The 57,671-nt window shown below is 37.4% G+C and carries 58 protein-coding genes and 3 pseudogenes (2 of these 61 only partly in view); 55 read left to right on the top strand and 6 right to left on the bottom strand.

The features are described from left to right. From IGJ63_RS09750 to nifJ, 16 genes are all read left to right on the top strand, one after another. Positions 1-338, top strand: the 3' portion of a protein-coding gene (locus IGJ63_RS09750) for a RidA family protein (RefSeq protein ID WP_002362244.1). 43 nt of this gene lie to the left of the window's left edge; 338 of the gene's 381 nt are visible here — the last part of the coding sequence; its start codon lies off the left edge, out of view; it ends in the stop codon at positions 336-338. 93 nt (positions 339-431) lie between these two features. Further along, complete coding sequence (locus IGJ63_RS09745; RefSeq protein ID WP_002356594.1) at positions 432-1,751, top strand: nucleobase:cation symporter-2 family protein; 1,320 nt, start codon at positions 432-434, stop codon at positions 1,749-1,751. Between the two features lie 93 nt (positions 1,752-1,844). After that, positions 1,845-2,204, top strand: coding sequence for a winged helix-turn-helix domain-containing protein (locus IGJ63_RS09740; RefSeq protein WP_002356595.1), 360 nt, complete (start codon positions 1,845-1,847; stop codon positions 2,202-2,204). Then, entirely contained in the window at positions 2,201-3,208 is a 1,008-nt protein-coding gene (locus tag IGJ63_RS09735; RefSeq protein WP_002398004.1) for an XdhC family protein, read from the top strand. Before IGJ63_RS09740 ends, IGJ63_RS09735 begins: the two co-directional genes overlap by 4 nt. Before the next feature lie 120 nt (positions 3,209-3,328). Continuing rightward, entirely contained in the window at positions 3,329-5,902 is a 2,574-nt protein-coding gene (gene xdh, locus IGJ63_RS09730) for a selenium-dependent xanthine dehydrogenase (protein ID WP_002356597.1), read from the top strand. Between the two features lie 13 nt (positions 5,903-5,915). Further along, a complete protein-coding gene (gene mocA, locus IGJ63_RS09725) occupies positions 5,916-6,497 on the top strand; it encodes a molybdenum cofactor cytidylyltransferase (RefSeq protein WP_002356598.1) in 582 nt (193 codons plus the stop codon). A gap of 13 nt (positions 6,498-6,510) precedes the next feature. Further along, complete coding sequence (sclA, locus tag IGJ63_RS09720; RefSeq protein ID WP_325817087.1) at positions 6,511-7,659, top strand: selenocysteine lyase SclA; 1,149 nt, start codon at positions 6,511-6,513, stop codon at positions 7,657-7,659. 15 nt (positions 7,660-7,674) lie between these two features. Next, entirely contained in the window at positions 7,675-8,697 is a 1,023-nt protein-coding gene (gene selD, locus IGJ63_RS09715) for a selenide, water dikinase SelD (RefSeq protein WP_002362241.1), read from the top strand. A gap of 15 nt (positions 8,698-8,712) precedes the next feature. Next, entirely contained in the window at positions 8,713-9,300 is a 588-nt protein-coding gene (gene yedF, locus IGJ63_RS09710) for a sulfurtransferase-like selenium metabolism protein YedF (protein ID WP_002367122.1), read from the top strand. Positions 9,301-9,320: 20 nt separating this feature from the next. Then, on the top strand, positions 9,321-9,578 hold the full coding sequence (locus IGJ63_RS09705; protein WP_010823885.1) for a DUF3343 domain-containing protein: 258 nt from the start codon (positions 9,321-9,323) through the stop codon (positions 9,576-9,578). Beyond that, positions 9,566-10,321 (top strand): selenium cofactor biosynthesis protein YqeC, encoded by a 756-nt coding sequence (yqeC, locus tag IGJ63_RS09700; protein WP_002384172.1) that lies wholly within the window; start codon positions 9,566-9,568, stop codon positions 10,319-10,321. Before IGJ63_RS09705 ends, yqeC begins: the two co-directional genes overlap by 13 nt. After that, on the top strand, positions 10,285-11,115 hold the full coding sequence (gene yqeB, locus IGJ63_RS09695; RefSeq protein ID WP_164978396.1) for a selenium-dependent molybdenum cofactor biosynthesis protein YqeB: 831 nt from the start codon (positions 10,285-10,287) through the stop codon (positions 11,113-11,115). Before yqeC ends, yqeB begins: the two co-directional genes overlap by 37 nt. A 236-nt stretch (positions 11,116-11,351) precedes the next feature. Beyond that, on the top strand, positions 11,352-11,816 hold the full coding sequence (locus IGJ63_RS09690; RefSeq protein ID WP_002382673.1) for a flavodoxin: 465 nt from the start codon (positions 11,352-11,354) through the stop codon (positions 11,814-11,816). Positions 11,817-11,853: 37 nt separating this feature from the next. Further along, a complete protein-coding gene (locus IGJ63_RS09685; RefSeq protein WP_002365019.1) occupies positions 11,854-12,711 on the top strand; it encodes a sulfide/dihydroorotate dehydrogenase-like FAD/NAD-binding protein in 858 nt (285 codons plus the stop codon). Beyond that, entirely contained in the window at positions 12,704-14,122 is a 1,419-nt protein-coding gene (gene gltA, locus IGJ63_RS09680; protein ID WP_002365018.1) for an NADPH-dependent glutamate synthase, read from the top strand. The genes IGJ63_RS09685 and gltA overlap by 8 nt, the downstream gene beginning before the upstream one ends. Positions 14,123-14,142: 20 nt before the next feature. Next, positions 14,143-17,676: a pyruvate:ferredoxin (flavodoxin) oxidoreductase gene (gene nifJ / locus IGJ63_RS09675; protein WP_023894473.1), complete on the top strand. Its 3,534-nt coding sequence runs from the start codon at positions 14,143-14,145 to the stop codon at positions 17,674-17,676. Between the two features lie 36 nt (positions 17,677-17,712). Here nifJ and IGJ63_RS09670 read toward each other — a convergent pair whose 3' ends face one another. Further along, positions 17,713-19,128 (bottom strand): TrkH family potassium uptake protein, encoded by a 1,416-nt coding sequence (locus IGJ63_RS09670; protein ID WP_010823069.1) that lies wholly within the window; start codon positions 19,126-19,128, stop codon positions 17,713-17,715. Positions 19,129-19,497: 369 nt separating this feature from the next. On the opposite strand from IGJ63_RS09670, the gene IGJ63_RS09665 reads away from it, so the two are divergent. The 8 genes from IGJ63_RS09665 (at position 19,498) to IGJ63_RS09630 (ending at position 27,255) form a co-directional block, all read left to right on the top strand. Then, positions 19,498-21,015: a flavocytochrome c gene (locus IGJ63_RS09665; protein ID WP_002356617.1), complete on the top strand. Its 1,518-nt coding sequence runs from the start codon at positions 19,498-19,500 to the stop codon at positions 21,013-21,015. A 225-nt stretch (positions 21,016-21,240) separates the two neighbouring features. Continuing rightward, positions 21,241-21,825, top strand: coding sequence for a thymidine kinase (locus tag IGJ63_RS09660; protein ID WP_002356618.1), 585 nt, complete (start codon positions 21,241-21,243; stop codon positions 21,823-21,825). 11 nt (positions 21,826-21,836) lie between these two features. Beyond that, positions 21,837-22,910 (top strand): peptide chain release factor 1, encoded by a 1,074-nt coding sequence (gene prfA, locus IGJ63_RS09655; RefSeq protein ID WP_002356619.1) that lies wholly within the window; start codon positions 21,837-21,839, stop codon positions 22,908-22,910. Beyond that, positions 22,903-23,736 (top strand): peptide chain release factor N(5)-glutamine methyltransferase, encoded by an 834-nt coding sequence (gene prmC / locus IGJ63_RS09650; RefSeq protein WP_174125967.1) that lies wholly within the window; start codon positions 22,903-22,905, stop codon positions 23,734-23,736. The genes prfA and prmC overlap by 8 nt, the downstream gene beginning before the upstream one ends. Positions 23,737-23,779: 43 nt before the next feature. Next, positions 23,780-24,802 (top strand): L-threonylcarbamoyladenylate synthase, encoded by a 1,023-nt coding sequence (locus IGJ63_RS09645; protein WP_174125968.1) that lies wholly within the window; start codon positions 23,780-23,782, stop codon positions 24,800-24,802. A gap of 75 nt (positions 24,803-24,877) precedes the next feature. Next, positions 24,878-26,116, top strand: coding sequence for a serine hydroxymethyltransferase (gene glyA / locus IGJ63_RS09640; protein ID WP_002356623.1), 1,239 nt, complete (start codon positions 24,878-24,880; stop codon positions 26,114-26,116). A 131-nt stretch (positions 26,117-26,247) separates the two neighbouring features. Beyond that, positions 26,248-26,877 carry a uracil phosphoribosyltransferase gene (gene upp / locus IGJ63_RS09635; RefSeq protein ID WP_002356624.1) on the top strand — a complete coding sequence of 210 codons (630 nt, stop codon included), beginning with the start codon at positions 26,248-26,250 and terminating at the stop codon, positions 26,875-26,877. Positions 26,878-26,982: 105 nt separating this feature from the next. Further along, positions 26,983-27,255 (top strand): membrane protein, encoded by a 273-nt coding sequence (locus tag IGJ63_RS09630; RefSeq protein ID WP_002356625.1) that lies wholly within the window; start codon positions 26,983-26,985, stop codon positions 27,253-27,255. A 73-nt stretch (positions 27,256-27,328) separates the two neighbouring features. On the opposite strand, the gene IGJ63_RS09625 is transcribed toward IGJ63_RS09630, so the two are convergent. After that, on the bottom strand, positions 27,329-27,565 hold the full coding sequence (locus IGJ63_RS09625; protein WP_002381528.1) for a hypothetical protein: 237 nt from the start codon (positions 27,563-27,565) through the stop codon (positions 27,329-27,331). Between the two features lie 331 nt (positions 27,566-27,896). Here IGJ63_RS09625 and IGJ63_RS09620 point away from each other — a divergent pair. Then, positions 27,897-28,961: pseudogene (locus IGJ63_RS09620) on the top strand (primase C-terminal domain-containing protein); the annotation flags it as partial. A gap of 40 nt (positions 28,962-29,001) precedes the next feature. Here IGJ63_RS09620 and IGJ63_RS09615 read toward each other — a convergent pair. The 3 genes from IGJ63_RS09615 to istA form a co-directional block, all read right to left on the bottom strand. Next, a protein-coding gene (locus IGJ63_RS09615) for an IS3 family transposase (protein WP_438746394.1) occupies positions 29,002-30,104 on the bottom strand; the annotation gives its coding sequence in 2 pieces (ribosomal slippage) (positions 29,002-29,900 and positions 29,900-30,104; 1,104 coding nt in all). Between the two features lie 83 nt (positions 30,105-30,187). Next, complete coding sequence (istB, locus tag IGJ63_RS09610; protein WP_002351240.1) at positions 30,188-30,943, bottom strand: IS21-like element helper ATPase IstB; 756 nt, start codon at positions 30,941-30,943, stop codon at positions 30,188-30,190. Between the two features lie 12 nt (positions 30,944-30,955). Then, positions 30,956-32,170, bottom strand: a complete 1,215-nt coding sequence (istA, locus tag IGJ63_RS09605; protein ID WP_438745843.1) for an IS21 family transposase — start codon at positions 32,168-32,170, stop codon at positions 30,956-30,958. A gap of 282 nt (positions 32,171-32,452) precedes the next feature. Here istA and IGJ63_RS09600 point away from each other — a divergent pair. The 20 genes and pseudogenes from IGJ63_RS09600 to IGJ63_RS09505 form a co-directional block, all read left to right on the top strand. Further along, positions 32,453-32,653: pseudogene (locus tag IGJ63_RS09600) on the top strand (topoisomerase C-terminal repeat-containing protein); the annotation flags it as partial. Positions 32,654-32,656: 3 nt separating this feature from the next. Beyond that, positions 32,657-33,025, top strand: coding sequence for a hypothetical protein (locus IGJ63_RS09595; RefSeq protein WP_438746392.1), 369 nt, complete (start codon positions 32,657-32,659; stop codon positions 33,023-33,025). Further along, complete coding sequence (locus tag IGJ63_RS09590; protein WP_438746390.1) at positions 33,026-33,301, top strand: hypothetical protein; 276 nt, start codon at positions 33,026-33,028, stop codon at positions 33,299-33,301. A gap of 332 nt (positions 33,302-33,633) precedes the next feature. After that, positions 33,634-35,658, top strand: coding sequence for a MobQ family relaxase (mobQ, locus tag IGJ63_RS09585; RefSeq protein WP_438746388.1), 2,025 nt, complete (start codon positions 33,634-33,636; stop codon positions 35,656-35,658). A 25-nt stretch (positions 35,659-35,683) separates the two neighbouring features. Next, positions 35,684-36,034, top strand: coding sequence for a CagC family type IV secretion system protein (locus IGJ63_RS09580; RefSeq protein WP_263307080.1), 351 nt, complete (start codon positions 35,684-35,686; stop codon positions 36,032-36,034). Between the two features lie 15 nt (positions 36,035-36,049). Continuing rightward, positions 36,050-36,445 (top strand): glycosyltransferase, encoded by a 396-nt coding sequence (locus IGJ63_RS09575; protein ID WP_086324558.1) that lies wholly within the window; start codon positions 36,050-36,052, stop codon positions 36,443-36,445. Between the two features lie 4 nt (positions 36,446-36,449). Continuing rightward, complete coding sequence (locus IGJ63_RS09570; RefSeq protein ID WP_438746384.1) at positions 36,450-37,082, top strand: hypothetical protein; 633 nt, start codon at positions 36,450-36,452, stop codon at positions 37,080-37,082. Between the two features lie 36 nt (positions 37,083-37,118). Further along, positions 37,119-39,086 carry a VirB4 family type IV secretion system protein gene (locus tag IGJ63_RS09565; protein ID WP_438746382.1) on the top strand — a complete coding sequence of 656 codons (1,968 nt, stop codon included), beginning with the start codon at positions 37,119-37,121 and terminating at the stop codon, positions 39,084-39,086. 12 nt (positions 39,087-39,098) lie between these two features. Beyond that, a complete protein-coding gene (locus IGJ63_RS09560; RefSeq protein ID WP_438746380.1) occupies positions 39,099-40,427 on the top strand; it encodes a conjugal transfer protein TraF in 1,329 nt (442 codons plus the stop codon). 25 nt (positions 40,428-40,452) lie between these two features. Further along, a complete protein-coding gene (locus tag IGJ63_RS09555; RefSeq protein WP_438746378.1) occupies positions 40,453-40,830 on the top strand; it encodes a hypothetical protein in 378 nt (125 codons plus the stop codon). A 30-nt stretch (positions 40,831-40,860) separates the two neighbouring features. Beyond that, positions 40,861-41,970, top strand: a complete 1,110-nt coding sequence (locus IGJ63_RS09550; RefSeq protein ID WP_438746376.1) for a lysozyme family protein — start codon at positions 40,861-40,863, stop codon at positions 41,968-41,970. Between the two features lie 4 nt (positions 41,971-41,974). After that, positions 41,975-42,523, top strand: coding sequence for a hypothetical protein (locus tag IGJ63_RS09545; RefSeq protein ID WP_438746374.1), 549 nt, complete (start codon positions 41,975-41,977; stop codon positions 42,521-42,523). Continuing rightward, entirely contained in the window at positions 42,516-42,965 is a 450-nt protein-coding gene (locus IGJ63_RS09540) for a hypothetical protein (RefSeq protein ID WP_057086487.1), read from the top strand. The genes IGJ63_RS09545 and IGJ63_RS09540 overlap by 8 nt, the downstream gene beginning before the upstream one ends. Beyond that, positions 42,949-43,476, top strand: coding sequence for a type IV secretory system conjugative DNA transfer family protein (locus tag IGJ63_RS09535; RefSeq protein ID WP_438746372.1), 528 nt, complete (start codon positions 42,949-42,951; stop codon positions 43,474-43,476). The genes IGJ63_RS09540 and IGJ63_RS09535 overlap by 17 nt, the downstream gene beginning before the upstream one ends. Positions 43,477-43,507: 31 nt before the next feature. Beyond that, positions 43,508-44,494: a type IV secretory system conjugative DNA transfer family protein gene (locus tag IGJ63_RS09530; protein WP_438746370.1), complete on the top strand. Its 987-nt coding sequence runs from the start codon at positions 43,508-43,510 to the stop codon at positions 44,492-44,494. 3 nt (positions 44,495-44,497) lie between these two features. Beyond that, positions 44,498-45,382, top strand: coding sequence for a hypothetical protein (locus IGJ63_RS09525; RefSeq protein ID WP_263307091.1), 885 nt, complete (start codon positions 44,498-44,500; stop codon positions 45,380-45,382). After that, entirely contained in the window at positions 45,379-46,305 is a 927-nt protein-coding gene (locus IGJ63_RS09520; protein WP_438746367.1) for a conjugal transfer protein TrbL family protein, read from the top strand. Before IGJ63_RS09525 ends, IGJ63_RS09520 begins: the two co-directional genes overlap by 4 nt. A gap of 14 nt (positions 46,306-46,319) precedes the next feature. Next, positions 46,320-47,303, top strand: a complete 984-nt coding sequence (locus tag IGJ63_RS09515) for a hypothetical protein (protein WP_438746365.1) — start codon at positions 46,320-46,322, stop codon at positions 47,301-47,303. A gap of 321 nt (positions 47,304-47,624) precedes the next feature. Further along, positions 47,625-48,968 carry a DUF3329 domain-containing protein gene (locus tag IGJ63_RS09510; RefSeq protein WP_438746363.1) on the top strand — a complete coding sequence of 448 codons (1,344 nt, stop codon included), beginning with the start codon at positions 47,625-47,627 and terminating at the stop codon, positions 48,966-48,968. 1,098 nt (positions 48,969-50,066) lie between these two features. Continuing rightward, a complete protein-coding gene (locus IGJ63_RS09505; protein ID WP_438746360.1) occupies positions 50,067-50,513 on the top strand; it encodes a hypothetical protein in 447 nt (148 codons plus the stop codon). 121 nt (positions 50,514-50,634) lie between these two features. Here the strand turns inward: IGJ63_RS09505 and IGJ63_RS09500 are convergent. After that, positions 50,635-51,791, bottom strand: a protein-coding gene (locus IGJ63_RS09500) for an IS3 family transposase (RefSeq protein WP_438746022.1) whose coding sequence is annotated in 2 segments (ribosomal slippage) — positions 50,635-51,533 and positions 51,533-51,791 — 1,158 coding nt in all. Because the reading frame shifts where the segments join, the coding sequence is not laid out codon by codon here. 93 nt (positions 51,792-51,884) lie between these two features. Here IGJ63_RS09500 and IGJ63_RS09495 point away from each other — a divergent pair. From IGJ63_RS09495 to IGJ63_RS09450, 10 genes and pseudogenes are all read left to right on the top strand, one after another. Beyond that, complete coding sequence (locus IGJ63_RS09495; protein WP_438746358.1) at positions 51,885-52,238, top strand: hypothetical protein; 354 nt, start codon at positions 51,885-51,887, stop codon at positions 52,236-52,238. A 555-nt stretch (positions 52,239-52,793) separates the two neighbouring features. Further along, positions 52,794-53,535: pseudogene (locus IGJ63_RS09490) on the top strand (DNA/RNA non-specific endonuclease). 268 nt (positions 53,536-53,803) lie between these two features. Beyond that, on the top strand, positions 53,804-54,334 hold the full coding sequence (locus tag IGJ63_RS09485) for a hypothetical protein (RefSeq protein ID WP_438746356.1): 531 nt from the start codon (positions 53,804-53,806) through the stop codon (positions 54,332-54,334). 17 nt (positions 54,335-54,351) lie between these two features. Further along, positions 54,352-54,546 (top strand): hypothetical protein, encoded by a 195-nt coding sequence (locus IGJ63_RS09480; RefSeq protein ID WP_086324582.1) that lies wholly within the window; start codon positions 54,352-54,354, stop codon positions 54,544-54,546. A gap of 145 nt (positions 54,547-54,691) precedes the next feature. Further along, positions 54,692-54,829: a hypothetical protein gene (locus IGJ63_RS09475; protein WP_438746354.1), complete on the top strand. Its 138-nt coding sequence runs from the start codon at positions 54,692-54,694 to the stop codon at positions 54,827-54,829. After that, the gene (locus IGJ63_RS09470) at positions 54,826-55,620 is read left to right on the top strand and encodes a ParA family protein (protein ID WP_086324583.1); all 795 of its coding nucleotides are present in this window, start codon (positions 54,826-54,828) and stop codon (positions 55,618-55,620) included. The genes IGJ63_RS09475 and IGJ63_RS09470 overlap by 4 nt, the downstream gene beginning before the upstream one ends. Positions 55,621-55,824: 204 nt before the next feature. Next, complete coding sequence (locus tag IGJ63_RS09465; RefSeq protein ID WP_263307287.1) at positions 55,825-56,079, top strand: hypothetical protein; 255 nt, start codon at positions 55,825-55,827, stop codon at positions 56,077-56,079. A 12-nt stretch (positions 56,080-56,091) separates the two neighbouring features. Further along, positions 56,092-56,385 (top strand): BRCT domain-containing protein, encoded by a 294-nt coding sequence (locus IGJ63_RS09460; RefSeq protein ID WP_263307288.1) that lies wholly within the window; start codon positions 56,092-56,094, stop codon positions 56,383-56,385. Next, entirely contained in the window at positions 56,382-56,549 is a 168-nt protein-coding gene (locus IGJ63_RS09455; RefSeq protein WP_263307289.1) for a hypothetical protein, read from the top strand. The genes IGJ63_RS09460 and IGJ63_RS09455 overlap by 4 nt, the downstream gene beginning before the upstream one ends. Positions 56,550-56,615: 66 nt before the next feature. Next, positions 56,616-57,671 carry the 5' portion of an ISLre2 family transposase gene (locus IGJ63_RS09450; protein ID WP_263307290.1) on the top strand. 330 nt of this gene lie beyond the right edge of the window, so 1,056 of the gene's 1,386 nt are visible here — the first part of the coding sequence; its start codon is at positions 56,616-56,618; its stop codon lies off the right edge, out of view.

Below are 57,671 nucleotides of genomic sequence, written 5' to 3'. Positions count from 1 at the left end.
TAGGTCCTTATTCACATTCTGTCTTAGCGGGAAATACGTTGTACATTTCTGGACAACTAGGATTAGATCCGCAATCGGGCGAAATGAAGACTACAGTGGAAGAACAAGCAAAACAAGCTTTTATCAATTTAGGTTCGATTTTAAAAGAGGTCGAGATGACCTATGATAATGTTGTGAAAACAACGGTGTTTTTACAACATATGTCTGATTTTAGCAAAATTAACGAAATCTATGGGAATTACTTTTCAGAAGTTTTGCCTGCACGTTCTTGTGTAGAAGTAGCCAAGTTGCCAAAAGATGGTTTATTTGAAATTGAAGCAGTTGCTGTCAAAGGATAATTTTTAAGATGTTTCTGAGGGAAAAAGGATTGCATTCTTTATTGATTAAGGGGAACAATCCTTTTAGAATAAAAAGAAGAAGGAAACGATCCTATGAATGAAAAAAAAGAGCAAGCATTATTTGAATATGATGCGAAACTATCAATTTCTGAAGCAATTCCGATGGGATTGCAACACGTTGTCGCAGCAGTAGTAGGGATTGTCACACCGGGAATCATGATTGCCAAAGTTTGCCAATTAAGTCCTAGTGATACGACTATTTTGATTCAAACATCATTGATTTTTTCAGCAGTTGCAACGTTAATTCAACTTTTCCCTATTTTTGGAAAAGTGGGTTCACGGTTACCAGTTATGATGGGGGCAAGTTTTGCGTATGTACCGATTTTGATGGCCATCGGAGCTGATTTTGGGATTGCAGCAATTTTTGGTTCCCAATTAGTTGGCAGTATTCTTGTTATTATTGTTGGTTTGTTCATTAAAAAAATCCGTGTGTTGTTTCCGCCTTTAGTAACAGGAACGGTTATTTTAAGCATTGGACTATCCTTGTTTCCAGTTGCGATTAAGTATATGGCAGGAGGAGCTGGTAGTGCTGATTTTGGTTCAGCCCGGAATTGGTTAGTTGCATTATTAACCTTTGCGATTGTCTTTTACTTCAATTATTTTGCAAAAGGATTTTTGAAGTTATCAGCAATTTTAAACGGAATGGTTATTGGCTATTTGATTTCTTTAGCTTTAGGGATGGTTAGTTTTGAGCCAGTTCAAAATGCTAAAATCGTTCAGGTAATTACCCCGTTTCACTTTGGACTGGATTTTCAATTGGTACCAATCTTTACGCTTGTGGTGATGTTTATTGTTGATGCTGTTCAAGCCATCGGCCAATTTACAGCAACAACGGTTGGGGCAATGGATCGGGATGCAACGGATGAAGAATTATCTGGCGGAATTATGGGGAGTGGTTTCACTAACTTTATTGGCAGTTTATTTGGATCAATCCCAGTGGCAACTTTTGGACAAAATGTTGGTCTGGTTACGGTAACAAAAGTGATTAATAAGTATGTTCTGGTTTTCGCTTCAGTTATATTATTAATTGCTGGTTTTGTTCCGAAAGTAGCTGCGTTATTAACTACGATTCCTTACGCGGTAATTGGTGGCGCAACGATTTCAGTTTTTGCTTCTATTTCTATGACAGGTATTCGGATGATTGCTTCGCAGGAAATGACTCCTCGAAATACTGGGGTTGTCGGAACAGCTCTAGCATTTGGAATTGGTGTCACATTGTCTACTGGAAGCTTAGCTGGTTTTCCAACTTGGGTAACAACGATTTTCGGTAATTCGGAAGTTATCTTAACCACTTTGGTAGCAGTCCTTTTAAATGTCATTTTAAAACCAAAAAAGCGTGTAGCACTTGAGTGAAGATTGCTTTTTTTGATACGAAAGTGAGTAAGCTTTCGTATCCTTTTTCCCTTACGTTATCTATAAAAAAATGAACGAATAAAGGAGGAGAAGATGTTTACGTATTCCCTAAACTTAAAATTAAAAACAGATCGGAACTTTTTTGGTCCTGGCGTTGTCGAAGTTTTACAAAAAATTCAGCAAACTGGGTCACTAAACTTAGCGGCAAAAGAGATGAAAATGTCTTATAATAAGGCATGGCGGATTGTGCGGGTAGCTGAAGAAGAGCTATCTTTTCCATTAATTATCAAAAGCGTTGGCGGTTGTAATGGTGGCGGGTCAATTGTTACGGATCAAGGAAAAGAGTTGATTGATCAATATCTTTTATTTGAGAAAAAAGTGTATCAACAGGTAGAGGCATGCTTTGAAGAAATATTTAAAGAACAGGATGTAGTATCGGAGGAACTGAAATGAGAGAAGTATTTCAGCGTTTGAAACAGGCAATATTGGAAAAGCAAGACACGATGTTATTAACGATTGGTACAAGTTCAGGATCTACACCACGAAGTCAAGGGGCTAGAATGCTGGTTTCCGCCGAAGGTAGAATAGCCGGAACTGTTGGTGGTGGCGCGGTTGAATTTCAGGCTGAACAAGTGGCAAAAAAGCTACTTATTGAGAAAGAAAATGCACAACGTCAATTTATTTTAGCACCGAATAATATTGCTGATTTAGGCATGGTCTGTGGCGGAAATGTCACGATTTTTTTCCATTATCTTTCATGGGAAACGCCATTTTTAAAAGAGTTGTGTGAGTCCATAGAAACGCATTTTCAAAATAATCAACAAGGTTGGTTAATGACTGAACTAGATCAAAACAATTTAGGAAAAGTATCCTTTTATAGTGAAACAGGCGAATTGATTGGTTCCACTTCTTGGGAGGGGGAATTAAGTTTGCTACCTAAAGGTATCCATTGTGAGCAAAAAGAGGACATAATTTTTTTAACAGAAGCGATCCTCCAAGTAGGGAAAGTGTATATTTTTGGAAGTGGTCATGTCGCACGCGCATTGGTACCTATTTTAAACTATTTATCGTTTTATTGCGTTGTAGTGGACGATCGTCCAGAATTTTTGACGGCACAAGCTTTTCCACAAGCTGAAGAACTACGGGTGATTCCTTTAGAAAATTTAGCTGCGTTTATTGAAATAACGGCGGACGATTATGGTATAGTGATTACCAGAGGACACAATTTTGATTTCATCGTTGCCAAACAGTTATTGGAAACACCAGCCAAATATATTGGTGTGATGGGGAGCAAACACAAAATTGCTTCACAAGTTCGACGGTTAAAAGAGGTCGGTTATACAATGACTGAAATTGAAAGAATTTTCATGCCAATTGGCTTAGACATTGCAGCCGAAACACCAGAAGAGTTAGCGATTAGCATCGCGGGAGAATTAATTCAACAGCGCTATCAATAATGCGAACCTTTAAATTAAATAAAAAACTTTTTTTGCTAAAAAATAATTTTTAGAACGGAGATTTGTGGTATAATCTAGGTGATTGAACACTAAACTATATCAGAAATCGAGGTGCAAGAAATGTATTCAATTATTGTAAATGGTCAAAGTGAAACCTGTGAAACAAACAAAAAATTAATGGACTTTTTGCGGGAGGATCTGGGCCTAACTGGAACAAAAGATGGCTGTAACCAAGGCTCTTGCGGTGCATGTACGGTGTTAGTAAATGGAAAGGCTTCCAAAGCATGTTTGTTTACTCTAGAAAAATTAGCTGGTAAAGAAGTCACGACAATCGAAGGTTTAAGCCAACGGCAAAAAGATGTCTATGCCTATGCGTTTGCAAAAACGGGTGCAGTTCAGTGCGGGTATTGCATCCCTGGGATGGTTATTTCGGCACAAGGATTATTGAACAAGAAACCCGAACCCACAAAAGAAGACATTCAGAAAGCTATACGAGGAAACATTTGTCGTTGTACAGGATATGTGAAAATAATAGAAGCCATTCAGTTAGCTGCTAAAATGTTTTGTGAAGAAGCGAGCATTCCAGAAGAACATTCAAATGGTAAATTAGGGGAAGACTTCCAACGGGTCGATGCAGTGGAGAAAACCTTAGGAACAGGGATTTATGTAGATGACATTGACATAGAAGGAATGCTTCATGCATCTGCTTTGCGGAGTGCCTATCCTCGCGCAAAAGTTCTATCAATCGATAGTACCCAAGCATTGGCGCATCCTGACTGTGTGGCTGTGTTCACAGCTAAAGACGTTCCAGGAAATAATAAAATTGGTCATTTAGAATTTATTTCCGATTGGGATGTAATGATTCCAGAAGGAGAAATAACACGGTATGTTGGGGATGCAGTAGCACTCGTTGTTTCAAAAAGAAAAGAAACCTTACCAGAGATAAAAAATTTAGTGGAAGTTGATTACGAAGAAATGATACCGCTTACTTCTTGTGAAGCTGCTTTAGCAGAAGGTGCACCAGCTATTCATGAAAAGGGCAATATCTTGTCTCATGAACACTTGGTACGTGGCAATGCAGAGGAAGTGTTAGAAAATTCTGCGTTTGTAGTGACAGAACATTATTCCGTACCAATTAATGAACATGCCTTTATGGAGCCCGAATGTGCGATTGCACAACCTGAAGGTGAGGGCATTTTACTCTTTAGTGCGGGTCAAAGTATCTATGATGAACAACGGGAAGTGGCTCGGATGCTAGGGCTAGACAAGGAAAAAATTCATGTTCAATCAAAACTTGTTGGTGGTGGTTTTGGTGGAAAAGAAGACATGAGTGTTCAGCATCATGCATCCTTAGCCGCTTGGTTATTGAAGAAACCAGTAAAAGTACTGCTAAGCCGTGAAGAAAGTTTGATGGTTCATCCCAAACGCCATGGCATGGAAATGGACTTTACGACCGGCTGTGATGAAGAAGGCAATTTAACTGCAATGAAAGCAGTGATTTATGCGGATACTGGGGCCTATGCTTCTTTAGGAGGACCGGTATTGCAACGGGCTTGTACACATGCGGCAGGTCCCTACAAGTATCAAACGATTGATGTGGAAGGGTTTGCTGTATATACTAATAATCCGCCAGCAGGTGCATTTCGTGGATTTGGTGTTTGCCAAACGGCTTTTGCAATTGAAAGTAATTTAAACTTGTTAGCAGAAAAAGTCGGACTATCACCATGGGAAATACGCTTTAAAAATGCCGTCGCCCCAGGAGATACTTTACCGAATGGACAATTGGTCTCGAAAAATGCGGCGTTAAAAGAAGCCTTGTTAGCAGTTAAAGACGTCTATGAACAAGCGGAAGTTGCTGGAATTTCTAGTTTCTTTAAAAACAGTGGCGTGGGTGTGGGGCTACCTGATACAGGGCGTTGTATTATTTCTGTTGAAGAAGGAAAAATACATGTCCGCACAAGTGCTGCTTGTATCGGTCAAGGGATGGCAACCGTTACGACGCAAATTGCCTGTGAAACATTAAATTTACCACCAGAAATGATTGTTGCGGAAGCACCTGATACGAGAAGAACGCCGAATTCAGGAACAACAACGGCTTCGAGGCAGTCACTCTTCACAGGAGAAGCAACTAGAAGAGCGGCAATGCAATTACGGTATGAACTTGATATGGGACGTGCTTTAAGCGATTTGGAAGGCGAAGAATTTTATGGGGAATATTCAGCGAAAACGGATCCGTTAATTAATGATAAAAAAAGTCCAGTTAGTCATGCTGGTTATGGTTATGCTGCTGAAGTAGCTATTCTAGATGACAAAGGAAAAGTAGCTAAATTTGTGGCTGCGTATGATATGGGGCAAGTGGTGAATCCACGAGCTGCTGAAGGTCAAATTGAAGGTGGGATTGCGATGGGCATGGGGTATGCTTTAACTGAAAAATTTGCCTTAGAAGAAGGCTATGTTAAAGCAAAATATGCAACGCTAGGATTAGTGAACGCCACTCAAGTACCACCAATCGAAACAATTTTGGTTCATGCTGACAATCTTCACGAAGGTTTAGCTTATGGAATTAAAGGCGTAGGTGAGTTAGCAACGATCCCTACCGCACCAGCTTTAGCAGGCGCATATTTTGCCTTGGATGGTCAGCTCCGACCAAGTCTGCCTTTAGAAAATACCCCTTATCAAAAGAAAAAAAGATAAAAGGAGACAACTCATGTCACTCGTTAGTGTCATTATTCTAGCATCGGGCAATTCACAACGGATGGGCCAAAATAAATTGTTCTTAAAATATCAAGGAAAAACATTTTTGGAGCACACGTTAACCTTAGTGAATCAATTAGACGTATTAGAACGGATTTTAGTTGTTTCGCCTGAGAATCAGCCAGCGTTTCCTTTACCTAAGAACATTCAGTTGATTCTCAATCATCAATGGCAAGAAGGGCAAAGTAGCAGTATTCGTTTAGGAACTGAACAAGCTCGGGGAGCTGGCTATTTATACTTACCTAGTGATCAACCATTGTTAACACCTAAAATGCTACAACCCGTGTTAGATAAATGTCAGAGAAATAAAATTGTAGTGCCATTACAAAAAGATGGTTGTCCTAGTAGTCCAGTATTATTCGGTAATCAATTTCGACAAGAACTATTAACATTGACTGGTGAAAAAGGCGGACGCATGATTTATGAACGCTTTCCAGAAGCAGTTCAGATGTTGAGAATAGCGACTCCTGGCCGTTTAAAAGATATCGATACGCCAGAAGAGTACAGAAAATTAATTCAAGAAACCAATAGTTAGAGAGGAAAAACGTATGAAGGACTTGGTTTATTTAAATTATGCAGCGACTTCCTATAAAAAATTTCCAGCAACCATTGAGGCTTTGACTGCCTATTTAGCAGAAAATCAGTTCATGAATTACGGAAGAAATGCCCCTTTGCTTAGAGAGGGGCTTCCTCTTTTAGAGACACGTCAATTGTTAGCAGACTTTTTTCAGGCACCCAGTGCGGCTCAGATTACGTTTACGAATAACGCAACAACTTCCTTAAATCTTGCATTAGCAGGTCTTTTACAACCTGGCGACCATGTAATTACGACTATGTTAGAACATCATGCAGTAGCCAGACCGCTTCACTTACTTGAGAAAGAACGAGGTATTTCAGTGACATATGTTGCTTGTCAAAAAACTGGCCTGTTAGATGTAGAAGATATTCAGCGAGCTTGGCGAACGAATACAAAAGCCTTGGTGATGACACACGCATCCAATGTCTTAGGCACCATTTTACCCATTGAAAAATGTTTTCAATGGGCCCAACAGAAAGGATTATTAACCGTTTTGGATGCGGCTCAAACGGCGGGCTTTCTACCAATAAAAATGACCCAGATGGCCATTGATGTGTTAGCCTTTACTGGACATAAAAGCTTATATGGATTAGCAGGTATTGGTGGGTTAGCTTTTAGTGAGCGAGGGGCTGAAGCGGTCAAACCACTGATGGCGGGCGGCACTGGTAGCCATTCTAATTCCTTTGATCAACCCTCTTTTTTACCAGATAAATTTGAAGCTGGTACGTTAAACAGTTTAGGTATTCTAAGCTTAAATAGTTCTATTAAAGAGTTGAATAAAATTGGTTTAGCAGCGATTCAAAAGCACGAACGAACCTTAATGCAGAATTTTTTAAATGGTTTATCAGGGTTACCTGTCACAATTTTAGGAACCAAGGACGTGGCACAAACTGTCCCTGTTGTTTCTATCACACTGTGGAATCAGGAAGAAACAGTGGTGGCACAGCAACTAGCAGAACAATATGGCATTATGACGCGCGCAGGTTTGCATTGTGCACCATTAGCCCATGAAACAGCTGGGACTTTAGCAACTGGCACCTTACGTTTTAGCTTTGGTTGGCAGACAACGCCTGAAGAAATTACTTGGACAATTCACGCTTTACAAGAACTACTAATTTGAGAAGGAGCGGACAGCATGGATTTTTTATCACAATGTACATCAGGTGGCTGCGGGGCAAAAATTGAATCCCGTGTACTGAATCAATTGTTGCAACACTTACCCGAAACACCGGCAAATGAGCGGCTACTCGTCGGATTTGAACATGCCGACGACGCCGCGGTTTACCAAATAACGCCTGAAAAAGCTTTGATTTCAACGGTTGATTTTTTTTCACCAATGGTCAATGATCCGTTATCATTTGGAAAAATTGCGGTCGCTAATGCTTTAAGTGATGTCTATGCCATGGGCGGTACAGTCCTTTATGCGCTAAATCTTGTTTGTTTTCCACAAAAGATGTCAAAAGAATGGTTGGAACAAATGCTCTTGGGTGGCAGTTTAAAATTAAAGGAAGCGGGTGCTTTACTGGCGGGAGGCCATTCGATTTATGACCATGAACCTAAGTATGGCTTAGCGGTAACTGGAGAAGTTCATCCAGAAAATTTGTGGCATAATAATACGCCACAGGTGGGGGATGTCTTGATTTTAACTAAAGCATTAGGTGTAGGAATTATTCAAGCGGCTGTTCGGGGGCAATTGGCGAAGCAGACGGAACAAAAAATCGCACAAGATTCGATGGAACGTTTAAATAAATATGCCGCTGCGAATGCTCGATCCTACGCAGTACATGCTTGTACTGACGTGACTGGGTTTGGTCTATTAATTCATGCGAAAGAAATGGCTGATAATCAGGTAACATTACTGATTGATACAGAAGCATTACCAACCATTACAGGAGCGTTGGCCTACGCCGCAGAATGTTTAGTCACTGCAGCTGGGCAAAGAAACCGACAAACAATCGGAACGACAATCGATTATTCAAAAATTTCTATGGAAATGCAAGAACTTTTGTTTGATCCACAAACATCTGGCGGACTGTTAATTAGTGTCGCTGCTGATGAAGCGGCAGCCTGTTTAGCAGCTATTCAAAAAGAGGACCCTGTTGCCAAAATTATTGGCGAGGTTCTGCCAAAAGAACAACAAGCAGTAGTACTTTTATAGAGAGAAGGGCCAAATATGAAATTAGTAGATGCATTGGGGAAACCTTGCCCAATACCTGTGATTGAAACAAAAAAAGCTTTGGCGGAGTTAGGTTTAGCTGGAGGCACTATCGAGGTTTTAGTCGATAACGAAGTAGCTGTTGAAAATTTGAAAAAATTAGCTGCTAAAAAACAGGCCACTTTGACTGCGAAGCAGATAGAAGCCACGGTTTTCTCTGTCAAAATTACGGTACCTGAAGAAGCGACTCAACAAACAAGTCAGTCAGCAACAGATTTAGTAATTACGATTGGCTCCGATCAATTAGGTACTGGAGACGAGCAGCTAGGACGACTATTAATGAAAAGTTATCTTCAATCTTTATCAGAAGCAGAAACTGTTCCTACACAGCTATTATTCTTTAATCGAGGGGCGTTTTTAACGAATCAAGCAGCGAACACCTTAGCTGATTTGCAACAATTAGCGGAGAAGGGAACCACGATTCAAACGTGTGGGGCCTGTTTAGATTTTTATCATTTAACAGACACCTTAGCTATCGGCTCTATTACTAATATGTACGAAATTGTTGAAACAATGAATCAAGCGGCTAAAGTAATTACGCTTTAACAAAAAAAGAAGGTGAAAAGATGGAGTATTTGCTAACCTTTCCGAATACACATTATGCTATTCAGGCGGAACAAGTACTGTTGGCAAGAAAGGTGGCTGTTCGCGCCTTTACTTTGCCACCATCATTGACGGATGGTTGTGGGATCGGTTTACTCATTAATGAAGCGGAAATAACTCACAGTGTATGTTTTTTAGAAGAAGCAAAAGTACGCGTAGCCTCTATTTTTTCTGTGAAAAATGACCTTGGGGAAAGGAGGTACCAACTGTGGAGTCCTTAAAAAAGTGTTTTGATTTACAAGGAAAGGAGATTGTGTCGATTGTTGGTAGTGGTGGGAAAACAAGCTTAATGTGGGCGCTAGCAAAAACATATCGAAAGGAAGCTGTTCTGGTTAGTACAACTACAAAAATTGGGTTTCCCCAACGTCAATTGTATGATTATTTTTATACAAACCATTTTGAAAAAATAACGCCGAATATCTGCGGAATCACTTTAGCAGGAACCGCTATCAACAACCAAACAAAACTAACGATGCCTGCAATGACCTCGTTTCAAACATTGTTTCAGCACTTCACGAAAGTTTTTTTAGAAGCGGATGGGTCCAAACAACGACCTTTGAAAGGCTGGTCCTCTTATGAACCCGTGATATTAAAAGAAACAACCACCACAATTGGTGTGCTTCCGATTTCTGTGATTGGTCAAAAGATAGATGAAACGACCATTCATCGGTTGCCGCTTTTTTTGGAATTAACCGATGCGCAACTACAAGAACCAATCACAGAAACATTGTTAGCTCAACTGATTGCTCATCCAAAAGGATTGTTTAAAGAGAGCCAAGGCCAACGAATTTTGTGTTTAAATCAAACCCATACGCGAAGAGAATTTGTTCAAGCAATGAATGTCTGTCTTCAATTACCCAAAAGCTGTTTTGAAAAATTAGACAAGATTATTGCTTGCAATATGGAATTAGAGAAAGGACTTATTTTATGGGAGAAATCAGTCAAAACATCCAAGAAAAATTAGTGATTGTTCGCGGAGGGGGTGATCTAGCGACAGGCGTTATCCAAAAATTATGGCACGTTGGCTTTAAAATACTAGTATTAGAAACAGAATGTCCTCTGGCCATTCGGCGGACTGTTTCAGTTTGTGATGCTATTTTCCAGAAAGAACAAAGAGTGGAAGATTTGGTTGCTGTTCGAATTACTTCATTAAAGGATTGCGCGAAATGTTGGCAGCAAAATAAGCTGCCTGTTTTTGTCGATCAAACAGCAAGTGCTATTCAACAATTGAAACCACTGATTGTTATCGATGCGATTTTGGCTAAGAAAAATTTAGGTACGCATCGAGGAATGGCACCGATTACGATTGCTTTAGGACCAGGCTTTTCAGCACCGCAAGATGTCGATGTTGTGATTGAGACAATGCGTGGACATGGGCTGGGGCGTTTATACTTTGAAGGAACAGCTTTACCTAATACAGGTATTCCAGGTGAAATTGGCGGAAAAAGTGCGGAACGAGTTGTCCATGCCCCTGCTTCAGGACAAGTTACCCACCTTAAAAACATAGGGGATTTTGTGTTGAAAGGGGAAGCATTATTTTTTATCGATCAGGTTCCAGTTTATTCGCCTCTGACAGGGACTTTAAGAGGATTGATCTCAGAAAAGGTAATATGTTGTCAAGGGTTGAAGTGTGCAGATGTAGATCCTCGACCAGTTGAGAAAGTCGATTGCTTGACGATCTCCGACAAAGCTCGTGCATTAGGGGGAGCGGTTTTAGAAGCAATTTTTATGATTGGAAGAAGGAAAAACGTTTTATAAAAAAGAACCTAAATAATATTTTTTTTACCTTAAAAATATTGTTAAAAAGGTTTGGAATGTGGTATAGTAAAGACGTAGTAAAAAATACTCTATCTCGAAAGGGGAAGAGTACATACTTATTTAGATTAGTTTGTGAATAAAATCATTTGTAAAAGTTATTTTTTTAGGAATTAATGTAAGGGGTTACAATTGCATTTGAATGCATTGAAATATTTAGGAAAAAAGAAAGGAAATGAATGAAGATGGCACTAGTAAAAATTGTTTATGCAAGTATGACTGGAAACACAGAAGAAATTTCCGAGATTTTGGAAGAACAGTTTCAAGAAGCTGGAGTTGAAGTAGAACGTGAAGAATGTTCAGAAGTTGATGTAGACTTCTTTGATGATGCAGATGCTTGTATTATCGCAACGTATACTTATGGTGATGGGGAACTGCCTTTTGAATTTGAAGATTTCTTTGATGAATTAACTGAAAAGGATTTAGCAGGTAAGCCATTTGGCGTTGTTGGTTCCGGTGATCGTGAATATGGTGAATTTTTCTGTAAATCAGCGCATGATTTTGTAGGAGCTTTTGAAAAAGCTGGTGCTAAAAAAGTAGCTGAAACAGTTGAAATTGAAAACAATGCAGAAGAAGAAGACATCGAAATGCTAAAAACATTTGTTAAAAGTGTTGCCACAACTTTATCTGATAGCGTTGCCTAAAGGTTTAAGAAAGTAGGAGTCAGAATGAAAAGGAATGATGAAGGTAGGTATTTCAATGTTTAATATTCTTCAGTCGACTCAATTATCTAGTAATACATTTGATTTTTGGCTGGAAGCGCCAAGAATAGCGACACATGCCCAGGCTGGACAGTTTGTTATTTTAAGAATTGACGAAAAAGGAGAGCGGATCCCTTTAACGATTGCGGAGACAAATCCACAAGCAGGCAGTATTCGAATTATTTTCCAAGTAATCGGTAAGACAACAGCTGCACTTTCCCAACTTAAAACTTCCGACTCTTTGTTAGATATCACTGGACCTTTAGGTATGCCCACAGAAGTGAAGCAATATGGAACGGTGATGGTTGTCGGTGGCGGGGTTGGCATCGCGGCTATTTATCCAATTATCAAGGCTTTAAAAGAAGCAGGCAACCGAGTGATTACGATTTTGGGGGCACGCACAGCTGAGTTAGTTCTGTTACAAGAAGAATGCCGTCGTTATTCGGATGAACTAATCATTACAACGGATGATGGTTCATTAGGTAAAAAGGGCTTAGTAACAGAAGCGATGGAAGAAGTTATTGCACGTGAATCTGTAGCGTGCAGTTGGGCGATTGGGCCCAGCATCATGATGAAATTTTGTACCTTGACAGCTGAAAAACATCAATTACCAATTTATGTTTCCTTGAATCCTATTATGATTGACGGAACAGGTATGTGTGGCGGTTGTCGGGTCACTGTTGATGGCACCATGAAATTTGCCTGTGTTGATGGACCTGAGTTTAAAGGCAATGAAGTAAATTGGGATGAATTCATTAATCGAATGAAGCAATATCAGGAAGAAGAAGCAGTTTGCTTTACAGATCGTTTGAAAGAGCAGGTGGAGAAAAATGGCTAGAAAAAGTCGTATAAAAACACCGATTGCGGAACAAGCACCTACTATCAGAAAGAATAATTTTGAAGAGGTTTGCTTAGGCTATACATTAGCAGAAGGGCAAGAAGAAGCGATTCGCTGTTTACAATGTAAAAATGCACCTTGTATTGCTAAATGCCCCGTGATGATTGATATTCCTGGATTTATTTTAGCTATTCGTGAAGGAAACATGGAACAAGCAGCCGATATTTTAAGTAAATATACGAATTTACCTGCTATTTGTGGACGCGTTTGTCCGCAAGAGAAACAATGTGAACAAGTTTGTAAATTAGGGAAAGCCAAAAACTTTGAACCAGTGGCAATTGGCAAATTAGAACGTTTAGTTGCCGATTGGGCATTAGAAAATCACAAGTTTCCTAAGAAAACAGCGGAACCAACAAAAGGGAAAATCGCAGTGGTCGGTTCTGGTCCTTCTGGGTTAACAGTTGCGGGGGATTTGGCAAAGCTCGGCTACGAAGTAATTATTTTTGAAGCGCTTCATGAAGCTGGTGGCGTATTAACCTATGGCATACCTGAATTTCGATTACCGAAAAAAATTGTTAAACAAGAAATTGCGAGTATTGAAGCCTTAGGTGTAACAATAGAAACCAATGTGGTAGTAGGTAAAACGATTACGATGGAAGAAATAATGTCAGAGTTTGATGCCTGTTATCTATCGGTTGGTGCAGGGGCACCAAATTTTATGGGAATCCCAGGAACTAGTTTAAATGGGGTTTATTCTTCTAGTGAATTTTTAACACGAATCAATTTAATGCATAGCTATGAGTTTCCAGAATATGATACACCGATTAAACGTGCTAAAAATGTTGTTGTGATTGGCGGCGGGAATGTTGCAATGGATGCCGCTCGTTCAGCCAAACGATTAGGCGCTGAAAATGTGAACATTGTGTATCGTCGTTCGTTAGAAGAATTACCAGCAAGAATTGAAGAATACCACCATTCCCTTGAAGAAGGAATTAACTATTATTGGTTAACGAATCCAATTGCTTATTTAGATGACCAACAAGGAAATCTAGCCGGTGTTGAATGTGTCAAAATGGTTTTAGGTGAACCAGATGTGTCTGGAAGACGACGGCCAGAACCGGTTCCAGACAGCACGTTTACCATTCCTGCTGATGCAGTAATCGAGGCAATTGGCCAAGGGGCAAATCGCGTCTTGTTATCAACATATCCAGAAATAGAACTAAACCAATGGGGTTACATTCAAGCTGATCCTAAAACAGGAGCAACCTCAATACCTGGCGTTTTTGCTGGGGGCGATATAGTCACAGGTGCTGCCACCGTTATTTTAGCGATGGGCGCTGGGAAAATCGCAGCTAATGCAATTGATCAGTATGTCAAAACACAAAAAACAACAGTCACAAGCAATGTTTAGGAAAGATAAAAGGTGAAAAAATGAAAAAAACAATGGATGGAAACACCGCAGCGGCTTATATTTCATATGCGTTTACAGAAGTTGCCGCTATTTATCCTATCACACCAAGTTCAACAATGGCTGAGTTGGTAGATGAATGGGCGGAAAGTGGTTTAAAAAATATTTATGGTCAAAAAGTTCAAGTTATTGAAATGCAATCAGAAGCTGGGGCAGCGGGAGTAGTTCATGGTTCGTTAAAAACAGGTGCGTTAACCACTACTTATACTGCTTCACAAGGTTTACTGTTGATGATTCCCAATATGTATAAAATCGCAGGAGAATTGCTGCCTTCTGTGTTTCATGTGGCGGCTCGGGCAGTAACGACAAGTGCGTTGAGTATTTTTGGTGATCATGGCGATGTGATGGCTACCCGCCAAACAGGTTTTTGTATGTTAGCAGAATCGAGTGTTCAAGAAGTGATGGATTTGTCGGCAGTTGCTCATTTAGCTAGCTTAGAAGGTAGTTTACCTTTTGTAAACTTTTTTGATGGTTTTAGAACGAGCCATGAACTACAAAAAATCGAAGTGATTGATTATGATGACCTGAAAGAAATGGTGAATCAGGAAGCTGTAACTCGTTTTAGAATGGGAGGCATGAATCCTAATCATCCCACTGTTTCAGGGACCGCTCAAAATCCTGACATTCATTTTCAACAAAGAGAAACAGTCAATAAAAATTACGAAGAAATGCCAAAAATTGTTCAAAAATACATGAAAAAAATTAACAATCTTCGTGGAACAACGTATGATTTAACCGATTATTATGGGGTTGAAGATGCAACAGAAGTCATTATTTCAATGGGATCGGCTTCACCAGTAATCAAACAAACAGTCGACTATCTCAATCAACAAGGACGCAAAGTTGGTTTTATCAATATTCATTTATATCGTCCATTTCCTACCGAAAACCTTCTTGAAAAATTACCAGCTACAGTAGAAAAGGTTGCGGTTTTAGATCGAACAAAAGAATCAGGAGCCGAAGGGGAACCGTTATTGCTAGATGTTCAAAGCGCTCTCTATCAACATGAAAATCGTCCAATTGTGATTGGTGGACGTTATGGGTTAGGTTCTAAAGACGTAGCGCCTAATCAAATTAAAGCGATCTATGACCATTTGTTATTGCCATTTAAAGAATTAAAACAACGCTTTACGGTGGGGATCGTTGATGATGTAACCTATCAATCATTGCCAGAAGAACCTACTTTAGATTTAACGCCAGATACTACCTTCCAAGCAAAATTTTGGGGCTTTGGTTCTGACGGAACTGTGGGAGCAAACAAGCAAGCGATTAAAATTATCGGAGATCATACCGACCTTTATGCACAAGCTTACTTTAGTTATGATTCTAAAAAATCAGGCGGTTTAACCGTTTCGCATCTGCGTTTTGGTAAAGAGCCAATTACTTCCACGTATTTAATTGAACAAGCAGATTTCATCGCTTGTCATAATGCTTCCTATTTGCATAAATACGACCTGTTAAAAGGTTTAAAAGATGGCGGAACGTTTTTACTGAATACTATTTGGGATCAAGAAAAAGTTCACCGTTTATTACCGGCTAAGTTAAAAAAATATATTGGGGAGCACCAAATCAAATTTTATATTATCAATGCGGTTGAGTTAGCTCGCAAAGTAGGCTTAGGCCGTCGGATCAATACAGTGATGTCTACTGCCTTTTTTGAAGTAACAAATATTTTAACGAAAGAGCAATATTTACCGTTACTTAAAGAAGAAGTGAAAAAGACTTATGGAAAAAAATCAATGGAAATTGTTGAAAAAAATTACCAAGCGATTGATGCTACCTTTGAATCGCTGCAAGAAATCGTAGTTCCAGAAGATTGGGCAACCATTGTTTTAGAACCAGAAAATCAAGAGTCGGAAGCTCCAGCTTTTGTGACAAATATTTTAGAACCAATCAATCGTCAAGAAGGGGATCAGCTGACCGTTTCAGATTTGATTGAAAACGGAATGAAGGGCGGTGCCATTCCAATGGGCACTGCGGCTTATGAAAAACGTGGCATTGCGTTAGAAGTACCTGAGTGGCAAATGGATAAGTGTACGATGTGTAATGAATGTGCCTTTGTTTGTCCACATGCGGCTATTCGACCGTTTTTAGCGGATGAAGAAGAACTGAAAGAAGCACCTGCAGGTTTTGCCATGCGCGAAATGCGTGGCACAGATGGGTTGATGTATCGTATCCAAGTTTCTTTAGAAGACTGTACAGGTTGTGGTCTTTGTGTTCAGGCATGTCCCGTGAAAGACAAGGCGATTTTAATGAAACCTTATGAAACTCAGAAAGAGCAAGCGATGAATTGGGCCTTTGCGATGACTCTTAAACAAAAAGCCAACCCAGTCAAAAAACTTTCTGTTAAAGGTTCCCAATTTAACCAGCCATTGATGGAATTTTCAGGTGCTTGTGAAGGCTGTGGCGAAACACCTTATATTAAGTTGTTGACGCAACTATTTGGTGATCGAATGATGATTGCTAACGCAACAGGCTGTTCATCAATTTGGGGTGGTTCGTCACCGGTGACGCCTTATACAACGAACGAATGTGGCCAAGGACCAGCTTGGAGTAATTCGCTGTTTGAAGATAATGCGGAATATGGTTATGGTATGTATATTGCCAATCGAACGAAACGTCAACATTTAGCTAGTCTGGTTGAAGAAAGTCTTGCTAAAAACGTCGGATCAGATTCACTTCAAGCCTTGTTAAATGATTGGTTGGAACACATGGCTGAAGGGGAAGGAACACAACAGCGAGCAACCAAACTAGCGGCAGCATTAAGTGAAGAAGCCGATGAAGATCCACTTTTAACAAAAATTTATGAACAAAAAGATTTATTAGTGAAAACGAGTCAATGGATTGTCGGCGGCGATGGTTGGGCCTATGATATCGGGTTTAGCGGCATTGATCATGTTCTTGCTAGTGGGGAAGATGTTAATATTTTTGTTATGGATAACGAAGTGTATGCCAATACAGGCGGACAAACATCTAAAGCTACACCAGCTTCAGCCATTGCCAAATTCTCAGCGGGTGGGAAACATACCTCTAAAAAAGATTTAGGGATGATGGCAATCACTTATGGAAATGTCTACGTTGCACAAGTAGCTTTAGGCGCAAACTCAATGCAAACGATTAAAGCAATTGACGAAGCGGAGCGGTACCCAGGCCCATCAATTATCATTGGTTATACCCCATGTATTAATCACGGGGTCAAAGGCGGAATGGTTCGGACGTTAGATCAAGCCAAAGAAGCCGTTGAATCTGGCTATTGGCCACTTTATCGCTATAATCCAGAGTTAGTTAAGAAAGGCAAAGATCCGATGGTCATTGACTACAAGAAAACAGATTTTGACAAAATGCGTGATTTCCTTGAAAAACAAACACGTTACTCTGCGTTGCATACAATTAAACAGAATCAAGAAGTAGTCGAACATTTACTTGATAAAACTAAAGAAGATGCAATTGAACGCTCTGAAAGTTATAACAAACTAGTCACACATATGAAAAAATAAAAAAACAAAGCCTCTTACTTGAGAGGCTTTGTTTTTTTATCCAATAATAATTTTTTCTGAAGGGTATTCGTAGCCTAAGTCACGTGTTTCTTTTGGTACAAAAATCATTAAGGTATAAAGCATACCAATACGTCCAATAAACATTAATAAGGCAATCATTAATTTACCTACTGTTGTTAAATCGTCTGTAATGCCCAAAGAAAGACCGGTTGTCCCAAAGGCAGAAGCGACTTCCACAATGATTGAAATCAAGGGCAGATTTTCAGTTGCTGACAAAAAGACGACAGCGAAAAAGCACATAATCAAAGACAACATGAAGACGACAATCGATTTTTTGACATCATCGTCATCTATTTTACGGCTAAAGACGCTAATATCATCTTCACTTTTTAAAAAGGCTAACAAATACAAGCCAATAATCGCAACAGTCGTTGTTCGAACACCACCACCAACAGAGCTAGGACTACAACCAATAAACATTAACACAGAGAAAATAATCAATGTTGTAATTTGGAAGTCCCCTAAATCATTAATTTGGAGGCCAGCGTTTCGTGTAGTCATCGAATAAAACATCGAACTTACCCAACGGCCACTTTCATTCATTGTCAAAAATAGGTGATCTTTTTCTAATAAGTAAATCAAAATAGTCCCACCAATAAACAGAACAATAAACGCTAGCAAAGCAATTTTACTAAACAATGAGAAGCGGAAAGGCAAGCCTCGTTTCTTCTTACGAAAGTTCTTTTTCTTAAAATGTAACCACTCATGAATTTCCAGTAAAACGGGAAATCCAATTCCGCCGATAAAAATTAAGAACATAATTGCCAGTAAAAAGAGATAATCATGAGCAAAAGGAATAATTGAATCACCTGAAATATCAAAGCCTGAATTAGTCACTGCAGAAATAGCTTGATAAAATCCATAAAATATCGCATCTCGCCAGTTTGTATAATAACCACTTATATAAAAATAAAGCGAAAAGAGCGAGCCGAAGATTACTTGGAACCAAATTAAAATCAAAAAAGTGGTGCGGATCAGTCGAACAATTCCGCTCAGTCGTGGCTGATTCATGTCAGTCATAATTAACTGACGTTGCTTTAATGTGATGCGCCGTTTTGATAAAATAAAAAAGACCGTTGAAATCATCATAATCCCTAAGCCACCAACTTGGAAAAGAACCTCCAATAAGACAATCCCACGATCATTAAAAACCGAATTAATATCGACTGTGGTGAGTCCAGTAACACTGACTGTACTGATTGCTAAGAAAAATAAATCAATAAAAGGAATATGCGAGTCAGGTTCTCTGAAAATAGGGAGGCAAAACAATAAATAAGAAATAACCGTCATTAATATGTAATAAGCGACGATGATTTGAATAGATGAAAAATTTTTGCGAATAAATCGATCGCTTTTTCGCTGTGCCAGCCACAGCAAACGTGTATGGTTCACTAGATAACCTCCCAATTCTAATTAAACTAAGTATACCAAAACTTTTCGCCTCAAACGAATAATTCTGCCAGAAAATCCTTGAAATGACAAATAAAAATAAGAAATTCGTTAGAAATAATTGGAAAACATCCACAAACAAGCGAGAACATGATATTTTATGAAAGAATAGAAAAATAGGTTGTTCCCCAAACAACTTATTAATAATTGGTCAGTTTGTCTAACGATACAACTTTAAAAAGTAGTGGTAGCTTTTTTATTTCGGTTGATATGTGAATGTGTTCACTTTATGTAACAAACTGTTATTTTTATTCAAATGAAAAATAAGAAATTGTGTTGGTAGAAATCAATAGTTTATAAGGTGGGAAAACAATGAAAAAAGTGTTAATGGGAGTTCTTTCCCTAGGGTTATTATTAGGTGCAGCAACAGGTTGTACAAGCGATCAAGAAAAAGCTGCTGGTAAAACAAAAGCATCTTCTGAAAAAACAGAAGCAACATCTGGTGCCTCTGCTAATGGTTATACAGATCCAAGTGAACTAAAAGACAGTTATGATGTTGTTATTGTTGGTTCAGGTGGTGCGGGGATGACCGCTGCATTACAAGCCAAAGAAGCTGGCATGAATCCAGTTATTTTAGAAAAAATGCCTGTTGCAGGTGGGAATACAATTAAATCTTCTTCAGGAATGAATGCTTCACAAACAAAATTCCAAGAAAAAGAAGGCATTAAAGATAGCAACGATAAATTCTTTGAAGAAACACTAAAAGGCGGTAAAGGAACCAACGATCAAGAATTACTACGTTATTTTGTTGATCATTCAGCTGAAGCAATTGATTGGTTAGATACAAAAGGAATTACATTGAGCAATTTAACGATTACAGGTGGAATGAGCGAAAAACGCACACACCGACCTGCTGACGGATCAGCAATTGGGGGCTATCTAGTTGACGGTTTAGTACGTAACGTTCGCGAAGAAAAAATTCCATTGTTTGTTGATGCTGACGTGACAGACTTAGTTGAAGAAAACGGTCAAATTGATGGCGTAAAAGTGAAAATGAAAGATGATAAAGAAAAAACAGTTAAAGCAAAAGCAGTCGTTGTCACAACAGGTGGTTTCGGTGCCAACGAAAAATTAATTACACAATACAAACCAGAATTGAAAAACTATGTTACAACGAACCAAGAAGGAACAACAGGTGACGGTATCCAAATGATTCAAAAAGTTGGCGGTGCGTTAGTGGATATGAAAGAAATTCAAATTCACCCAACTGTTCAACAAAGCGATGCTTTCTTAATTGGTGAAGCAGTTCGTGGAGAAGGCGCAATCTTGGCTTCTCAAAAAGGAGAACGTTTTGTTAATGAGTTAGATACACGTGACAAAGTTTCTGCAGCAATCAATGCCTTACCAGAAAAATCAGCTTATTTAGTCTTTGACCAAGGCGTTCGCGACCGTGCAAAAGCCATTGATTTCTATGATCAAAAAGGTTTCGTGGAAAAAGGTGAAACGATTGAAGAATTAGCTGAAAAAATTGGCATGCCTGCCGATACATTGAAAGCAACGATTGATACTTGGAACCAAGATGTTAATGCCAAAGATGACAAACAATTTGGTCGGACAACTGGAATGGAAGCTGACTTAAGCACAGCGCCTTACTATGCAATTAAAATTGCACCAGGGATTCACCACACAATGGGTGGCGTGAAAATCAACACGAAAACAGAAGTTTTACGTGAAGATGGCACACCAATTAAAGGTCTATATGCTGCTGGTGAATTAACAGGTGGCTTACATGGTCAAAACCGTATCGGAGGCAATGCCATCGCCGATATTATCATTTATGGTCGTCAAGCAGGTACGCAATCAGCAGAATTTGCCTCTGCTCAAAAATAACTAGTTTAAAAAGTCTGAAATTGTAGTCAAATAACTACAATTTCGGGCTTTTTTATTGCATACTAGCAGGATCATTAGTTGGAGTATAAATAGCCCTGCTAAAATGACTTTGGCGTAGATTCTGTTTTTTTCAGAAAAATGCACGACCATTTTAGCTAAAAATACTGCTTTTTTGCTAAAAATATAGTAAAATACGTAAGGAACTAACGGAAAGGTGTAGTGAACATGGCTCAATTATTTTTCAAGTATGGCGCAATGAACAGTGGTAAAACCATTGAAATCTTAAAAGTAGCACACAATTACGAAGAACAAGACAAACCAGTTGTTTTGATGACCAGTGGACTAGATACACGTGATGGTGTCGGGAAAGTATCCAGTCGCATCGGATTACGCAGAGATGCTATTCCAATTTTTGAAGAAACCAATGTCTTTGACTTGATTAATGATTTGTCTTACAAACCTTTTTGCGTATTAGTCGATGAATGTCAATTTTTAAACAAGCATCATGTCATTGAATTTGCACGAATTGTTGACGAATTAGATATTCCAGTAATGGCATTTGGGCTAAAGAATGATTTTAGAAATGAATTATTTGAAGGCTCAAAGTATTTACTTTTATATGCAGACAAATTAGAAGAATTAAAAACGATTTGCTGGTTCTGTCATAAAAAAGCAACTATGAACTTGCATTATATTGATGGCAAACCCGTTTATGAAGGGGATCAGGTCCAAATTGGTGGGAATGAAGCCTACTATCCTGTTTGTCGCAAACATTATTTTCATCCAAAAACAGTGAATGAAGAACAGTAAGGAGAGACACTATGTACGATCAATTACAATCTATTGAAGATCGCTATGAGGAATTGGGCGAATTATTAAGTGACCCAGCAGTCATTAGCGATACAAAACGTTTCATGGAATTATCGAAGGAAGAAGCTAATACACGTGAGACGGTTGAGGTTTATCGCCGATATAAACAAGTTGTTGAAGGGATTAGCGATGCCGAAGAACTTTTAAGTGAAAACTTAGATGCGGAAATGGCCGAAATGGCGAAAGAAGAACTTTCTGATTTAAAAAAAGAAAAAGAAGTGTTAGAAGACCGCATTAAAATTTTATTATTACCAAAAGACCCAAATGATGATAAAAATATCATCATGGAAATCCGTGGTGCAGCCGGTGGCGATGAAGCCGCACTTTTTGCTGGCGACTTATTTAATATGTACCAAAAATATGCAGAAGCACAAGGGTGGAAAGCGGAAGTTTTAGAAGCGAACGTCACTGGAATCGGTGGATATAAAGAAGTAATTATGATGATTTCAGGAGATAACGTCTTTTCAAAATTAAAATACGAAAGTGGCGCTCACCGCGTGCAACGAGTTCCTTCAACAGAATCACAAGGACGGATTCATACATCGACAGCAACCGTTGTAGTTATGCCGGAAGCGGAAGAAGTCGAAATCGAATTAGCTGATAAAGATATCCGTGTCGATATTTATCATGCAAGTGGCGCTGGTGGACAGCACGTCAATAAAACCGCTTCGGCTGTTCGTTTAACCCATTTACCAACAGGAATCGTGGTCGCAATGCAAGATGAACGTTCACAGCTAAAAAACCGTGAAAAAGCAATGAAAGTTTTGCGTGCTCGTGTGTATGACCAAATTCAACAAGAAGCACAAAGTGAATATGATGCTAACCGTAAATCGGCGGTGGGGACCGGAGATCGTTCAGAACGAATCAGAACGTATAACTTCCCACAAAATCGAGTAACGGATCATCGTATTGGTTTAACCATCCAAAAACTAGATCAGATTCTTGCTGGTAAATTAGACGAAATCATTGATGCATTAGTCTTATATGATCAAACATCGAAATTAGAAGAGATGCAAAATGGCTAAACGTTACTTTGAAGTCCTTAACTGGGCTTCTTCTTTTTTAGAGGCGCAAGGCAAAGAAGGCTATGCTATTCACTATGTTTTCTTAGAACGTAAAGGTTGGGATAAAACGCAGTGGCTCTTGCATATGCAAGAAGAAATGCCCAAAGAAGAAGAGGAACAATTAAAAACGGATTTAGCCCAATTATTGACAGATTACCCAGCACAATATTTACTAGGACAAGCTGAATTTTATGGACATTCCTTTATTGTTAATGAACATACTTTGATTCCTAGGCCAGAAACAGAAGAATTAGTCGAGCGTTGCTTAAAAGCCAATCCAGATACTCCTTTGACGGTCGTGGATGTCGGAACAGGGACAGGTGCCATTGCGATTAGCTTGAAACTGGCACGGCCCAACTGGCGAGTTATTGCCATTGATCTTTCAGAGGAAGCGTTGACTGTCGCTAAACAAAACGCGCAAGTATTAGGTGCTGACATCGAATTTTATCATGGGAATGGCTTACAGCCAGTTGCTTCTGAAAAAATCGATCTGCTTATTTCTAATCCGCCCTATATTAGTGAACAAGAATGGCATTTAATGGATGCAAGTGTCCGAACGTATGAACCTAAAACCGCTTTATTCGCTGAAAATAACGGTTTGGCTTTATACCAACAATTAATTCATGAAAGTCAAACGATGCTTAAAGCAGATGGTAAAATTTATTTTGAAATAGGGTTTCAACAAGGCGCGGCCCTCCAAGAATTATTGAGCGCCGCCTATCCACAAAAAACAATTAAAATTGAAAAAGATTTATCTGGCAACGATCGCCTCGTGATAGCCGAGTAACTAAGGTTCTTCGTCGCCACTTTTCTAGAAGGAGCGATTTGCAATGGAAACAAAAAAATTAACCAAACAAGAAATAGTCCAAGCAGCAGCAGCCATTCAAGCAGGCGAGCTAGTGGCTTTTCCAACAGAAACTGTTTATGGCTTAGGTGCCGATGCCTTAAATGAAACGGCAGTAAAAAAAGTTTACCAAGTAAAAGGCCGCCCCAGTGATAATCCATTGATCGTTCATGTGAACAACGTTGAAATGGTCAAAAAATACGTAGCGACCTTACCAGAAGTCGCTACAAAATTGGTGTCTGCCTTTTGGCCGGGACCATTAACTTTAATTTTTAATGTGCCTAGCGATACATTTTCTAAAACAGTAACAGGTGGTTTAGAGACAGTCGCTTTTCGTATGCCAGATAACCAAGCGACCTTAGCTTTGATTGAACAAGCCAATGTTCCATTGGTCGGACCAAGTGCGAACACTTCTGGCAAGCCTAGTCCAACATCTGCAGAGCATGTTTATCATGATTTGCAGGGGAAAATTGCTGCCATATTAGATGATGGTCCAACTCAGATTGGGGTGGAGTCAACGGTCTTAGATTTAACGGCGGAAGATGGTGTGCCAGTTATTTTACGACCAGGAGCAATTACCAAAGAGCAGTTGGAAAGCATTATTCCTCAAGTGAAAATCGATACACATTTGATTAGTGAAAATGCAGCACCCAAAGCGCCAGGGATGAAATACAAACACTATTCTCCTGATGCGGAAGTTTGGATTATAAGCGGTCAAACAGCAGAATGGCAAGCGGCGATTCAGCAAGCAACAGAACAACAGGAAAAAATCGGCTTATTTTTAAGTGATGAACAGGCAGCACAACTAGATACAGAAAATGCGTTTGTTTATTCTTATGGTGCAGAAATGGTTGAAAATGCCACAAAAGAACTATTTGCAGGGTTAAGAGCGTTAGATGAGCAAGGAGCTACCACGATTTTTGCACAAGGATTTGCAGAAACTGGTTTAGGCACTGCTTACATGAATCGCTTGAAAAAATCAGCCAATCAAAAATTTTTTGAAAAATAAGAGGTATTTGTAACGAAGCTGACACAGAAGTATGATACAATCAGACAAAAGAAAACAAAATGGAGTGTTGTTTGAATGGATTACAAAACGTATGACCCAGATTTATGGAATGCAATTGCAAGAGAAGAAGAGCGCCAAGAAAATAACTTGGAACTAATCGCATCTGAGAATGTCGTGTCAAAAGCGGTTATGGCTGCCCAAGGAAGTATTTTAACGAATAAATATGCAGAAGGTTACCCTGGTAAACGGTACTATGGTGGTTGTGAATTTATCGATATCGTAGAAAATTTAGCTATCGATCGTGCCAAAGAATTATTTGGTGCAAAATTCGCGAATGTACAAGCCCATTCAGGTTCTCAAGCCAATACAGCGGCATACCTTTCATTGGTTGAACCAGGTGATACCATTTTGGGGATGGATTTATCAGCTGGTGGTCACTTAACACATGGTTCGCCCGTTAACTTTAGTGGCAAAACCTATAATTTTGTCAGTTATGGAGTGGATCCTTCAACAGAAGTAATCGATTACGATGTCGTGCGAATTTTAGCAAGAGAACATCGTCCAAAACTAATCGTTGCAGGCGCAAGTGCGTATTCACGAACGATTGACTTCAAACGTTTCCGTGAAATCGCTGATGAAGTAGATGCCAAGTTAATGGTTGATATGGCGCATATTGCAGGCTTGGTAGCTTCAGGGTTGCACCCAAATCCAGTTCCGTATGCTGATATCGTAACAAGTACGACCCATAAAACATTGCGTGGTCCTCGTGGCGGTTTAATTTTGACAAATAGCGAAGAATTGGCGAAAAAAGTAAATAGTAGTATTTTCCCAGGCATTCAAGGTGGCCCGTTGGAACATGTGATTGCCGGAAAAGCCGCAGCTTTTAAAGAAGCATTGGATCCAAGTTTTGCTGAATATAGTCAGCAAGTGATTGCAAATGCGCAAGCGATGACGAAAGTTTTCAATCAAGCGCCAGAAGCTCGTTTAATTAGTGGGGCAACAGACAACCACTTATTACTGATTGAAGTGACAGGTTTTGGTTTAAATGGAAAAGAAGCAGAAGCTATTTTAGATAGTGTAAATATTACTGTCAATAAAAATTCAATTCCGTTTGAACAATTAAGTCCATTTAAAACAAGTGGTATCCGTATTGGAACGCCTGCGATTACTTCACGTGGTTTTAAAGAAGAAGATGCGGTAGAAGTTGCTAAATTAATCGTTCAAGTCTTAAAAGATCCAGAAAATACAGCAGTTCATGATGAAGTCAAAGCAGCTGTAGCAGCGCTAACTAAAAAATATCCATTATATAACTAACATCAGGGATAGCTGAAGCGCGATTCTCTGTACAAATAAGAGTCGGAGCTTAGGATTTAAGGAATTCAACTTGTGTCCTAGGCTCTTTTGTTTTACAATAAGAAAGAATAAAATAATGAAGGAGAATAGATATGGGAAAATTTCAAGTAATTGATCATCCGCTAATTCAACACAAACTAACAATGATTCGCGAAAAGAACTGTGGGACAAAGGTTTTCCGCGAAGTTGTCAACGAAATTGCTATGTTAATGGCTTATGAAGTATCACGGGATATGCCTTTAGAGGATGTTGTCATCGAAACACCGATGGGTAAATCAACACAAAAAACACTTTCAGGGAAAAAAGTAGCAATTATTCCTATTTTACGTGCCGGCATTGGCATGGTTGATGGGATTTTAGAATTAATTCCAGCAGCGAAAGTTGGACACGTTGGACTTTACCGTGATGAAGAAACATTGCAACCACATGAATACTTCGTGAAATTACCTGAAGACATTGCAAGTCGTCAATTATTTGTTGTTGACCCAATGCTAGCAACAGGTGGTTCCGCAATTATGGCCATCGATTCATTAAAAGAACGTGGTGCTAGCAACATTAAATTTGTATGTCTAGTGGCCGTTCCAGAAGGTGTGAAAGCTTTACAAGAAGCGCATCCAGATGTAGATATTTATACAGCAGCTTTAGATGAGCGCTTAAACGAAGACGGCTATATCGTTCCTGGTTTAGGGGATGCTGGTGACCGTTTATTTGGAACAAAATAATAACAAAAAACCGTTAGATAACCGATTATGGTTACTAACGGTTTTCTTTTGCTTAAAGAACTTTTCTAGGTGTATAATAAAAAATAAAAAAACAAAGGAGGAGCTATGAAAAAGAATAAAAAAGTCTTACACGCTATCGCTGTGATTGCTAGTGTGATGTCAGTTTTGATGTATGTTTCATATATTCCACAAATTTATGGAAATTTACATGGGGAAAAAGGCAATCCGACGCAACCATTAGTGGCAATGATTAATTGTATTTTTTGGACGATTCATGGGTTATATGGAGACGATGGAGAAACACGAGATAAGTCCATTATTTTTGCTAATGTGCCCGGAATTATTTTTGGTTTTTTTGCGTTTATTACAGCATTATAGTTTCCGACGAATTGGAAAGTATTCCAATTCTGTACATAAAAAAGAGCGGGGGAAATTTCCCACGCTTGAAGAATTAAATCTTTTTCAATTGTTTGTAATTAATAACAATCACACCATTGCTGTGCACCATTAAGTGATTGTTTTTTTGCGTTTCGTCAATTTCGACGACAGCGGCATTTTTTAATTGTTTCGTAACAACGCCTGTTTGTGGCTGTCCGTGAACAAGAAAAGTAACATGGGTGTCAACGGCGAAATCCTTACCAGCATCCGATGGAACAACAGGAGTAACCATACCATTAAAATTTGACATACAAAAAACCATCCTTTCTTGATATCTCTATTATACCACATTTTCAGAAAAAAGTTTGTAAAGTCGCTATTTGGCTTATTTTAAAGAGATTTTGCATAAATAAATAACAGTAAGTGTCTAGTTTTTACCCGAACGTCAATCGAAAAATTAGAATACTCTAATAATTGAAATCTCCTCGAAAAATTAAATAACGACGATTAAAAACTCTGTGTAAGCAACCTTATACAGAGTTTTTTTGTTTGCTAAATCTTTAAAACAGAAAGGAGGGAAAAAAGTGCTTCAGATTTTTTTGAAGAATGGATTGCGTACCTACAAATTTAGAAATAGTCAGCTGAAGCCGATAGGCTTTGTCGAAGAAGAAAAGAAAGGCTCGATCTTCATTTATTATTCCAAAGAAGCTCTATCTGTTTCAAGAGGAATCGTCATTACTTCTTTAGAAGCAATCGAAGAACAGGCTGACGCAATTACACATTGGACGCCAAATATTTATCGATATGGCGAATATGCAGACACAAGACGATTAGTTGTCAAAGGTCATTTTGAAAAAAATTTACGTCAAATCAATACGTTTGTCGTTGATATCGATTCAAAAGAAAATCACGAAGGAGAAATCATTCTCGCATGTATCGATCAGCTAGGGTTCATGCCAACGTTGATTTTAGAATCCGATTTTGGTTATCAAGTCTATTTTGTATTAAGTACACCTGCTTATGTCACAAGCAAAAGTAATTTTAAAGTGATCGAAGTAGCAAAGCGAATTTCAATGACGATTCGATCACAGCTGGCAAAACAATTAGTTGGTGTAGATATTGGCTGCAATCATTTTGGCATTGCACGCTTTCCAAACAAAAGAAATATCGTTTATTACGAATCAGAGAATCAGTATGCTTTTTCAGATTGGATCAATTGGTCGATGAAACAAGCGTCAGATCAAAAGACAGAGAAGAAAGCGAAGTTGGTTGTTTTTCCAGAGAAAAAAGTTTATTGCCAAGTCAATGAACCGTGGTTTGACCTTTTGTTAAGAAAAGCCAACATTATCGGCGGAGAAGGCAGGCTAGGACGAAATAACGTGATCTTTACACTCTCACTTGCCTATTTTTCTTCTGGTTATAGTCAAGAAACATGCGCATATAACATGTTTGAGTTCAACGAACGTTTGAAAGAACCATTGACAGAAAAAGAGGTCGAAACGATTGTAAAGAGCGCATACTCTAGCAACTACCAAGCTGCCCGACGAGATTTCATCTTGGAATTGTGTCAGGAATGGATTGCGGCAGATATTCAGGAAAAAGAGCTGTTTACCCAGCGACGAGGCTGGTGGAAATTTAAAAAGCCACGAGAACAACGAGAATATAGCCACAAACATGAATGGCGAGTAGAGCTTTTAGATTATCTTGGATAGATGTCAATAAAGTAGACACAAAAAGAGAAGATACTTAAAGACATTCAAAGTAAAGAGCCTCCTTTTCATTTGGTGTAAGCATATCTAATGTTCCGTGAGGACGTTTGGTGTTATAGAATCCTTCAATGTAAGCGAAACAAGCCAAACGTACTTCTTCGATTGAATGGAATGAACGGCGATTTAATTCTTCTTTTTTCATATATTTAAAAAAAGCTTCGGTAACGGCGTTATCCCACGGATAACCTGGTTTTGAAAGAGAATGGACAATCGGATGATGCTCTATAAACTTTCTAAATTCAAAAGAGGTATATTGAGACCCTTGATCTGTATGAAAAAGAACAGGATTCATTAATTTTCGAGAATGAAGTGCTTTTTCTAATGTTTGAATGGCTAGTTTTGTATCAATCGTTGATCCTACGGTCCAAGCAATTACTTTTCTAGAAAACAAATCTAAAACGACACACAAATACGCAAATGTTTTCTTACCGATGGGGATATAAGAAAAATCACTTGTCCAAACTTGATTTGGTGCAGGTGGATTGAACGCTTGGTTTAGATGATTTGGCCGTGTCAAAGAAACCTTGTTTTTCCTTTTTTTGAAAACAGGCTTTACTGTAGACATTTTTGGGAGGTCCATTGCTTTCATCAAGCGATAAACACGACCAATACTAATCGAAATGCCATAATCACGCAAAAGAATCTGGCGGATTTTTGCAGCGCCAAGACGTTTTTGAGAAGAAGTATAAATTTCTAAAATCACTTTTCTTAGGTGTTGATTTTCTTTTGTTCTTGGGGCTACTTTTCCAGAAAAGCGTTTGTAATAAGTGGAACGATTGACTTTGAGTACACGACAGAGTGTAACAATACTGTGTTCATATCGAAGAATGTGTATGGCTTTTAATCGTTCGTCAAGCGAGGCGTGAATATGGCAATCGCTTTTTTTAGGATTAAATTTTCCTCCTCGAGTTGCGCATTTCGTTTTTGTAGCTGTTTGATTTGACGGGCCGTAAGGATCGTGTCATCGTCAATTTTTACTTCGGAATATTGTTTGACCCAACGAGCAATTGAAGAAAGAGCAATGCCGTACTCCTTAGCTAAAGCATTTTGAGTTTTACCACTTTCGTTGTCAATGGCCATTCAAAAATGTAGGTTTTTGGCCATTTAGAAATGTCGTTTTTTGGCCACCGAAAATGTAGGTTTTTGGTCCATAAATAACAAGGTTACTTATACGACAACTTTTTTTCTTTATAATCTTTAATCCGATAAGACTTTCCAGTAATTTGAATAATCTTAGCGTGGTGCACTAATCGATCAATTAGTGCATTTGTTAATTTTTTATCTTGAAAAGTTTCAGCCCATTGAGACAAAGGAATATTCGTTGTAATAATGGTCGATTTTTTTTCATAACGAAGATTAATTAATTGAAAGAACAACTTTGCCCCATCAGGGGTAAAAGGTAAATAACCAATTTCATCAATAATTAATAAATCGTAAGAAGCATACTTTTTTAACAAACGGTCTAAATTTCCACGTTGATTTGCACGATTTAGTCGATTAACTAATTCATTGCTTAAAACAAAATGGCAAGAATAACCTTTGGTTATGGCTTCTAGTGTAATGGCAATAGCTAAGTGAGTTTTCCCCACTCCGCTATTTCCAATAAACAATATATTATTGTTTGTATCCATAAAGCGTAAGGTACACAAATCTAAAATCTCTGTTCGATTAATTTTGGGTTGGAAGCCGAAATCAAAGTCATTGATTGTTTTCTTAAACGGTAAATTTGCCTTTCTTAAGCGATTTTCTTTTTGTCTTTCATTTCGTGAGTTTATCTCTTCTGTCATTAAATGATTTAAAGCTTCTACAAAACTAAGGTTTTCTTGAACAATTGTATCGAGATATTCTGGTAAAATTTCTCTCGTATGTTTTAAATTCAAATCTTCTAATTTGTTTAGTAAATGATAGTAATTAGACATAATGATTCACCTCTATAATTCGTCATATGCTTGTAAATTTTCATCAACAAAGCGCTCTAATTCTTCGTCTTCTAAGTGTTTAAAAACGTCAGAACGTAGAATCTCTATATAGTCATTTCGATGATAATTAAATAATTGATGAGTAATTGTATGTGTACGAACAAGAGTAGAATCATCGTAAATATAAAGTTTATCTTCTTTTACACATAGTGTAAGAATTTTCCCAATGTAATTGATGGGTACAGAATATTTGTTTTGATTCCATTGAACCATCGCTTCGTTAGATACTTTTCGTTTGATTTGTTTTTCAACAGAAGAATAGATTTTAAGTTGATTCGCATCAAAAGAAGATAATTGTTCTTTCTCGTATGACCAACGGTCATTAGGACATTCATGAATAGCTTGAGAAATTTCTTCTGTATTTAATGAATCCATGATTGTTTGAACAATTTCAACTAATTCTTGAGTTGTTTCAAATTCATAATTAAATACACGAATTCGTTCGATTGTGCGCGCAAGAGCTTCAACCTTTCCTTTTGTTTGAGGTCGAAACGCACGACAAGCAATTGGAAGAAATCCCGCTTCTTTCGCATATTGTCGAAACCGCTCATTAAAAACAACTTTAGAAAATTGACTACGACTACGGTCAACAACAGTTTTCATATTATCGAACCATATTTCTGCAGGAACACCACCGGTGTATTGAAACGCATTAGTTAAGCAACGAAATAAAGTAGTTTGAGAACGATCGAAAGTCAGTTCTAAATATTTAATTCTTGAATAACCTAAAACGTAAAGGAAGATATTACAAGAAATAACTTCACCAAATTTATTAACTAATTTGAGGTCTTCTTTCCAATCAACTTGGGCAGATAAACCAGGAGTTGTTTCAACACGAATCGTTGCTTTTTGTATTTTATCTGCTTTAACATTTCGACAATATCTTCTTAGAGTCCGTGCACTTCCACGATAACCACGTTTAGAAATAAAATGATAAATAGCAGAAGAAGAACAGCCTAAAGCTAATTTGTCAGCGATAATATCTTCAAAGTCACTAACTAAAGTTTTTTTATTTTTATTTTTTTGAGCAAGCAAAGGTAATTTATTGCTTATCCCAGCTTCATAATAACGTTTTACCGTACGGTAATCGTTAGCTAAAGCAGCATAATTAGGTTTTGTATGAGTCATAATGAAAGGTAACACTCCTTCATAAATATCTTTTCTCAATACACTTTCCTCCTTGAATAAAATAACACAAGGAAAGCGTACCAAATGACGCATAAACCTACATTTTTATTTGGCCATTTTTCTACATTTTAACTTGGCCATTTACACTTTCGTGAAGTTTTACAATGGATTTTTTAAACTCTTCGTCAAATTTACGTGGTGATTTTCTGTTATTTACCATATTAAAAATTCCTTTCAAAATTTCTGTCTATTTATTTAATAGTATACCAAAAAATGTGTCCACTTTATTAGGATACATGCAATCCAACTTGTCGTTATACATTAACAAACAACTTCCGACACAAGAAGCTAACAAAGAAAAATGTTCAAGAGTTAGTCGCAGGAAAAGAAACAACGATCACAGGAATCAAAAACAAAGAAAAGAAAACCTATGACGCTATCGTTCGTCAGAACGAAAAAGGTTATCTTGAATTTGTTTCATTTGCACAAACAAAAAAGAAATCAATAAAGAAAGGAAAATAACGAATGAATCAAAAAGAAACGAATCATGAGAATATCTATCGAAGCAATCAAACAATTGATAATGAAAAAAATCAGTCACAAGTTCAAACCATAACAGAAGAACCAGTTAACGTGAAAGAGTCAGAAAAGAAAAAGAAACCCCCGCGTAAAAAAACTGTTCATGACTTGGATGCAGAAATTGAAGCATTAAAACGACGTCGAGAAAATTTGTACAAGAAACAAATTATGGATTTAGGGAAACAGGTATTAGCGATTTTGGAACGAAACGATATTTCATTTTTGGAAATCAGCGAAGAATCAGAATTGTTTTTCTCAGAATTAGAAGAGATCGTTGAACAAAACAAAGAAAATCTAAAAGCGATTGTCAGTTAGATGAAGAAACGATATGAAAAAATTCTAACTTTAGAAGAACAAATTCAAAAGCTAAAAATCCAACAACAATTACTCAAAAATCAGTCGACTGAATCCATGGAACGGAAGAAACGAACCCGTCGATTGATTCAAAAAGGGGCTTTATTAGAAAAATATTTTGATCTATCTCACTTAAGTGTAGAAGAAACAGAAGAAGTGTTAAAGATTTTTTCTTCTTATGTGCGAGGCAATCTTCCTCAACGCTTTCAAAAAAAAAAGGATCAGAAAAAAATATGAAATGGGGGAAAGGAAATAAGCAATGAACGATTTTTTTCAAAATTTTGACCCTATTTCAAATGAAAACGAAAATCGGGGCCCCCCTGAAAACCACTAGTGCGCACTTACACGCACCAAACGGGGTTTTGGTTCGTCGTGCTACCCCGATGAAGTCCATCGGGGTCGTCAGGCGTGTGGAAAAATTCGCTTTGCTCATGTTCAGTTTAATTCGAATAAGAGGATAAACAACTTCTTTTGATCAATAAAATTTCGTTAAATACTCCGAAATTTTTGTCTGTTTTATATGACAAAGGGAACGAAATAAATGAGAATTTAAAGAAAGGAGAAAAAAAGTGGCAATCTATCATTTTTCGTTACAAATTGCTAAAAGAAACAATGGAAAACGAAGTTTAATTGCGATGGCTGCTTATCGAAGTGGAGAACGATTGTATAGTGAGCTATATGAAAAAGAAAATTACTATGGTCATCGGTTAGTAAAACCAGACGCATTCATTTTAAAACCAGATTACGTCCCTCCAGAATTTGGGGATCGAGAGTATTTGTGGAATAAAATGGAGTTGGCTGAAACTTCTCCTAATGCTAGATTGTGTCGAGAAGTAAATATCGCATTGCCCGTTGAGCTTTCCAATGAGGATCAAAAAGAATTAGTAACGAATTATGTCCAAAAGATGTTTGTGTCGAAAGGAATGATCGCAGACGTTGCGATCCATCGTGACGATTCTAATAATCCCCATGCTCATATCATGTTAACGTTGCGTAAGGTAGATGAGAGAGGACAAATTTCAAATAAACAAAAACGGATTCCTGTTTTAGACGAACATGGCAAACAAGTTTACAACGAAAAAGGTCACCGAAAAACCGTATCAATCAAAACGACAGATTGGGATAAGAAAGAATTGTTATTAGAAGCAAGAAAAGAATGGGCAAACATGACAAACAACTTGTTGCGTAAACGTGGAATCGATGAACAAATCACAGAGAAGTCGCATAAAGAACTTGGCAAAAAAGAATTGCCAACGATCCATGAAGGGGTTCTTTCCAGAAAGTTGGAAGAACGAGGGATTGTTACGAATCAAGTTCAACATAATCAACTGGTTCGAGAACACAATCAATCTGTTCAAAAGTTGAACGACTTGGAAGAGAAGAAAGAACTTCTAATCGACCAGGAACAACAACCGACAAAACAATTTTACAAACAAACTTTTTCGCCGATGGAGAAAAAGGAACTCAAAGCGTTAGCCAAAGAGCTGCGCTTTTTTGTTTCCAGTGAAAACCTAGAGAAACGTTTGGATGAATTGAAACGTTGGGAGAACTCACTTCTATTTGGAAATAAAAAAGATATTCAAACACAACGTCTCCAGCTCTCTAAAATTTCTGATGAGCGAGACAAGATCCAACAAGCGGAAGAGATTTTAACAAAACAAGCGGTACGGTTTTGTCAAAAGCATTATCCAGAACTTCAGACAGAAGATTATTCGCCGAAAGTATTACAAGCAATCGTGACAGAAACCATTGATCAAAAAGAATTATTAACAAAAGAAATAATCGAACAACTTTCTGATACAGAATCCATGATTGAACAAGCAAAAGAGTATCAGCTGTTCAAAGATCAACCGTTTCAAACGACACGTTTCTTAGAAGAGAAAATCCAGACTCTTACTAATCAAATGAACGAGCCAACAATTTCTAATGAAGAAAGAGCAACACTAAAAATCAAAATCGAGCAATTCGAATCGATGAAAGACAACTTGAATCAATATGTGAACGCTGAATTAGAAGAATTAGGAATCAAGTTGGACTCGTCTACTATGCAAGGCGAAATGATTCTAGCGTATCTCAAGTATTACCAAGTAGAAGATTATTCGATTGAAGTTGTCGATGGACTACCGTTGTCTCCTTATTCTATTGAAGAGAGAAATCAAATGTTAGAAGTGTCAAGAGGAATCTTCTCAAACATTCCAGCATGTAAACACTTGAATGACTGTCATGGTGTGTACTTCATTCAAGATTGTATGCAAGACATTGATTCGTTATCGCCATTGGCGCAAGCGAACTTAAAACGAATAATTGAGAAGAACCGATACCTTGCACCAAAAGACAAGGAATATTTCATTCAAGATATCGAAGAATTGCGAACGGAGCGTATCAATCATTACCAGGAACAACGAGAGGATCGTCTCAATCGCTATCGAGATCAAACGATCCTTTACTGTTTAACGGCTCAGATCCAATCATTTCTTGGACGAAGGGTGCCACAAAAGAAACGAAACATGGCTCAATGGATTCGAGAAACAAAAAGTAAAGACAAACAACGACGAGAACTACAGGAACGTTATCAAAAACGTCCAAAAAGATAAAAGTAGAAATGGAGCGAAACATTCAATGAAGCAATTACAAAAAGCAATTCAGACAATCAAAGAAGGAAAATGGAAACTCGAAGCAGCTGTTTTTAGTTTGGGATGTACATTTGGTATACCAGAATTTGTTTATGCCGTTGATCCACAAACGAAACTTGTCGAAGCAGGAAATACGGTTAAAGCGATTTTAACCGCATTAGTTGCGGTCGTTGGGGCAATTGCCGCAACGAAAATCGTAGTGAAGTATTTACCATACCTAGATGATCCAATGGAAAAGAATAATATGTACAAAAGTTTAACCACGGTTCTTCTCGTAACGGCAATTGGTGGCGCATTGGTATGGATCGTTCCTTGGGCATACGGTTTGTTCAACTAAGAAAGGGATGGGATCGTGAATACAGAAGATGTAAGAAACGCTTTACTCGAACTTCTCCATGAAGATACAGAAAAGGGAAAAACATGGTTTTTCCCTTCAAATGTCAATGAACATTATCTTTTATTTCTTGGACTTACCGTGAAAGAAAGTATTCAAGCGATTAGTACAGGTATTGGTAGTTTACTTCTAATGGTTGTGCTTTTTAGAAGTGCGAATATTTGGGCATTGTTGCTTTATGTTTTTGCGGGAGGAATTGGATTTTTTAGTGTGTGGGGATACAAAGTGTTTAAGCCGATTTCTGATCGTCCAAACATTTCTATTTCAGACTATCGAAAAGAACAAAAAGTCTTCCAACAAAAACAAAAAGTTTATTATTGCCGACCAAATGAACAAGTAAAAGAGAAGGTGTGAATGAATGGTATTTGATTTTTTAAAAGGACCAGCGAGCGAAAAGACGGTACAAACAACGAAAAAGCAACTGCGCTATTTTGAAGATGATTCCAGAATACAAGGTGTTTACAAAGAGGTACTCGTGGTTTATCAAGTAGAAAAGAAACAATTTTGTTTGGTTCAGTTATTGAGAGTCGATGGGGTGAACATGGATATTTTGAGTGTCCATGAACAGGCAGGCTTGAATGAAGATTTTGGGACGTTTTTATCTCAAAATATTTTATACGAACCACAAATCACGTCCTTAAACAGTCCGATTACGATTCAACCATTTTTGGATCAATGGGAAAAATCAGTTGAAAATTATCGGAAGTCAAGCAATCCAAATGAAGCGTTATTACAATTGAAGGCTTCCTACTTGGTCGAATATCAGAAACTCCAGAAAACAATGGAAACCTCTAAAAAGCAACATTTTGTGACATTAAGCGAAAAAATCGTACAGCTTTCGCCAGAAGGAATTGAAATTGCTTATGAAGGATTAAAGGATAAAGTAAGAGGGGTGCGTTCTGGTCTACAAGGCTTTATGGGGAAATTCGATTGTCAGGTAACCATTTGTACGATTCAAGAGACTCGCACGATCTTTCGTAAGTATTTTTAGCGAACAGCAAAAAAGAATATAGGAAGGAAAAGAAACATGAGGGAACAGAATTTTTACATTCCAAGAGAACAATTACAAGATATTTTAGAAATTGATACAGAAATTGTCTCCGATTTTGCGCCATTTATTTTTGAGTTTAATCGAGAGAAAGTGATTTGTGACAATCTACACAGCCGGCCGTATGTAATTACCAAATACAACAACAAACCTAAAGGGAACTGGTTTAGCCGTTTACGAAAATTAAGCGGGGATATCACGCTTTCACACTATTATACGAAAGCAAACGGAAATTCTTTGAATGATTTCTACAATCAAACGATCAAGAATAAACAAGCACAAATCGAACGGACGTATGATCCAGCGACACTTTTACGATTAAAAAATGAATTACGAATCGCCACAACGCAATTAGAACAAGCGTTAGAAGAAAACACGACGTATTTGTATCTCTACACATATGCTTTGATTCAAGGAAAAACCGAAGAACGACTCAATGCTTTGTGTGATAAGTTTGAAACCTGTTGTTCGGCAATTGGTATCAAAGCAATCACACCTTACACACGTATTGATGAGGCATTTTGGAGCTGTTTGCCATTACAAACAAACGAAGTTCCAGAATACACGTATACGATTGCAAATTCCATCAGTGCAAGTAGTATCTTTCCATTCGATGACAATGAATTAAGTGTCTTTACGGAAAATATGATGATCGAAGGGGTCAATAAAGATACAGAAAATATTATTTCCATCGATTACACAAACAAGCGAGTCGTCGTTAATCGAAACAAATTCATTTTTGGTTCTTCCGGAGGAGGAAAAACGACCTATATTAATAGCGACTGGATGAAAAAGCTTGCTTTTGCGGATAATTCCAAGAAATTGCAACAACGAATCATTCTTTTTGATCCAGAAGATGAACAAGTGGAACGTGTAAAGCTATTTGGTGGTGAAGTGATTCCATTATCCTCCATGAGTGATACAAGAATCAATCCGTTTCAAATTTTCTCTAATCAACTGCCAGATAATGAACGGAGCGACTTTTCAACGGATGAAGCGTACGAAGCTTATATAGAGAATTACGAAGGCTATGCTTTTGGTCAACCCTTGTCTTTGGAAGAAGTGGATCGATTGGTCAACAAAAAATTAAATAGCTTAGTGCCCTATTTTACTTTGATCGATTCGAGATTAACCGACAGTCAGCTAAGCATTGTCAAAACGGAAGCCAAAAAACTATATCAAAAGATCTATGACATACGTAATTTAGAAAAATTAACGAATGAAGATTTCCCTATTTTTTCTGATTTATATGAACATTTACTCGCATTGGAACAAGAAGATCGTCGTCGGTTTGAAAAAATTGAGACGTTTGTAGACGCATTGGAAGATTTTGCGATCGGTACACGAACGATTTTTAATGGATACACCAACATTGATTTAAGAAATCCATTGATTTGTTTTTCATTGAGAGATTTACAAACAGAGATTGGTATACGAGACCTTGCGTATCTAAACGCCTTTCAGTATCTATTTGAAGATATCACAAACCATCCAGAAATCAGTACATGGGTGTATGCCGACGAGTTTCACTTTCTACTGAAAAACGAAGTGAGTGCCGACTTCTTTTTTCAAGCGTACAAACGATTCCGGAAATACAACGCCGCTTGTACTGCCTCGTCGCAACAAATCGCCGATGTCTTCCAAGCAGTCAACAATGTCGGAAAAGCGATCATTGGGAACAGTTTTACCAAAATCTTCTTTGGTTTGGAAGAGTCAGAAGCAGAAGAAATTATTCGTGAGTTACGCTTGCCTCTAACAAGAAAAGAAGTCGCTCATTTGACTGCCAGACGACAAGGAGAAGGCTTGATTTTCCACGGAACTAAGCGAGCCAAGCTTACAGTGAAACTAACGCCAGAAGAATTACGATTATTGAATCCAATACGCTATGTTGAGGAATATGACCAACCAGCCACACAAGCGATTAATTGGTTGGCAAGAATCCAATAAGGAGGAATAGACATGCGTTATCGATTGATTGACCAACTACAAGTTTATTATCAGAAAGAAACGGTCTTGATTCAAATCAATGAAAAAGTATTACCAAAACAAGAGCATATCTTTGATATTGAAGAATCTGTGGACGGCTTTTTAGAAATAGAAGAAATGACCTTTAAAGACAAGAAATTAGAGATTATCTATGCGTGTCCTAACGATTATAGCCCTTTATATCAATATAGGCAGTTTGCGGATTTCTACAAGCTAGAAATCGTTCAAACGATTTTGAACCAACGTCCGACAGAACCAACCTTTTATCACATGGCAAATATTCTAGTAAAAAATACGAAAGATATTTTGTTTATTTACAAAGCAGATCATTATGGGGAATTACCTTATTCTCGAATGAAAGAAATTGACCAAATTAAAACGTTTATTTGTAGTTTATTTGGTCAATACTCTTTAGAAAAATATCAGAAAGACATCGAACGAACGGTGAAGAAAGAAAATCACCCATTATTATTACAGGTGATTGAGTGCCATTCAGTTGAAGAAGTTGAACAATTGATTCGTGATTCTTTGACGACGGAACAGCGTGTTTACTTTGAAGAGATTCAACGTCAAGAATCAAGAGAAAAGACGATGAAACGAACCAACCGCGCGCTCAAATCATCATTGATCGTTGCAGGGATTTTACTCTATTCTTGTACCGTCTTATTCTTAGTCCAAAGCAAAGAAAAAGCCATTAAACAAGTTAAAGAAGAAAATAAGGTCGAAGTTCAATTTTTAAACAAAATCATTGAAGGCGACAGTGAAAATATCGAATCGGATATGAAGAAAATGAAGCTATCCAAAGAGAAACAAGTCGGTATTTATATACAGCTTGGAGAGTATGAAAAAGCTTATGAAATCGATAAAAAATCGGATAAGGAAATTATCCAAATGTTATATAAGCAAGGAAAAATCGATCAAATCAACGAACTTTCTCTTGCAGGAAGTACCTATTTAGAAGAGGTTCAAACGATTTTGAATACCAAAGAGCTATCGGATCTATTGCCATTATTGCAAGTAGACACAGATTCGTTCTTGGTTGAATTGATTGCGAAAAAAGCCATTGCGAAAAAAGATGCGACGATTTTAACGACGATACGTACACAACTACTCGATCATTCTTCTATTAAACTGCCTCAAAAATTGGTTTCTTCGATCTATGATACATTGATTCAACTGAATACAGACGAACTTGAAAAAATTTACAGTGATTCGAGTTTATCTGAGGAACAGAAGAAAACCAAAACAAATGAGCTGTTAAAAGAGAACAACGAACTATTGTCAGAAAAAGCAGGCGAATGACAAAAACGAAGGGAGAATGTAAAAAATGTTTGACTTACTAGGATGTTTGCTTGTCATAGTATGTATGCTTGCCATGAGTGTGTTTGTTTCTCAAATAGAAGCTCGAATAGAAGCGAGTATAAGTAAGTATATTACTCAGCTTTATTTAGAGTTGCAGGAGCAACACCAGCAACAGGCGGAAACAAATTCAAAGTATCTAACGCGACTGGAAGAAGAGCTCGAAAAGATAAAAGCAGCAATTGAGTCAGAAAATGAAAACTTGCGTGCGCAAAATCATGCGTTGGAACAAGAGAACAGGCGTTTAGAAAGTGAAAAAAAGCAAATGCAAGTAGCAATCGATCAGTTAACTCAAAAATGGATTCCGAAACCTTCTGCTGGTGATGGAAACAAGCCAAAAAGATAAAAACAAGTTATTTCTATAAGGAGGAATCGAATGAATCCTTACGTCGTTAAATTACTCATACAGTATCGAAAACCAATCATGCAAGTTGTGATTGGTTTTTTTATATTCATTATTGTGTCTTTTCTACTGATTTTCAATCGAGAGTCGATAGAAAATGAAGGAATAGCGACAGACACACAAAATTTGAGTGCCGAAGTTTTGAGGTATAAACCATTAGTAGAAAAATATGCCAAACAATATGGTGGTTCTGAATATGTTCCGTATATCTTGGCACTCATGCAAGTTGAATCTGGCGGTCGTGGTGGTGATCCTATGCAGTCCAGTGAAAGCTTAGGTTTACCACCGAACACGATTCAAGATCCTGTTCGCTCAATTGAACAAGGCGTTAAATTTTTCATTCAAAATGTAAAAGGGGCATTAGCGCAAGGCGTAGACTTGCATACAGCGTTACAAGCCTACAATTACGGTGGTGGCTTCATTGGCTTCGTTAAAGAGCGAGGAGGGAAATATACCTTCGAGCTAGCGAAGGAATTTTCAAAGAAAATGGCACTAGGTATTACTGTGCCATATATCAATGCCATTTCCACCTCAATGGGTTATAACTATCGCTATAACTACGGAAATATGTTCTATGTACCGAATTTACTACAATATGTCGTCGAAGACAGCGGAGAATCGAGTGTACAAAACAATGGCAATAACACCGGTTCAGTTGTATTAGAAGTACCTAGCGAATACAAGAGCAAGTTGCGTTATCCTAAATACGACGGACACAACTACAATACAAGTGGCAGTTATCCATTTGGACAATGTACCTGGTATGTGTACAATCGTATGGCTCAAATTGGTAAACGTGTCGATGATTTTATGGGCAACGGTGGCGAATGGGGAACAAAAGGGCGTGCATTAGGTTATAAAGTAACCAATACACCAAAAGTAGGAACAGCGATCTCTTTTCCTCCAGGGTCATTTGGTTCAAGCCCAGTCTATGGTCACGTCGCATTTGTGGAAGTCGTGAATCCAGACGGGACATTGTTAATCTCAGAATGTAATGTCGTCAATCCAGGAAGTGGGACGGTTTCCTATCGAGTGGTTCCTAAAAGTATTGCGGCAATTGCTAGTTATATAGAAGGGAAGTAAAAAAATGTATGATAAAACCAAAGTATGTTTATTTGTTCTCACACTGATTGTTAGTGTGGGATTTTTTTGTTCGACAGGTTATTTTCTGTATGAGAATAACCTGTTAAAACATAAATTAGCGGATCAAGAAAAGAAAGCAACAACAGCTACGACACAAAAAGGACACTTTGAATCAACGATTGTTTCTTTCTATCGAACGCTCTACACGTATCAAGACAATGCAAAAACAGTTGATTTGGAGAAATTAAATCAATGGACTGATTCAGCTGTATACGCAGAACTAAAAAAAGAAATCGATGTAGCACAGCAAGGAACACCGCAACAAAACATTATTCGTTCGTCAATGATTCAATCCAAAGGGATTGAAATTGTTCCATTTTTAAAATCAGCAGAAGATCAATTGAGCTACCTTGTTTCTGTGCCTATTCTTCAAAAAATCAATGGAGAAGAAACAGCATTTACACAAACAGAGATTCTTTCGTTCGATGTTCACACGCAAAAAATCGTTCAAAGACAAATCATTTTAAGTAAAGGAAGTGAAACCAATGGATGAGAAAAAAGAGCGTTCAGGGATCAAATGGCTTCTCTTTATCGTATTGTATCTTTTCTTCTTTACACCGATTTCGCTTATAGGATATCAATTGACACCCTATATTCTCGAGGACAAGTCAATTGATTTACTTGCCCATATCCAACAGACGTTGCAGCAACCAATCCAGAAAATCAAAGAAATTCCAGATAATAAGTATTGGTACGTTTTTGTCATTATGGAGATTATTGGGCTCCTTCTGCTTGTTTTCTATTTGAACCCTAAGAAAGAAGCAGGTTATCAAGTTGTCGGTCGAACCATGCCTGTTCATGGGAGTGCGTGTTGGGGAATGGATAAAGAATTAAGGTCTCCTAAAAATGTTCATTTCCGAAAGAGTAGCAAACGTCTCAAAAGAGATTTAGAAAAATCAATGAAATTAGGTGAAGAAAATGTTAGCACTCACTGAAAAAATTCCCTTTTTTACGAATTATTCTGATGGGTTACTCTTGGGAAAAATGCCGAGTGGAAAATATGTCATTCAGCACGAGAAAAGCAAAATCAGTAACCGAAATGTCTTTGTCGTTGGTGGTCCTGGTAGTTTCAAAACACAAAGTTACATTTTAACGAATGTCGTGAATAATCGAAAAAGTTCGATTGTCACGACAGATCCTAAAGGGGAAGTTTATGAATTAACGAGCGAGATCAAACGGAAACAAGGCTATAAAGTGATTGTGATGAATTTCAAAGATTTGGCTATCAGTTCTTGTTATAATCCATTGGCGTATATTCGTAAGCCAACGGATACTAATATGATTGCGAATGTCATTGTTTCAGCAAAAAATGATCCAAAGAAGAAAGATTTTTGGTTCAATGTGCAACAAAGCTTACTAAATTCGTTGATCCAGTATGTCTATTATGAATTTGAGCCTTCCGCACGTACGATAGAAAGTATTTTGGATTTCTTAGAAGCCTTATGATCCACGCTATAATCAAGAAGGTGTTTCGGAATTGGATCAGCAGTTTGAACAACTGCCAGAAGGACACCCAGCCCAACGGAGCTATCGACTTGGCTTTCAAAAAGCAGAAAGTGAAATTCGTTCAAATATTCTGATTAGTCTATTGACCACATTGACGGATTATTTAGACGCAGATGTTGCGAGAATGACAAGCAGAAATGACTTCTTGTTTGAGGAATTAGGGAAAGAAAAGATTGCGTTATATGTTTTGATTTCCCCATTAGATCGTACCTGGGACGGTTTGGTCAACCTATTCTTTCAACAAATGTTCAATGAGCTGTTTCGCTTTGGCGATCTCCATAATGCGAAACTACCCAATCCTTTGGTCATGTTATTAGATGAGTTTGTGAATTTAGGATATTTCCCGACGTATGAGAATTTTTTAGCCACTTGTCGAGGGTATGGTATTTCTGTCAGTACGATTTTACAATCGTTTCCTCAATTGGTAAAATTATATGGGAAAGAAACTGCCGAAGCGATTATCGGTAACCATGCGATACGGATTTGTCTAGGAGGGGTTGAAAAGGAAACAGCACGTTATTTTTCAGAACTATTAGGGAAAACGACCGTTAAAATTCATACCCAAGGAACCAGTCGGAATCTTCCTACTGCTTCTGCCCAACATCGAAGCAGTACACGGTCGGAAAATTTCAATTTTGCAGGAAGAGATTTAATGACTGAAGGCGAAATTATCAATCTGCAAAATTTAGACGGTGGACGTCGTAGTATTGTCGTGATTCAAGGAAAACCATTCTTGATGTTCAAAGTTCCTCAGTTTGAAGTATATGGCGATTTATTGTCCACATATCGTGTGGCGCAACAAGACTATCGCCCCATTCAAACACCAGGAGCGAAAGAATATCAAAAACAATTGGATCAACAATATATGGAAGCGCGAGAAGCGCTTATTCAACAAAGTCAACCAATCAAAACAACAACTGACGAATTAGAAAAAGAATTGAGGAAAGAAGGCGAATAAGCGGTGAAAATTTTTGATCGTCGTGTAGAAAAAGAATTAGAAGAGAAAGGCATTCAACCAACAGAAGCGGTGAAAAAACTGGAACATAGCCGACAAGTATTACATGTCGTGATTGGTGTTTTAGCTATATTGGTTTTAGCTCTTGGTGCAGGAGTGCTTTATTTTCATAATAAAAATCAACCACAAGCTACCCCAACCGTTGTTTCTTCTACGAAAGAAGAAACCAACCAACAAGCAAAAACAACTGAATCAACCGTTGATATGGGGGCAGACCATTTATTAAAACTCAGTGCCAAAGAACGAGCAGATGAAGCAACTGCAGCATTTACAAACTGGTATACTTCGTTTAAAAATGATACGCCAATTTTAGAGATCAACGAAGAACTATTAACCGATCCTAGTGGTACAAGTCCGTATGATTTGCAAGAAAAATTAGTGAAGAACATGAAAGACAAGTTTGGGACATTGTTAGCAGATAGCTACTATAGTTCTTTAAGTCAGGCATTAAATGCGAACCCATTAATCATTGATTCAGAAAAAGGATTGACGTGGACATTTGAAGGAGATTTTGATAATTGGTTGATTACTTGGTTGTTCGATACGGAAAAAGATGAAAAGAATACAAAAATTGTGTTACGCAACGATTTTCCTTATGAATGGACGGACTGGGAAAAATTTATAGAGAAAGAACAAAATAAAGAGAAATTTGGAAATGTGCTAAATTCAATTGATTGGGACAATGATATTTCTCATGAAGTAATTACTATTTTAACAGCAAATGATAAAAAGCATATTGAAAATTTAGCTGGAGTATTTGCGGTAATGCAATATAATGAGAAACTAGGTTTTTGGCAATTGACAGGAACAATGGGAGGCGGTAAACAATGAATTTATCAGACACAGTATCAAATATAACAAATACGGTTGGAGATAAAATAAGTGATATCGTCAATGGGGTGAAGGAAAGCGTCGATGCGGTTCTTCACCCCATTGACACGTTATTGGGCAGTTGGGGTTCAGATTTATTGGAAGGGGCGCTGAATCTTGCCAATAAAGTGACATTCGATATTCCCAATATCTCGGTCATTTCTACGATTACAAACGTTTTTACCGTGACAACGACCACTTTTGCGATTTGTATTGTGTTATACAAAGTCATTGAAGCACAGATACAAGCGTCTAATGGAAGTGGAGAAGCCCTCGCCGCAAAAGTAGTGGAACGAATCATTTATTCCGCGATTGCTTTAACGATTCTTCCTTGGGCGTTGAAATACTTTATAACAAATATTGTCACGCCGTTAGGAGAATACGTCATTCAAGATGTGATTAAAACAATCGATATCGATACATTAGGATCAAAGCTGACAAATACGATCATTTCAGGATTTTTTTCTGGAGGACAGTTGCCAGTGGTGATCCTTTTTATATTGTTTGTCTTTTTTGCCTATTCGATTGCGAAATACTTTGTCTCAATCTGCGTATTCTACGCAGATTTTTTAGTATTGACGATGTTAACGCCATTTGTCGCATTGTCCTTACTGACTGACGAACAAAACTATTTTTCGATTTGGATCAAAGAGTTGTTATCACAAACGTTAACGATGTTAGTCAAGCTGATTTTGTATGGCGTACTTTTATATCTGTTATTGGGCGAAAAGATTACTGTAGGCAATTTCATGGTGATGATTGGCTGTGCGTTATTACTGATTAAAACCCCAAGTGCCTTACAAAACATGTGGTATTCAACAAAAGTCCGTCAAGGTGGCGGTATGGGCATGATGCATATGGCAATGAATTTCTTTAGAAAATAGGAAAGGAGAAGAACATGTTTTATTTTACGTTACTCTTACTAGAACCAAAACGAGACCAGGAAAAAATCTCTCGTGAAAAGATATCCATTGATGAATTGAAACAGTTCTCTAAGTATTTAGAAGAACAAACAACAAAAGGAATACCAGTTAAAGCAAGAATTAGTATTTACGAGGAAGAAACAAAAAAAGGTTCAATTGCCCTCAGTACGAATAGAGACGGAACCGACGTATTAGAAATTTTACTCGCACGAGTTTCACAGCCTGAAATTTTGCGTTATCTTGCGGAAAATAGAGGGAAACAATCGAGTCTACCTACTTCGTCTAAAGGAGTAGTGGACGCTCAGAAAGAAGAACCTGAGCAATCGTTTCAAGAGGATCAAGAAGTTTATCACACAAAGGATTTAATAGAATCTGAACCTATTTCTGAAGAAGAACACCATGAGTTATCAGGACAAAATACACGAAAGAACACTAAAAAGTCGACAAAAACACTATCGAAGCAAATGTCAGCACCAAGAGTTTCAACAGCAGAGTGGAAAAACAAGTATGTATTGATTTTAGCTGGACTTGTGGTCCTTTTATTCTTATTGAATGGGTTTCTTTTTTGGAGACAATCAACGCTAGCAAATAAGCTGGAAGCTTGGCAAACAAAAGCAGAGAAAGAAGTCACATTAGTAGAAAAACAACCAAAAATTGACACGACGAGTCGTTTTTTCTTGGCAAACTATTTTAGCCGAGCAAAAGAAGCCCCATACAAAGAAGGGTTGAAGAAATTTGTAGGGACGTCAGTGGAAAAGTGGGAACGCCCGTCAGGGGAACTCAATAGCATGTTTTTATATGAAATCAACGAAGAGAAGAAAAGAACAGAAGTGAATTACATTTTGACCATAAAGGAAGAGAAAGCGACAAAAGTAAAGAAAATCTCTTTTCATGTTAAGAATAAAGAGAACACAGTTTTGGTGGTGTCTCAACCTAAAATAGAAGATTTTTCTTGGTAAGCGGTTAGTTGATCTAATCGCTTACTACCTATTTTACGATTAATTAAGAAAGGAGTGAGTGATGAAGCATGGATAAAGTAGAGACAATCAAGAGTATCGTAGAGAAGATTCATGTAAAATTACAATAGGAGAGAGAAATGGACTAAACTGAACATTCAGATATAGAAAATTATTTGATGGATAAGTGCTACTTAATTTGAGAAATAGTACAAATTATTTGTTGAAATATAGATTCTGTATGTCTTAATTTGCCACTGCCAAATAATAAATTTATGTTATACTAAGTTATATTTTGAAATAAAGAGGAGGTAATTGTCTGGAATGATTAAAAAAATTAAGAGCAACAGACATTTATTTATTGTTTTATTTTGTATTTTTGTGTTTATGCTTATTTTAAATAGTATGTCCCCTTTGGTATACGACGATTATTCTTATTTTGTAAAAACCTCAAGTATAAAAACAATTTTATCTGACGAATATCAACAATATATGACATGGACTGGTAGATCAGTAGTCCACGTTATTTTTCGATTTTTTACTAAACTTCCAAAAATATATTTTAATGTATATAATTCTTGCATGTTTTCTATATTGGTTTATCAAATTATTATGTTTTCTTCCATAATAAAAGATCGGTCTACTAAAAATGTTTATCTAAAAGGGTTTATAATATTTTCCTTAATGTGGATTTTTACTCCAGCTTTCAATAATGTTTACTTGTGGATGGCTGGTTCTGTGAATTATCTCACTGCAATGGTGATTATGTTATCTTTTATTCTGATTTATCATCGATATATAGCAGAATCTGAAGAACAAAATAATAGTCTTTTTAAAACAATAGGCATGCTTTTTTTAGGTATAGTAGCCGGTTGGTGTAACGAAAATACTTCTGGAGGAACGTTGTTCATTGTTATAGCATATACTGTTCTTTCCTATTTTTATAAGAAGAAAAAAATTGAAAAATGGATGATCGCAGGTATTGTTGGAAATATTGTGGGTTTTCTTTTTATGGTAATGGCACCTGGCAACGACATCAGAGCTACTTATTTTGATAGAAGTAATCTTTCAATCTTTTGGAAGATTCTTGATGCAATCCCTGCAATCAGTCATGCGTTACAGGATAATGCTATGTTCCCTCTAACGATAGGATTAGCTTTGCTTGTTTTATCATACTTAAATAGTAGTTTTACACTTAGCAATATTTTAAGTTCGTTATTTTTCGTGGGAGGTATATTGACAATAGGAGTGCTTGCAATTTCTCCAACTGCGTTATCTTGGTCTAGATCTTATTTCGGAGGAGTTATTTTTCTTTTCATATCTATAGTAATTAGCCTTTTTGAATTATTAACAAATTTTGATAAAATTAATAAAGTTGTTTTTTCTATGATATTCAGTTATTTAATGGTTAGTTTTTTATTACTTTTTTTCAATGGAACTGCTGACATATATAAAAACTATGTAAGTTACAAGAATCAAAATGAATCTATTAAAAGGCAAATTAAGAATGGTGAAATGGATATAGTTGTTCCACCATTAAATTACAAGCCAAAAACTATTTATCCAATTCACAATAGTAATGATATTACTCCAGATAAAAGTAATGAGAGAAATAGAAATGTTGCTGCATATTGGGGAGTGAACTCTATTAGGGTAGAAGAAAAATAGCAAAACCCAATATTTTATTTTTGTAATATATTAATGTTTAGACAAAAAAGAGTTGTCAACTGAGTCCCCCCTTTTTGTCTACAGTCTGGACGATCCTTTTCAGGATTGTTTGATTCTCCATTTTTACCATTCTCTACGCTTTCTAACTGCGAAAGAAGATCGAAGCTTTAAAAAAGGACAAGGCAAGTCGTTACGCGCACTTTTTCCTTTTTTTTGAGGGATATGAAAATTTTAAATCTATCTGATCAGATGATTCAAGAATTTTATAAAGAAGGAATGTTAAAAAATTTCTTTTTTGAAGATAAAAAAATTCAAATAACTAGTAGTTTTCAAGCTTTTGTTTCCTATTTTGAGAAATATTATCACAATAAAAACTATTATGTGATTGCTGTGCTACAAATCTTTTTTTGTAGAAAGTATAGGATATATTATTGTTTTTATGTTTCAAATGATAAAAGATGGTGGAAGAAAGAGAATTAAAAATAATATACAAGATTAAATGATATTTTTTAGAAAAAGGCAAGCATTTGTTTGCCTTTTTTTGTTTGAAATAGATAGATGGAACAAAAGAGGTATTTCGCCAGCGGTGCAGTCGCCCTTGGCTCAGAACATACCTCTTTTTCGTTTGTTGGGCCATTGTCCATTAAATTCTTGGTGACTCCGTTCCTCCGTCAGTCGAATTTACCTTTGTTTGCGCCGTTCCTCTGCAAAGTCGGTACATGGACACTGCCCCATTTTTGTGTAAAACACAAAAGGCAAACGAGTAGATCAAATATATGCGTTCGCTACTCTCACGCTAAAAAAGGAAATAAACCCTTCAGGATTATTCCATTCTCAATTTTTTGGTTTTGCGCTCCATTTTTACCATTTCCTACGCTTTCTAACTGCGAAAGCAGGTCGAAGCTTCAGCGCAAGCGCTGTTCAACCTGTTTCTCGTAAGAAGCTTCAAAAAAGGACAAGAGCAAGACAAGTCGCTACGCGCCCCTTGTCCTTTTTTTGAGGAAATGGTAAAAGCTCCGCAACAAAACGCAAAAAATTCAGCCTTTTGGCTCACGTTAGGCGTAGCGTAAAACCAAAAAATAAAGGAGTGCAATTTAAATGATGAAAAAAATTGAAATCAGTAAGGAAGAATTGAAAAAAGAGGCAATCAAACGTATGGAGTGCCTTGATTTATCAAGAAAAGTAATTCTTCAATTTCAAAAGAAGAATGAGGTTCGTATTTGTCCGCATTACTTTTTTGGAAAGAGTATGCCAGTAAATTCTGAAATACAAGAAGTGATTCATCAGTTTGAAAAACGAACAGGTGGACTGGTTTACTATGTATTAGCTACTCCATATGTTGACTTGAATAATCAAAAGAATATTATGACCATGTACAGCTTATTTTATGTGAGCAAGTATAGCGAAGAATGGGAAGCAGATATTTTAGATATGTCAGAAAATTATCAGATTACTTATGTTTATAATGCCAATTATCCTGAACTTTCAGAACTAGGAACAATTGCTTTCAACAAGATTAATGGGGGCTTACAACGGTTAGGTTAATGAATTAGGAGGTAAATTAAAAAATGACTCACGAAACAATGATTTTAGAAAGTATGGAACGTATGAAAATTTTGAATCTATGGATAGATGTCAATAAAGTAGACACAAAAAGAGAAGATACTTAAAGACATTCAAAGTAAAGAGCCTCCTTTTCATTTGGTGTAAGCATATCTAATGTTCCGTGAGGACGTTTGGTGTTATAGAATCCTTCAATGTAAGCGAAACAAGCCAAACGTACTTCTTCGATTGAATGGAATGAACGGCGATTTAATTCTTCTTTTTTCATATATTTAAAAAAAGCTTCGGTAACGGCGTTATCCCACGGATAACCTGGTTTTGAAAGAGAATGGACAATCGGATGATGCTCTATAAACTTTCTAAATTCAAAAGAGGTATATTGAGACCCTTGATCTGTATGAAAAAGAACAGGATTCATTAATTTTCGAGAATGAAGTGCTTTTTCTAATGTTTGAATGGCTAGTTTTGTATCAATCGTTGATCCTACGGTCCAAGCAATTACTTTTCTAGAAAACAAATCTAAAACGACACACAAATACGCAAATGTTTTCTTACCGATGGGGATATAAGAAAAATCACTTGTCCAAACTTGATTTGGTGCAGGTGGATTGAACGCTTGGTTTAGATGATTTGGCCGTGTCAAAGAAACCTTGTTTTTCCTTTTTTTGAAAACAGGCTTTACTGTAGACATTTTTGGGAGGTCCATTGCTTTCATCAAGCGATAAACACGACCAATACTAATCGAAATGCCATAATCACGCAAAAGAATCTGGCGGATTTTTGCAGCGCCAAGACGTTTTTGAGAAGAAGTATAAATTTCTAAAATCACTTTTCTTAGGTGTTGATTTTCTTTTGTTCTTGGGGCTACTTTTCCAGAAAAGCGTTTGTAATAAGTGGAACGATTGACTTTGAGTACACGACAGAGTGTAACAATACTGTGTTCATATCGAAGAATGTGTATGGCTTTTAATCGTTCGTCAAGCGAGGCGTGAATATGGCAATCGCTTTTTTTAGGATTAAATTTTCCTCCTCGAGTTGCGCATTTCGTTTTTGTAGCTGTTTGATTTGACGGGCCGTAAGGATCGTGTCATCGTCAATTTTTACTTTGGAATATTGTTTGACCCAACGAGCAATTGAAGAAAGAGCAATGCCGTACTCCTTAGCTAAAGCATTTTGAGTTTTACCACTTTCGTGAAGTTTTACAATGGATTTTTTAAACTCTTCGTCAAATTTACGTGGTGATTTTCTGTTATTTACCATATTAAAAATTCCTTTCAAAATTTCTGTCTATTTATTTAATAGTATACCAAAAAATGTGTCCACTTTATTAGGATACATGCACTATCTAATCAGATGATTCAAGAATTTTATAAAGAAGGAATGGTAAAAAATTTCTTCTTTGAAGATAAAAAAATTCAAATAACTGGTAACTTTCAAGCGTTCGTTTCCTATTTTGAGAAATATTATCACAATAAAATCTATTATGTGATTGCTGTACCACATATCTTTTTCGGCAGAAAATATAGGAATAGCAAATTATATTATTGTTTTTATGTTTCAAATGATAAGAGATGGTGGAAGAAAGAGAAAAGAGAATTAAAAAAGGATATACAAGATGTCTGTGTATATGAAGAAAAGAATGGTATTTATACTTTTGAAACAATCCATTTTCAGATAGAAAAAGGTCGATTAAATGATATTTTTTAGAAGAAGGCAAGCATTTGTTTGCCTTTTTTGTTTGAAATAGATAGAAGGAACAAAAGAGGTATTTCGCCGGCGGTGCAGTTGCCCTTGGCTCAGAACATACCTCTTTTTCGTTTGTTGGTTCATTGTCCATTAAATTCTTGGTGACTCCGTTCCTCCGTCAGTCGAATTTACCTTTGTTTGCGCCGTTCCTCTGCAAAGTCGGCACATGGACACTGTCCCATTTTTGTGTAAAACACAAAAAGCCAAACGAAGGATTGAAGTTCGTTCGCTAAAGCTCACTCTCAAAAAAGGAAGAGAATAAATGTCCCATTTATTCTGATTCGGTTCGTCGTGGGACGACGAGAGGGTTGGCCGCCTAAGCGTCCAAAAATGGTTTTTCCCTCTTTGCAACAGATGACACGGTGCTTACGACGATTGGCAATTTCCTAGATTATGTACCGGATCAAGAATGGTTAAAAACAATCTTGCCCCAACTGATCGAAAAACAAACTGGAAACCTGCCGATTGAAAAAGTTAATATTTTTAATCGCTATGAAGAAATGAGGTAGACAACCAATGAAGAAACTAAAAAAAGGTTTATGGGGCATTTTCGCCTTGATTGGCTTGGTCGTGGTTGGTTCTGAATGGAATCAATCACCAACAGACCTAAGCGCAGACTTAAGCAAAACCTTTCATGATGTAACACAGTTTTTTGCCGATAAGCCAGCTCAAGAACAAGAAGCTACAGTTAACGCTGGACAAAAGCAAGTAGAAATAGTTAATCACAACCAACCAAGCTTTTCCGAAAAAGAATTATCGTTAGAACTAGGTGCTTGGCAACGATTTTACAAATTGGATCGGTTAAACCGTGTAGGAGAAGCGAACGCCATGTTACATAAGAGCATGATGCCAAATGAGAAACGTGAACGCTTGTATATCGATCCTACTGGATGGAAACAAAAGAAAATGAAAAATGGCTACTATCTCTATAATCGCTGTCACTTGATCGGGTTTCAATTGACTGGAGAAAACAACAATCCAAAAAATCTGATGACAGGTACACGATCATTTAATACGCCTGGCATGGTGGAATATGAAAATCAAGTCCGCTGAATATCTACGAAAAACAGGAAATCATGTACGCTACCGAGTGACGCCTCATTTCAAAGGAGACGAACTTGTCGCAAGAGGTGTACAACTGGAAGCACAAAGTATAGAAGACAATCAGATTTCTTTTAACGTGTATATCCACAACACACAAGAGGGCTATACAATCGATTATTTAACTGGTTCATCAAGAGCAACTAACAAGGAGTGAAGAACGTGTATCAATTTTCCAATCGCGAGTGTTTTGAGGGAAGATTTTTGATCCCAATTAATCAATTCAATCAACGTTATCATTGGCCGCCAAGCTATATAAAGTGTGATTGCGAAGAATTGGCAGAACATCAAATGAGAAGAAACCAAGGCCATTTCTATCCGACATATATTTGGGAATGTCCCAGCTGTAAAAGTAAGTATCGATTAATACGAGGCACAAGAAATTTTGAACGTCTTTCTTAAAAAAAGTTTTTAGAGGTGAATGGATGGAATTACAGGAGTACGTTGATCGTTATATCGAAATCATTAAAACAGGTGTGACTCGTCTATATCCTGAATGTGATTTGACGAGTCGGCGCTCCTTGAATCTTTTGCATAATGAGTATTTGTTTGCGGTACAAGAATATGAGTGTTATGTAGCCAAGCACAAACGCAAACCAGACTATCATGTATTGATGGAACACTTCGAGGAATGGGGAATCAATCGGTCAGAGTTGTTTCAGGAAAACGAACGAGTGATCTCAGAGGAAGACTTCCTGGAATACTACTTAAAATATGTACAAAGCAGCGGCTTGTTAAAAGTCAGTGAATATACAGAAGAAGATTATCGGTTTATTTTGCAGCGTGAAAGATATTTAGCAAGCCAAATGTTCAAAAAGAATTGTCCTGGTATATATGGTTATCAAGAATTAAATATTCGTCAGTCGAAAAAAAGACAAGACTATTGCTTAAACGTATTGAAAAGACGATTTGAAGCAGATTGTGTCGGATTTTACGCGGGAATGAAAATGAAATAATCAAGGAGGAAAAACAAATGGAAAAGAAGTATCGAGCAAAATTATCGCCGAGTTTATCCAAACGAAAAGAGGAACGCTATGTCATGGTAGATACAGAAACAGGTGAAATTGTCGATGACTGCCGAGGTTATGGCTTTAAAAGCAAGCATGCAGCTTATGCTTGTTTTGGTTATAAATACACGCGGATGAAACGAGGAGAAGCTTTTTCATAAGTGATTTTTAGACAAAAAAGACAGTCCTTAATCTGTAGAGAAAATTAAGGACTGAAAATAAAAAGCTCCACATGTGAACCCAATAGCTCCACATGTGGAGGAGAAAGCAAGAATTGATTGTATGGTTTCTCGGGAAGTAAAAGAGATGTGGCATGAAATTACAGAAAATGACCGTCGTTTTAGTTCAGAACGATACTATCCTGCCCATACATTAGAACGAATGATTCGAGCAGAGTATCAGGTAATGAAAACATTTGGTGTTCAAGGAGGAAGAAAAAAATGACAAAATTTATCACAGTGAACAATAAAAAAGGTGGCACAGGAAAAACGAGCGTATCTTGTATGTTAGCAGTATATCTTTCAAAGTTTGGAAAAACATGTTTGATTGATTCAGATGAAAGTGGCAATGCGACAAAGCGGTTTGCGGAAGAAATAAAAGAACAAGCAGAATTAACACGATTATTTAGACGTCAAGAAGTGGTCCCAATGGCAGTAAGAGAACAGTTGGATTTAGTCGCAGGTACAGCTGAATTAGAGCTAGTAAATGCAGAGTTGATTCAACGAATCAATAATACGTTGATTTTTAGTAGCTATTTACGTCAGTTTGACACGTTCAAGAACTATGATTATGTGGTAATTGATACACGAAACGATAGTAATATCATTACAAATAACATGTTAGCAGCGTCAAATCTTGTCTTAGGCGTATCTGATCCAAGCGCAGACGGTTTTGAAGCCCTTCTAAATTTAAATGATCATATTGAGTACCTAGCAAGCGAATTGACAGATGTATTCACGGGAAAAAGCTATGTTCATGCGCAGGTACGTTATGTAGGAAATCAAATTGCGCATAATACCGATGTTTCTCGACAATTTAAGGAAATAATTGTAGGGAATGATACGTTTTTAGGCTATTTCCAAGATCGTACGGCATTCAACGAAGCTAGCTTACAACGTATTTCGTTGTTAGAGTTGTTTGAGCAAGAAAAATATCAGCAAAAACAATACCAGGAGTTTAAGAAGCAAACGTATGAATTATTAGAGAGAATCAAGCAATGTGTCGATAGTCTTTAGGAGGCGAGCGAAGCAATGCCTCCTAAAAGACCTATGTAAAAGACCTATGTAAAAGACCTATGTAAAAGACCTATGTAAAAGACCTATGTAAAAGACCTATGTAAAAGACCTATGTAAAAGACCTATGTAAAAGACCTGATGGTTTTCTTGTTAAAATTTGGATGTATTGAGTAAAATAATGAAAGACAGAAAGGAAATGATCTCATGAATCACTTTGAAGCTATCCAACAAAAAGCCGCTACAAAAAAACAAGAGACGGCAAAAAACATTGTGCAACCTTCCAATGCGATAAAGAAGATGGCGAATCAAAAGAAAGAACGAAAAGAAGATTTCATTTTTTCGTTGTATCCTTCTGATCGAGAAAAATTAAATGAATTAGCCAAACAAGCTGGCTATGTTACTCCGCAAGGACGTCCAAACGCTTCCGCATTTTTTACGGCGTTAATTCGTCAATTGTAAGAGGTAGGAAAAATGAATGAGGTCTTTGTGTTTACCGGAACTTTGGACTGTTTTACGCGCAAACAAGCACAACACCTAGTGATTGCTTTAGGTGGTCGCGTCCAGCATTCAGTCACGAAAGAAACGACTTACTTAGTTGCTGGAAAACAGCCAGTAACGCTGTTTCATTCTGGAGAATCATTGAAAAGAAAACAAGCTCTCGAAAAACGAGTGAAGATCATATCAGAAGAGGCGTTTTTGCGTTTGTGTATCGAACAACTGACAAAGTATCAAAAGATCGAAGCAGAAAGGAAAAACGAGTTGTGACAAATGAAACTTTTTTAGCACATATTAACGACGCATTGGCACAGTCTGAGTTATCTCAAACAGAACGTAAACAACTAGAAGACTTACTAAAAAGCTTGTTTGAGAAATATACGTCAGAAGAACTCTCACAGCTATTGCTTGAGATTATTAAACCAATGCACTAATCATACCAGGTTTTTGTACCTGGTAAATACATAATCAACAAAGACAGAAAGGACAAGAAGAAAAACATGTTTGCCGCTTTTTTGACAGACTTGCACGAAATTTTATGCACCGACAACGACGGTTTAGAGAAAGAGAAACAATTAATGAATTATTCTGCGAATCTAATGAATCGTGTTTTCCAATCATGGATCAATTGGCAGGAGCCACAATTGATTCAAAGCTACCAAGCAAAAGGATATACCGTTGGAAAAGCTGTCGAACGTAGTGTGCAGTTCTTATTTGGCGTGCTTACGTATACAAGAAAATCTGTCGAAAGAAATGGACACATCATTTACCCAATTGATGAATGTCTTGGTTTAGAGCGATACGATCGTTATTCCTTACGAACAAAATATGCCTTGGCAGAATTAAGTATGGTGACTTCCTACCGGAAGGCGTCGGAATTGATTGAGGTGGTTGGTAATGTTCAAGCCTCAAAAGATACTGTCATGAAAGTCGTTCATGAATACGAGATGAAATACAAAGAACATGAAGCGTATTTAGAAGAATATGGCACAGAAGGAAAGCGTACAGTGGACTATCTCTATATCGAAGGGGATGGTGTATTTGTGGGTGGCAAAGATGGAAAAAACAAGGAATTGGCCCATTTTATCGTTCACGAAGGAATAGAAACCAACGGGCAACGGAAAATGACTAAAAATCTCAAACAATTTGTCGGTTTAGGGCATAAGAAAACGTTGGATCATGTAGAAAACTATTTGTATCGTACCTATGACTTAAAAAACACCGTGATTGTGACCAATTCAGACGGTGGGAAAGGGTATAGCCAAAAGACGTTTAAAAGTCTTTTGCCGATAGTAAAACACCACGAACACTTTTTAGATCGTTACCATATCACATTGAAGCTAGAACAGCGTGTTTTTGTGCCAGAATTAATTTCTGTCTTTCAGAAGGCGATCAATAAGTATTCTACAAAAGACCTACAATGTGCTTTAGATACGTTAGAATCACATGCAGAAACCAAAGAACAAGAAAATCATGTCAAAAAGTTACGAGCGTATTTGCGACGAAATTGGAAAATTATCAAGCCGTATCACTTACGCAAGTTATCTGGTGAAAAA

The organism is Enterococcus sp. DIV1375a, from assembly GCF_051712205.1.
Classification (GTDB): Bacteria; Bacillota; Bacilli; order Lactobacillales; family Enterococcaceae; genus Enterococcus; species Enterococcus faecalis.
This window is presented reverse-complemented; position numbering and strand designations above follow the sequence as displayed.

Coding starts and splice junctions, on each gene's coding strand:
- IGJ63_RS09660 (WP_002356618.1), top strand. CDS start 21,241: ATGGCTCAATTATTTTTCAAGTATGGCGCAATGAACAGTGGTAAAACC.
- IGJ63_RS09740 (WP_002356595.1), top strand. CDS start 1,845: ATGTTTACGTATTCCCTAAACTTAAAATTAAAAACAGATCGGAACTTT.
- IGJ63_RS09520 (WP_438746367.1), top strand. CDS start 45,379: ATGAATTTATCAGACACAGTATCAAATATAACAAATACGGTTGGAGAT.
- nifJ (WP_023894473.1), top strand. CDS start 14,143: ATGAAAAAAACAATGGATGGAAACACCGCAGCGGCTTATATTTCATAT.
- gltA (WP_002365018.1), top strand. CDS start 12,704: ATGGCTAGAAAAAGTCGTATAAAAACACCGATTGCGGAACAAGCACCT.
- IGJ63_RS09495 (WP_438746358.1), top strand. CDS start 51,885: ATGATTCAAGAATTTTATAAAGAAGGAATGGTAAAAAATTTCTTCTTT.
- IGJ63_RS09665 (WP_002356617.1), top strand. CDS start 19,498: ATGAAAAAAGTGTTAATGGGAGTTCTTTCCCTAGGGTTATTATTAGGT.
- IGJ63_RS09470 (WP_086324583.1), top strand. CDS start 54,826: ATGACAAAATTTATCACAGTGAACAATAAAAAAGGTGGCACAGGAAAA.
- IGJ63_RS09685 (WP_002365019.1), top strand. CDS start 11,854: ATGAAGGTAGGTATTTCAATGTTTAATATTCTTCAGTCGACTCAATTA.
- IGJ63_RS09560 (WP_438746380.1), top strand. CDS start 39,099: ATGCGTTATCGATTGATTGACCAACTACAAGTTTATTATCAGAAAGAA.
- IGJ63_RS09630 (WP_002356625.1), top strand. CDS start 26,983: ATGAAAAAGAATAAAAAAGTCTTACACGCTATCGCTGTGATTGCTAGT.
- IGJ63_RS09540 (WP_057086487.1), top strand. CDS start 42,516: ATGGATGAGAAAAAAGAGCGTTCAGGGATCAAATGGCTTCTCTTTATC.
- IGJ63_RS09745 (WP_002356594.1), top strand. CDS start 432: ATGAATGAAAAAAAAGAGCAAGCATTATTTGAATATGATGCGAAACTA.
- IGJ63_RS09535 (WP_438746372.1), top strand. CDS start 42,949: ATGTTAGCACTCACTGAAAAAATTCCCTTTTTTACGAATTATTCTGAT.
- selD (WP_002362241.1), top strand. CDS start 7,675: ATGGATTTTTTATCACAATGTACATCAGGTGGCTGCGGGGCAAAAATT.
- IGJ63_RS09545 (WP_438746374.1), top strand. CDS start 41,975: ATGTATGATAAAACCAAAGTATGTTTATTTGTTCTCACACTGATTGTT.
- yedF (WP_002367122.1), top strand. CDS start 8,713: ATGAAATTAGTAGATGCATTGGGGAAACCTTGCCCAATACCTGTGATT.
- IGJ63_RS09565 (WP_438746382.1), top strand. CDS start 37,119: ATGAGGGAACAGAATTTTTACATTCCAAGAGAACAATTACAAGATATT.
- upp (WP_002356624.1), top strand. CDS start 26,248: ATGGGAAAATTTCAAGTAATTGATCATCCGCTAATTCAACACAAACTA.
- IGJ63_RS09480 (WP_086324582.1), top strand. CDS start 54,352: ATGGAAAAGAAGTATCGAGCAAAATTATCGCCGAGTTTATCCAAACGA.
- mocA (WP_002356598.1), top strand. CDS start 5,916: ATGTCACTCGTTAGTGTCATTATTCTAGCATCGGGCAATTCACAACGG.
- IGJ63_RS09595 (WP_438746392.1), top strand. CDS start 32,657: ATGAATCAAAAAGAAACGAATCATGAGAATATCTATCGAAGCAATCAA.
- prfA (WP_002356619.1), top strand. CDS start 21,837: ATGTACGATCAATTACAATCTATTGAAGATCGCTATGAGGAATTGGGC.
- yqeB (WP_164978396.1), top strand. CDS start 10,285: ATGGGAGAAATCAGTCAAAACATCCAAGAAAAATTAGTGATTGTTCGC.
- IGJ63_RS09590 (WP_438746390.1), top strand. CDS start 33,026: ATGAAGAAACGATATGAAAAAATTCTAACTTTAGAAGAACAAATTCAA.
- xdh (WP_002356597.1), top strand. CDS start 3,329: ATGTATTCAATTATTGTAAATGGTCAAAGTGAAACCTGTGAAACAAAC.
- IGJ63_RS09580 (WP_263307080.1), top strand. CDS start 35,684: ATGAAGCAATTACAAAAAGCAATTCAGACAATCAAAGAAGGAAAATGG.
- prmC (WP_174125967.1), top strand. CDS start 22,903: ATGGCTAAACGTTACTTTGAAGTCCTTAACTGGGCTTCTTCTTTTTTA.
- IGJ63_RS09475 (WP_438746354.1), top strand. CDS start 54,692: ATGTGGCATGAAATTACAGAAAATGACCGTCGTTTTAGTTCAGAACGA.
- IGJ63_RS09510 (WP_438746363.1), top strand. CDS start 47,625: ATGATTAAAAAAATTAAGAGCAACAGACATTTATTTATTGTTTTATTT.
- IGJ63_RS09570 (WP_438746384.1), top strand. CDS start 36,450: ATGGTATTTGATTTTTTAAAAGGACCAGCGAGCGAAAAGACGGTACAA.
- IGJ63_RS09550 (WP_438746376.1), top strand. CDS start 40,861: ATGAATCCTTACGTCGTTAAATTACTCATACAGTATCGAAAACCAATC.
- IGJ63_RS09625 (WP_002381528.1), bottom strand. CDS start 27,565: ATGTCAAATTTTAATGGTATGGTTACTCCTGTTGTTCCATCGGATGCT.
- IGJ63_RS09505 (WP_438746360.1), top strand. CDS start 50,067: ATGATGAAAAAAATTGAAATCAGTAAGGAAGAATTGAAAAAAGAGGCA.
- IGJ63_RS09555 (WP_438746378.1), top strand. CDS start 40,453: ATGTTTGACTTACTAGGATGTTTGCTTGTCATAGTATGTATGCTTGCC.
- IGJ63_RS09485 (WP_438746356.1), top strand. CDS start 53,804: ATGGAATTACAGGAGTACGTTGATCGTTATATCGAAATCATTAAAACA.
- IGJ63_RS09690 (WP_002382673.1), top strand. CDS start 11,352: ATGAAGATGGCACTAGTAAAAATTGTTTATGCAAGTATGACTGGAAAC.
- glyA (WP_002356623.1), top strand. CDS start 24,878: ATGGATTACAAAACGTATGACCCAGATTTATGGAATGCAATTGCAAGA.
- IGJ63_RS09515 (WP_438746365.1), top strand. CDS start 46,320: ATGTTTTATTTTACGTTACTCTTACTAGAACCAAAACGAGACCAGGAA.
- IGJ63_RS09645 (WP_174125968.1), top strand. CDS start 23,780: ATGGAAACAAAAAAATTAACCAAACAAGAAATAGTCCAAGCAGCAGCA.
- IGJ63_RS09735 (WP_002398004.1), top strand. CDS start 2,201: ATGAGAGAAGTATTTCAGCGTTTGAAACAGGCAATATTGGAAAAGCAA.
- IGJ63_RS09465 (WP_263307287.1), top strand. CDS start 55,825: ATGAATCACTTTGAAGCTATCCAACAAAAAGCCGCTACAAAAAAACAA.
- IGJ63_RS09705 (WP_010823885.1), top strand. CDS start 9,321: ATGGAGTATTTGCTAACCTTTCCGAATACACATTATGCTATTCAGGCG.
- istB (WP_002351240.1), bottom strand. CDS start 30,943: ATGTCTAATTACTATCATTTACTAAACAAATTAGAAGATTTGAATTTA.
- IGJ63_RS09460 (WP_263307288.1), top strand. CDS start 56,092: ATGAATGAGGTCTTTGTGTTTACCGGAACTTTGGACTGTTTTACGCGC.
- sclA (WP_325817087.1), top strand. CDS start 6,511: ATGAAGGACTTGGTTTATTTAAATTATGCAGCGACTTCCTATAAAAAA.